The 57,671-nt window shown below is 43.3% G+C and carries 45 protein-coding genes and 2 pseudogenes (2 of these 47 running past the window's edge); 32 read left to right on the top strand and 15 right to left on the bottom strand.

Annotation, left to right across the window (positions count from 1 at the left end):
• From D8790_RS06380 to D8790_RS06325, 11 genes are all read left to right on the top strand, one after another.
• Window positions 1-1,056, top strand: the 3' portion of a protein-coding gene (locus tag D8790_RS06380; protein ID WP_260470275.1) for a DUF3114 domain-containing protein. It extends 27 nt beyond the left edge of the window; the window shows 1,056 of its 1,083 coding nt (coding positions 28-1,083); its start codon lies off the left edge, out of view; it ends in the stop codon at window positions 1,054-1,056.
• A gap of 15 nt (window positions 1,057-1,071) precedes the next feature.
• Window positions 1,072-1,899: a Cof-type HAD-IIB family hydrolase gene (locus tag D8790_RS06375; protein WP_125387997.1), complete on the top strand. Its 828-nt coding sequence runs from the start codon at window positions 1,072-1,074 to the stop codon at window positions 1,897-1,899.
• Window positions 1,900-2,532 carry an SGNH/GDSL hydrolase family protein gene (locus tag D8790_RS06370; protein ID WP_125387996.1) on the top strand — a complete coding sequence of 211 codons (633 nt, stop codon included), beginning with the start codon at window positions 1,900-1,902 and terminating at the stop codon, window positions 2,530-2,532. It begins immediately after the preceding gene.
• A 148-nt stretch (window positions 2,533-2,680) separates the two neighbouring features.
• Window positions 2,681-3,076, top strand: coding sequence for a CopY/TcrY family copper transport repressor (locus tag D8790_RS06365; RefSeq protein WP_045498041.1), 396 nt, complete (start codon window positions 2,681-2,683; stop codon window positions 3,074-3,076).
• A gap of 18 nt (window positions 3,077-3,094) precedes the next feature.
• Window positions 3,095-3,466 (top strand): cupredoxin domain-containing protein, encoded by a 372-nt coding sequence (locus D8790_RS06360; protein ID WP_045498039.1) that lies wholly within the window; start codon window positions 3,095-3,097, stop codon window positions 3,464-3,466.
• 10 nt (window positions 3,467-3,476) lie between these two features.
• A complete protein-coding gene (locus D8790_RS06355) occupies window positions 3,477-5,699 on the top strand; it encodes a heavy metal translocating P-type ATPase (RefSeq protein ID WP_125387995.1) in 2,223 nt (740 codons plus the stop codon).
• A 349-nt stretch (window positions 5,700-6,048) separates the two neighbouring features.
• The gene (gene spxB, locus D8790_RS06350) at window positions 6,049-7,824 is read left to right on the top strand and encodes a pyruvate oxidase (RefSeq protein WP_048688661.1); all 1,776 of its coding nucleotides are present in this window, start codon (window positions 6,049-6,051) and stop codon (window positions 7,822-7,824) included.
• A gap of 220 nt (window positions 7,825-8,044) precedes the next feature.
• On the top strand, window positions 8,045-8,305 hold the full coding sequence (locus tag D8790_RS06345) for a SemiSWEET family transporter (protein WP_001291473.1): 261 nt from the start codon (window positions 8,045-8,047) through the stop codon (window positions 8,303-8,305).
• Window positions 8,306-8,532: 227 nt separating this feature from the next.
• Window positions 8,533-9,972, top strand: coding sequence for a 6-phospho-beta-glucosidase (locus D8790_RS06340; protein WP_125387994.1), 1,440 nt, complete (start codon window positions 8,533-8,535; stop codon window positions 9,970-9,972).
• A 264-nt stretch (window positions 9,973-10,236) separates the two neighbouring features.
• A complete protein-coding gene (locus D8790_RS06330; RefSeq protein ID WP_125387993.1) occupies window positions 10,237-10,917 on the top strand; it encodes a response regulator transcription factor in 681 nt (226 codons plus the stop codon).
• A 2-nt stretch (window positions 10,918-10,919) separates the two neighbouring features.
• Window positions 10,920-11,795, top strand: a complete 876-nt coding sequence (locus D8790_RS06325) for a sensor histidine kinase (RefSeq protein ID WP_125387992.1) — start codon at window positions 10,920-10,922, stop codon at window positions 11,793-11,795.
• 41 nt (window positions 11,796-11,836) lie between these two features.
• Here D8790_RS06325 and D8790_RS06320 read toward each other — a convergent pair whose 3' ends face one another.
• From D8790_RS06320 to pabB, 3 genes are all read right to left on the bottom strand, one after another.
• Window positions 11,837-12,601 (bottom strand): ABC-2 transporter permease family protein, encoded by a 765-nt coding sequence (locus tag D8790_RS06320; protein ID WP_125387991.1) that lies wholly within the window; start codon window positions 12,599-12,601, stop codon window positions 11,837-11,839.
• The gene (locus D8790_RS06315) at window positions 12,598-13,527 is read right to left on the bottom strand and encodes an ATP-binding cassette domain-containing protein (RefSeq protein WP_125387990.1); all 930 of its coding nucleotides are present in this window, start codon (window positions 13,525-13,527) and stop codon (window positions 12,598-12,600) included. Before D8790_RS06315 ends, D8790_RS06320 begins: the two co-directional genes overlap by 4 nt.
• A 333-nt stretch (window positions 13,528-13,860) precedes the next feature.
• Window positions 13,861-15,582 (bottom strand): aminodeoxychorismate synthase component I, encoded by a 1,722-nt coding sequence (gene pabB, locus D8790_RS06305; RefSeq protein WP_125387989.1) that lies wholly within the window; start codon window positions 15,580-15,582, stop codon window positions 13,861-13,863.
• Between the two features lie 131 nt (window positions 15,583-15,713).
• On the opposite strand from pabB, the gene D8790_RS06300 reads away from it, so the two are divergent.
• The 14 genes and pseudogenes from D8790_RS06300 to D8790_RS06235 all read left to right on the top strand — a co-directional run bounded on the left by D8790_RS06300 (window position 15,714) and on the right by D8790_RS06235 (window position 37,059).
• Window positions 15,714-16,085 (top strand): insulin activator factor, encoded by a 372-nt coding sequence (locus D8790_RS06300; protein ID WP_185761919.1) that lies wholly within the window; start codon window positions 15,714-15,716, stop codon window positions 16,083-16,085.
• Window positions 16,086-16,172: 87 nt separating this feature from the next.
• The gene (locus D8790_RS06295; RefSeq protein ID WP_125387987.1) at window positions 16,173-17,267 is read left to right on the top strand and encodes an AI-2E family transporter; all 1,095 of its coding nucleotides are present in this window, start codon (window positions 16,173-16,175) and stop codon (window positions 17,265-17,267) included.
• Between the two features lie 486 nt (window positions 17,268-17,753).
• On the top strand, window positions 17,754-20,747 hold the full coding sequence (locus D8790_RS06290; protein WP_029705128.1) for a type I restriction endonuclease subunit R: 2,994 nt from the start codon (window positions 17,754-17,756) through the stop codon (window positions 20,745-20,747).
• 34 nt (window positions 20,748-20,781) lie between these two features.
• Window positions 20,782-21,846: an SIR2 family protein gene (locus D8790_RS06285; RefSeq protein WP_125387986.1), complete on the top strand. Its 1,065-nt coding sequence runs from the start codon at window positions 20,782-20,784 to the stop codon at window positions 21,844-21,846.
• Window positions 21,843-23,690, top strand: coding sequence for an ATP-binding protein (locus D8790_RS06280; RefSeq protein ID WP_000784066.1), 1,848 nt, complete (start codon window positions 21,843-21,845; stop codon window positions 23,688-23,690). Before D8790_RS06285 ends, D8790_RS06280 begins: the two co-directional genes overlap by 4 nt.
• A 3-nt stretch (window positions 23,691-23,693) precedes the next feature.
• Window positions 23,694-24,404, top strand: a complete 711-nt coding sequence (locus D8790_RS06275) for a hypothetical protein (protein ID WP_050562293.1) — start codon at window positions 23,694-23,696, stop codon at window positions 24,402-24,404.
• A 474-nt stretch (window positions 24,405-24,878) separates the two neighbouring features.
• Window positions 24,879-25,916 carry a hypothetical protein gene (locus D8790_RS06270; protein ID WP_000524474.1) on the top strand — a complete coding sequence of 346 codons (1,038 nt, stop codon included), beginning with the start codon at window positions 24,879-24,881 and terminating at the stop codon, window positions 25,914-25,916.
• Window positions 25,909-27,060: a restriction endonuclease subunit S gene (locus tag D8790_RS06265; protein WP_000042199.1), complete on the top strand. Its 1,152-nt coding sequence runs from the start codon at window positions 25,909-25,911 to the stop codon at window positions 27,058-27,060. Before D8790_RS06270 ends, D8790_RS06265 begins: the two co-directional genes overlap by 8 nt.
• A gap of 53 nt (window positions 27,061-27,113) precedes the next feature.
• A complete protein-coding gene (locus D8790_RS06260; RefSeq protein WP_125387985.1) occupies window positions 27,114-28,715 on the top strand; it encodes a type I restriction-modification system subunit M in 1,602 nt (533 codons plus the stop codon).
• A gap of 139 nt (window positions 28,716-28,854) precedes the next feature.
• A pseudogene (locus D8790_RS06255) lies at window positions 28,855-29,183 on the top strand (addiction module toxin RelE).
• Window positions 29,176-30,261 (top strand): HigA family addiction module antitoxin, encoded by a 1,086-nt coding sequence (locus D8790_RS06250; RefSeq protein WP_125387984.1) that lies wholly within the window; start codon window positions 29,176-29,178, stop codon window positions 30,259-30,261. Before D8790_RS06255 ends, D8790_RS06250 begins: the two are co-directional and overlap by 8 nt.
• A gap of 368 nt (window positions 30,262-30,629) precedes the next feature.
• On the top strand, window positions 30,630-32,882 hold the full coding sequence (metE, locus tag D8790_RS06245) for a 5-methyltetrahydropteroyltriglutamate--homocysteine S-methyltransferase (protein ID WP_125387983.1): 2,253 nt from the start codon (window positions 30,630-30,632) through the stop codon (window positions 32,880-32,882).
• A 103-nt stretch (window positions 32,883-32,985) separates the two neighbouring features.
• Entirely contained in the window at window positions 32,986-33,864 is an 879-nt protein-coding gene (gene metF, locus D8790_RS06240) for a methylenetetrahydrofolate reductase [NAD(P)H] (RefSeq protein ID WP_125387982.1), read from the top strand.
• Between the two features lie 165 nt (window positions 33,865-34,029).
• Window positions 34,030-37,059, top strand: a complete 3,030-nt coding sequence (locus D8790_RS06235; protein ID WP_125387981.1) for an ATP-binding protein — start codon at window positions 34,030-34,032, stop codon at window positions 37,057-37,059.
• 78 nt (window positions 37,060-37,137) lie between these two features.
• On the opposite strand, the gene hutG is transcribed toward D8790_RS06235, so the two are convergent.
• From hutG to hutU, 8 genes are all read right to left on the bottom strand, one after another.
• Window positions 37,138-38,127 carry a formimidoylglutamase gene (hutG, locus tag D8790_RS06230; protein WP_125387980.1) on the bottom strand — a complete coding sequence of 330 codons (990 nt, stop codon included), beginning with the start codon at window positions 38,125-38,127 and terminating at the stop codon, window positions 37,138-37,140.
• 141 nt (window positions 38,128-38,268) lie between these two features.
• Complete coding sequence (hutH, locus tag D8790_RS06225; RefSeq protein WP_185761917.1) at window positions 38,269-39,810, bottom strand: histidine ammonia-lyase; 1,542 nt, start codon at window positions 39,808-39,810, stop codon at window positions 38,269-38,271.
• Between the two features lie 5 nt (window positions 39,811-39,815).
• Entirely contained in the window at window positions 39,816-41,168 is a 1,353-nt protein-coding gene (locus tag D8790_RS06220) for an APC family permease (protein WP_125387978.1), read from the bottom strand.
• A 75-nt stretch (window positions 41,169-41,243) separates the two neighbouring features.
• Complete coding sequence (locus D8790_RS06215; protein WP_125387977.1) at window positions 41,244-41,843, bottom strand: HutD/Ves family protein; 600 nt, start codon at window positions 41,841-41,843, stop codon at window positions 41,244-41,246.
• A 12-nt stretch (window positions 41,844-41,855) separates the two neighbouring features.
• Window positions 41,856-43,529 carry a formate--tetrahydrofolate ligase gene (locus tag D8790_RS06210; RefSeq protein WP_125387976.1) on the bottom strand — a complete coding sequence of 558 codons (1,674 nt, stop codon included), beginning with the start codon at window positions 43,527-43,529 and terminating at the stop codon, window positions 41,856-41,858.
• A 66-nt stretch (window positions 43,530-43,595) separates the two neighbouring features.
• The gene (locus tag D8790_RS06205) at window positions 43,596-44,222 is read right to left on the bottom strand and encodes a cyclodeaminase/cyclohydrolase family protein (RefSeq protein WP_002926667.1); all 627 of its coding nucleotides are present in this window, start codon (window positions 44,220-44,222) and stop codon (window positions 43,596-43,598) included.
• 14 nt (window positions 44,223-44,236) lie between these two features.
• Complete coding sequence (gene ftcD / locus D8790_RS06200) at window positions 44,237-45,136, bottom strand: glutamate formimidoyltransferase (RefSeq protein ID WP_125387975.1); 900 nt, start codon at window positions 45,134-45,136, stop codon at window positions 44,237-44,239.
• Window positions 45,137-45,250: 114 nt separating this feature from the next.
• Window positions 45,251-47,281 carry a urocanate hydratase gene (gene hutU / locus D8790_RS06195; RefSeq protein WP_125387974.1) on the bottom strand — a complete coding sequence of 677 codons (2,031 nt, stop codon included), beginning with the start codon at window positions 47,279-47,281 and terminating at the stop codon, window positions 45,251-45,253.
• Window positions 47,282-47,477: 196 nt separating this feature from the next.
• Here hutU and hutI point away from each other — a divergent pair, with 196 nt between their 5' ends.
• Window positions 47,478-48,743 carry an imidazolonepropionase gene (gene hutI / locus D8790_RS06190; RefSeq protein WP_125387973.1) on the top strand — a complete coding sequence of 422 codons (1,266 nt, stop codon included), beginning with the start codon at window positions 47,478-47,480 and terminating at the stop codon, window positions 48,741-48,743.
• A gap of 137 nt (window positions 48,744-48,880) precedes the next feature.
• On the opposite strand, the gene D8790_RS06185 is transcribed toward hutI, so the two are convergent.
• From D8790_RS06185 to sstT, 4 genes and pseudogenes are all read right to left on the bottom strand, one after another.
• Window positions 48,881-49,303, bottom strand: coding sequence for a hypothetical protein (locus tag D8790_RS06185; protein WP_185761923.1), 423 nt, complete (start codon window positions 49,301-49,303; stop codon window positions 48,881-48,883).
• Window positions 49,284-50,192, bottom strand: coding sequence for a phosphodiester glycosidase family protein (locus D8790_RS06180; RefSeq protein WP_125387971.1), 909 nt, complete (start codon window positions 50,190-50,192; stop codon window positions 49,284-49,286). Before D8790_RS06180 ends, D8790_RS06185 begins: the two co-directional genes overlap by 20 nt.
• Entirely contained in the window at window positions 50,189-51,238 is a 1,050-nt protein-coding gene (locus tag D8790_RS06175) for a bifunctional glycosyltransferase family 2/GtrA family protein (protein WP_125387970.1), read from the bottom strand. Before D8790_RS06175 ends, D8790_RS06180 begins: the two co-directional genes overlap by 4 nt.
• 324 nt (window positions 51,239-51,562) lie before the next feature.
• Window positions 51,563-52,782 (bottom strand): annotated as a pseudogene (gene sstT / locus D8790_RS06165) (serine/threonine transporter SstT).
• A 163-nt stretch (window positions 52,783-52,945) separates the two neighbouring features.
• Here sstT and D8790_RS06160 point away from each other — a divergent pair.
• From D8790_RS06160 to grpE, 6 genes are all read left to right on the top strand, one after another.
• On the top strand, window positions 52,946-53,818 hold the full coding sequence (locus tag D8790_RS06160) for a mechanosensitive ion channel family protein (protein ID WP_045497948.1): 873 nt from the start codon (window positions 52,946-52,948) through the stop codon (window positions 53,816-53,818).
• Window positions 53,819-54,146: 328 nt separating this feature from the next.
• Entirely contained in the window at window positions 54,147-55,046 is a 900-nt protein-coding gene (locus tag D8790_RS06150; RefSeq protein WP_125387969.1) for a helix-turn-helix transcriptional regulator, read from the top strand.
• 61 nt (window positions 55,047-55,107) lie between these two features.
• Window positions 55,108-55,722 carry a GyrI-like domain-containing protein gene (locus D8790_RS06145; RefSeq protein ID WP_045497942.1) on the top strand — a complete coding sequence of 205 codons (615 nt, stop codon included), beginning with the start codon at window positions 55,108-55,110 and terminating at the stop codon, window positions 55,720-55,722.
• 12 nt (window positions 55,723-55,734) lie between these two features.
• Complete coding sequence (locus tag D8790_RS06140) at window positions 55,735-56,286, top strand: ClbS/DfsB family four-helix bundle protein (RefSeq protein WP_045497940.1); 552 nt, start codon at window positions 55,735-55,737, stop codon at window positions 56,284-56,286.
• 193 nt (window positions 56,287-56,479) lie between these two features.
• Window positions 56,480-57,514 (top strand): heat-inducible transcriptional repressor HrcA, encoded by a 1,035-nt coding sequence (gene hrcA, locus D8790_RS06135; RefSeq protein WP_125379979.1) that lies wholly within the window; start codon window positions 56,480-56,482, stop codon window positions 57,512-57,514.
• Window positions 57,515-57,552: 38 nt separating this feature from the next.
• Window positions 57,553-57,671: the 5' portion of a nucleotide exchange factor GrpE gene (grpE, locus tag D8790_RS06130; RefSeq protein WP_125387968.1), read on the top strand. 448 nt of this gene lie beyond the right edge of the window; 119 of the gene's 567 nt are visible here — the first part of the coding sequence; the start codon lies at window positions 57,553-57,555; its stop codon lies beyond the right edge, outside the window.

The raw sequence follows: 57,671 nt of genomic DNA, 5'->3' as shown, positions 1-57,671 counted from the left end.
TACTGCCTAGAATTACAAGCGCTCGGCTGGTCCCAAGCTGCTCTTGATAAAGTTTTTCTAGCAGAAATGGCGTCATTGCCACATGAATCAGCTCGCCAAGGTCTTTTTGAGGAAGCTTTCATATTTGGCAGTCCCCTCTTTCAGAAGATATGGTCTTTTGAATGCCGAGTCGCTCAGCCTCATCAAGCTGAGAAATTGTTAGAGCTAGCTATGTTCTATATGGACATGCCTGACGAATTGAGCGGGGAAGCAGCAGAAATCACCCACTTGCTCTCACGTATACATCCGGACTTATCGCCGCACGCTCCCCTTTGGCGCCAGTTTTCTCAAACGATTCGGCAGGTTTTTTCTCCAGCAGATTTTATTGCAGACAGTGGCAATCAAAGGTTAAAAGGTCAGTTGCACCAGTTTCGCTACGTCATTTCCAGTCAGCAGGCCCAGTGGGTCAGACAGCATTTTCGCAAGCCGGGGATGACAGATGGCCAGGCTCTCCTAGCCTATTTTCAGGCGCATCCTGACCTAGACTGCCAGCTCTGGGAATCTTCGCGGCTGCACAATAAAGCCTTTGTTAATAAGGGCAAGGTGACCTACCCAGACCAGCAGCCCTATCAGGCCAATATCAAGATTCTCCATCGTTTCCATACCGAGTTTATTCTGGATAGGGAAGGGCGATTTCTTAATCTTTTGGATCCAGAAAGTAGCAGTCAAAATGGACTAGTCAATGGAGCTAGTTTTAATTATGGGAAGAAACCTTCGCTGTTCAATCATAGTTCTCATTATTACTACGATGTCAAAAGTCCAGCCCAGTGGGATCCCCGGTTTCGTAGGCTGGTGATTCGAAATGACGGGCAAGCCTTCAAAGCCCCTCAAAATAATCGAGGCTCGGCTGGTTACCATACGGCTAGAAGTTGCTATGCGATTGAGGGGAAAAGCGCTAAAAGTCAAGTAGATGCCCAAGTAAAATATTTTGAAAAATCATTAGTCAAAAAGTTAAAAGGGCAAGCTTATCTCAAATATTTATGGAATAAAGTGAAAAATAAGTATCTGAGATTATAGAAATGAGGTAGGAAGATGCCAATTAAAATGATCGCTACGGATATGGACGGTACCCTTTTGGATCCGCGAGGAGAGTTGGATTTACCACGCCTGACAGCAGTTCTAGACCAGCTGGAAGAGCGGAACATCAAGTTTGTCATTGCGACGGGCAATGAAATCCAACGAATGCGCTTATTGTTGGGCGATTTGACAGAGCGTATGACCCTGATCGTCGCCAACGGCGCTAGAATCTTTGAAAAGAATGAAATGTTGCTGGGCACTTTCTGGCAACCTGATTTGATTGCGGACACGCTGGCTTATTTTCAGGGACAAGAACGAGAGGTGCATCTGGTGGTTACTTCCACTAAAGGTGGCTTTGTTCAGGACGGCACTGATTTTCCGATGATTAGCAAGATTATGACAGAAGAAATGGCGGTTCATTTCTACAAACGAATGAATTTCGTGCCCAATTTGCAAGATCATCCGTTTGAAGAAGTGTTGAAGATGAGCGTTATGGTAGATGAAGCGCAAGCAGCAGAGATTACGCGGCAGATTAATACAGCATTTGCTGGAAGATTGAGTGCTGTGACCAGTGGCTATGGTGCGATTGACATTATCCAAGAAGGTCTTCACAAGGCTTGGGGACTTCGTCAGCTCATGGATCGGTGGCAAATCAAAAGCAAGGAAATCATGGCTTTTGGCGACAGTGAAAACGACTTGGAAATGCTGGAACTAGCGGATTTCTCCTATGCTATGGAAAATGGGGATGAGAAGATTAAGCGCATTGCCAGTCGCTTGGCACCAGCCAATTCAGAGGCCGGTGTTTTGCAGGTGATTGAGCAATACTTAGAAAAAGGAGTCTAAATGGCAGTTCAATTATTAGAACAGTGGCTTTTAAATGAGCAGGCAAAGATCCAGAAAAATTATCGGGATCTAAATCAGCTTGCGGTAAAAGAGCCAGCGATTATTTTTATCGGGGATTCGATTGTGGAATATTTCCCGCTGCATGAGCTATTGCAAAGCCCTAAAACCTTGGTCAATCGTGGCATTCGTGGCTACAAGACTGATTTGCTTTTAGAAAACTTGGATGCCCATCTCTTTGGGCAGGCTCTGGACAAGGTCTTTCTCCTGATTGGAACCAACGACATTGGTAAGGAGATGCCTCAGACTGAAACGCTGGCCAATCTGGAAGCGGTTATTCAGGAAATTTCCCGCGACTATCCTCTGGCTCAGATCCAGTTGCTGTCCGTCCTGCCTGTGAATGAGCAGGAGCAGTACAAAGGGACAGTTTATATCCGAACGAACAAGAAAATCCAAGCCCTTAATCGTGCCTACCAAGAATTGGCCCAAGCCTACTACCAGGTCAGCTATGTCGATGTGTATTCGTCTTTATTGGATGAAGTGGGGCAGTTAGCAGAAGCCTATACGACAGATGGCCTCCATCTAAGTGTGGCCGGGTATCGCATCCTAGCCCAAGCTCTGCAGGAAACGTTATAGAGATAAAAATAGGGAGTGAAAAAAGCCCAACCAGACAAATCTTCAAAGGAAGATTTGTTTTTTTTAAAACTTTTGGTTGACAAATGTAAATCTTAGGAGTAGAATAACATCATAAGGTTTACAAATGTAGATTTAGAAAGGAGAGGTCATGCAAATTTCCAATGCGGAATGGCGCATCATGAAGATTATCTGGATGGAAGGCAAGCAGACCAGCACGGATTTGATCGCAGTCTTGTCCGAGCGCTTTGACTGGTCGAAGTCGACGATCAAGACTCTCTTGACCCGCTTGGTGGAGAAAGGATGTTTGACTAGAGAAAAATCAGGCAAAGCCTTTGTTTACTCGGCTTTGTTGAAGCAGGACCAGAGTTTAGACTTGGTCGTTGAGGATGTGAAAGACAAGGTTTGCTCCAAAAGGATTGTCCAGGTGCTTGAAAACTTGATTCAGGCGAGTGACTTTACGCTTGCAGATCTTAATCAGCTGCAGCAGGTCCTGGAAGAAAAGAAAGCAGAGGCTGTCGAAACAGTCCCTTGCAATTGTATGTAATAGAAAGAAGGAAATTCCATGTTTGGATTGTTGATTAGTATTGTTTGTTTACTTGTGGTTGCTTTTATTGCTTGGTGGTTCTTTGCAGAGCATGAAAAGGTAAGCGGCCACGCTCGTCAGAAATCAGGTTATCAAGAAATTGAAGTCGAAGTCATGGGGGGCTATTCGCCTGAAACCATTGTCCTGAAAAAGAATGTTCCAGCCCGGATCATCTTTCATCGCAAGGATCCATCTTCATGTCTGGCTCAAGTGATCTTTCCAGATTTTGGCGTTCATGAAGATTTGCCTTTAGGTGAAAAACATGTCATTGAAATTACGCCAGAAAAAGCGGGCGAATATGGGTATTCATGTGGAATGAACATGATGCATGGTCACATGATTGTGGAATAAAGGAGTAGGTATGGTAGAAAAACAAAAAGCAGTTGTGGAAAACGGAGTGCAAAAGATCCGTATTACAGCAGAAAAAGGCTATAGTCCAAAGGAATTTCAACTTCAAAAAGGGATCCCTGCTGAAATCACCTTCCATCGGGTCAATCCTTCCGGCTGTTACAAGGAAATTCTGTTTGAAGATCAGGGGATTTTAGAGCCTTTGGAAGTCGGTGTGGATAAGGTGATATCCTTTACCCCGACAGAAACAGGGGACTTCGAGTTTTCATGTGGAATGAAGATGCAAAAGGGTTCTTACACGGTTGTGGAAAAACGCCGTCGTGTCTTAAGTTTACTGGGTCGCTTTTGGATTACTAGTATCTTTACTCTTCCCTTATTGATCTTGATGATCGGGATGATGGCAGGATTTGTATCCCATCCAGTCAGTCGCTGGGGGACTTTTCTAGCGACAACGCCGATCATGTTGGTAGCAGGAGTTCCTTTTATCAAGAGTGCCTGGGCCTCATTTAAGAAGCACCATTCCAATATGGATACCTTGGTAGCTCTTGGAACCCTGGTAGCCTATGTCTATAGTGTATTTGCCCTTTTTACTGGTCAGCCAGTATACTTTGAGGCTGCGGGTTTTATCATCTTCTTTATCCTCTTAGGGCAAATCTTTGAAGAACGGATGCGTAACAATGCCTCCGAGGCTGTGGAAAAGTTGTTGGATTTGCAGGCAAAAACGGCTCAAGTTCTCCGTGATGGGAACTATGTCGAGGTGGCGGCAGAAGATATCCAAATTGATGACTTGATTCGGGTCCGTCCTGGGGAAAAGATCGCGGTTGATGGGACGATTGTAGAAGGAAGTACGACCATTGATGAGTCGATGGTGACAGGTGAAAGCTTGCCTGTGGAAAAATCAGTTGGTGATGCAGTTATCGGCTCCACTATCAACAGCAATGGGACCATTCTCTTTAAGGCTGAAAAAGTCGGTAGTGAGACCCTCTTATCTCAAATTGTGGACTTTGTCAAAATGGCCCAATCCAGTCGTGCTCCTATTCAAGATTTGACGGATAAGATTTCAGGTATCTTTGTTCCAGTGGTGACGATTTTGGCCATTGCGACTTTCTGGGTTTGGTCCGTGCTTCTGGGCGCGTCGCTTCAAGAGGCCATGCTCTATGCAGTCTCTGTCCTCATTATTGCCTGTCCTTGTGCCCTTGGTTTAGCAACCCCAACAGCCCTGATGGTCGGAACCGGCCGTAGTGCCAAGATGGGGGTTCTGATTAAAAATGGAACAGTTCTTCAAGAAGTGCAAAAGATTCAAACCGTTGTGTTTGATAAGACAGGGACTATTACCATTGGCCAACCACTTGTAACCGATGTTGTAGGAGATGAAGCGCGTGTCTTGACACTGGCTGCTAGTCTTGAAACTTTTTCAGAACATCCACTAGCCCAAGCGGTGTTATCCCAAGCAGAAGAAAAAGGTTTGGTGTTATCCCCTGTGGAAAACTTCCAAGCGATTGAAGGAAAAGGGGTCCAAGGTCAGATCGACCAGCAGTTGGTGACCTTGGGAAATGGCAAACTTCATGACGGGACAGCGATGGATCCGGAGCTTGAAAAACGGATGGTAGAGTTGCAAGAGCAGGCCAAAACAGTGATCAGTTTGTCTGTGGATGGGCAAGTGATTGGCTTGATTGCCATTCAAGATGCTCCGAAGACCAGCTCAAAAGAAGCGATCAAAAAGCTCAAAGAACGGGGCTTGAAAACGGTCATGTTAACGGGGGATAATGAACGGGTGGCCCAAGCTATTGCTAAGCAAGTGGGAATTGACACCGTCATTGCTGATGTCCTTCCTCAAGAAAAAGCTAGTGCCATCCAAAAACTGCAAGAAGCTAGCAAGGTCGCCTTTGTTGGAGATGGGATCAATGATGCTCCAGCTCTCTCGATCGCGGATGTGGGGATCGCTATGGGATCTGGAACGGATATTGCGATTGAGTCCGGTGGCATCGTGCTCACGCAAAATGATTTACTTGGCGTTGTGCGCGCCTTTGACATGAGCCAAAAGACCTTCCGCAGGATCTTACTCAATCTCTTCTGGGCCTCTATCTACAATATCCTTGGGATTCCAATTGCTGCTGGAGTCTTTGTAGGACTGGGATTGACCCTCAATCCAGAACTAGCAGGTCTTGCTATGGCCCTTAGTTCTTTGTCTGTTTTGACTAGCTCGCTGCTTCTCAATGTTGAGAAAATTGATTAAATGAAATAAAAAGTGATACAGAATTTTGTATCGCTTTTTGTTTAATTTCCTACAGCTACAAGTCTTAGAGGTGCATGCAAATTATAATAAAATATCCTATTCTACTATAGTTTGTGAAATTTTCTCAAAAAGAGCATCTGTTATGTAATAGGGATTGAGTATCTCTGAGCAGATTCTTATACATGTGAATCTCTTTGTGATAAATTAATACTGTAATCGTTTTGTAAATCGTTTTCATGAGAAATGTCAGAAAAAACTCATTTTCAAAACGAAACCTGATCGCAAAGATGGAGTAGAAGCGCTATGCTACATTTTTAAAGGATCAATATAGATTTAAAGGAGAGTTAGAATGACTCAAGGGAAAATTACTGCATCTGCAGCAATGCTCAACGTATTGAAGACATGGGGCGTAGATACTATCTACGGTATCCCATCAGGAACACTCAGCTCACTCATGGATGCTTTGGCTGAAGACAAAGATATCCGCTTCTTGCAAGTTCGCCACGAAGAAACAGGTGCTCTTGCTGCGGTGATGCAAGCTAAATTCGGCGGCTCAATCGGGGTTGCAGTTGGTTCAGGTGGTCCAGGTGCGACTCACTTGATTAACGGTGTTTACGATGCAGCTATGGACAACACTCCATTCCTTGCTATCCTTGGATCACGTCCAGTTAACGAACTCAACATGGATGCTTTCCAAGAATTGAACCAAAACCCAATGTACAACGGTATCGCTGTTTACAACAAACGTGTAGCTTACGCTGAGCAATTGCCAAAAGTAATCGACGAAGCTTGCCGTGCTGCAGTTTCTAAAAAAGGTCCAGCTGTTGTTGAAATCCCAGTAAACTTTGGTTTCCAAGAAATCGACGAAAATTCATACTATGGTTCAGGTTCTTACGAGCGTTCATTTATCGCTCCTGCTTTGAACGAAGTTGAAATCGACAAAGCGGTTGAAATCTTGAACAATGCGGAACGCCCTGTGATCTACGCTGGTTACGGTGGTGTCAAAGCTGGTGAAGTGATTACAGAATTGTCACGTAAAATCAAAGCACCAATCATCACAACTGGTAAAAACTTTGAAGCTTTCGAATGGAACTACGAAGGGTTGACAGGTTCTGCTTACCGTGTTGGTTGGAAACCAGCCAACGAAGTGGTCTTTGAAGCAGACACAGTTCTTTTCCTTGGTTCAAACTTCCCGTTTGCTGAAGTTTACGAAGCATTCAAAAACACTGAAAAATTCATCCAAGTGGATATCGACCCTTACAAACTTGGTAAACGTCATGCCCTAGACGCTTCAATCCTTGGTGATGCAGGTCAAGCAGCGAAAGCAATCCTTGACAAAGTGAATCCAGTTGAATCTACTCCATGGTGGCGTGCAAACGTTAAGAATAACCAAAACTGGCGTGATTACATGAACAAACTCGAAGGTAAAACTGAGGGTGAATTGCAATTGTATCAAGTTTACAATGCAATCAACAAACATGCTGATCAAGACGCTATCTATTCAATCGACGTAGGTGACACTACTCAAACATCTACTCGTCACCTTCACATGACACCTAAGAACATGTGGCGTACATCTCCACTCTTTGCGACAATGGGTATTGCCCTTCCTGGTGGTATCGCTGCTAAGAAAGACAATCCAGATCGCCAAGTATGGAACATCATGGGTGACGGTGCATTCAACATGTGCTACCCAGACGTTATCACAAACGTTCAATACGACCTTCCAGTTATCAACGTTGTCTTCTCAAATGGTAAATATGCCTTCATCAAGGACAAATACGAGGACACAAACAAACACTTGTTTGGTTGTGACTTCCCTAATGCTGACTATGCGAAAATCGCTGAAGCTCAAGGAGCTATTGGATTTACAGTTGACCGTATCGAAGACATCGACGCAGTCGTTGCAGAAGCTGTTAAATTGAACAAAGAAGGTAAAACTGTTGTTATCGATGCTCACATCACTCCACATCGTCCACTTCCAGTAGAAGTACTTGAGTTGGATCCAAAACAACACTCAGAAGAAGCTATTAAAGCCTTCAAAGAAAAATACGAAGCTGAAGAGCTTGTACCATTCCGCCTCTTCTTGGAAGAAGAAGGGTTGCAATCACGCGCTATTAAATAATTCCTCTCGTCGAAAATCAAATTTGAAGTTTGTAGATTTCATTCTATGGTTTTCTAAGAGCTGAACTTGAAAAGATCGGAGCAATCCGGTCTTTTTCTTTGTCCTCTTACTTATCACAAGATTGTGATAGTTTACATCTTCATAACAAAGGGATAAAAGGGCTTGATTGTCTTGGACTATCGTTATAAAATATAACCGAAAAATGAAATAGGTATTAAAAATGTCTGAAAAACAAATGAAAATTTTAGGATGGGTTGCAACCTTTATGTCCGTAATGATGTATGTGTCCTATTTTCCACAAATCATGAACAACCTAGCGGGACAAAAAGGGAATTTTATCCAACCGCTCGTCGCAGCAATTAACTGTAGCCTATGGGTCTACTATGGCTTGTTCAAAAAAGAAAGAGATATTCCGCTTGCAGCAGCAAATGCACCTGGTATCGTTTTTGGCCTAGTGACGGCCATCACGGCTTTGATTTAAGAGGAATAATAGAAGACTGGTTTTCGGTCTTCTTTTTTGTTTCAGGAGAGGCTAATTGCCTTTTTCTTAGAAGACGATCTCTTTAAAAAACCGAACCCTGAAAGTTTGTCTGATTAAATAAAATAGTATAATAGTATCAGCATTTCGCAGTTTTTTATAAGAAAAGGTTTACAAAATGAGCTATAATATGAGTAAATAAACCAGCAAATAAGAAAGCGAGTAGAGATATGACTGAAAAACTGACTTTTCCGGATGGTTTCTTGTGGGGCGGAGCGACGGCTGCCAACCAGTGTGAAGGTGCTTATGATGCGGATGGTCGTGGGCTGGCTAATGTAGATGTGGTGCCGATTGGTGAGGACCGTCTGGCCATCATCACGGGTAAGAAAAAGATGTTTGACTTTGAGGAAGGCTATTTCTACCCAGCCAAGGAAGCCATTGACATGTACCATCGCTTTAAGGAGGACATTGCCCTCTTTGGCGAGATGGGCTTTAAGACCTATCGTCTGTCCATTGCTTGGAGCCGGATTTTCCCTAAGGGGGATGAGCTGGAGCCCAATGAAGCTGGCCTGAAATTTTACGAAGAGCTCTTTAAGGAATGCCACAAGTACGGTATTGAGCCTCTGGTGACCATTACTCACTTTGACTGCCCTATGCACTTGATTGAGCAATATGGTGGGTGGCGGAGCCGTAAGATGCTGGAATTTTACGAGCGTCTCTGCCGCACTCTCTTTACCCGCTACAAGGGCTTGGTCAAGTACTGGCTGACCTTCAATGAAATTAACATGATCCTCCATGCACCATTTATGGGGGCGGGGCTCTGCTTTGAAGAAGGTGAAAATGAAGAACAGGTCAAGTACCAAGCAGCCCATCATGAGCTGGTCGCGTCAGCCATTGCCACCAAGCTGGCTCATGAGATTGATCCGGAAAATAAGGTCGGCTGTATGCTGGCGGCGGGTCAAAATTATCCTAACACCTGCCATCCACGCGATGTATGGGCTGGTATGGAGGAAGACAGGAAAAACTATTTCTTCATCGACGTGCAGGCGCGTGGCGAATATCCCAACTATGCCAAGAAAGCTTGGGAGCGCGAGGGTATCACTGTCGAAATGACAGAAGAAGACCTGCAGCTGCTCAAGGAGCATACGGTGGACTTCATTTCCTTCTCTTACTACTCTAGCAGGGTAGCTTCGGGCGACCCTAAGGTCAATGAGCTGACCGAGGGCAATATCTTTGCTTCTCTCAAGAACCCTTATTTGGAAGCTTCTGAGTGGGGCTGGCAGATCGATCCACTGGGCTTGCGCATTACTCTTAATACCATCTGGGATCGCTATCAAAAGCCTATGTTTATCGTGGAAAACGGTCTGGGTGCAGTGGATACTCCAGATGAAAATGGCTATGTGGCTGATGATTATCGGATTGACTATCTGGCGGCCCATGTCAAGGCCATGCGGGAAGCCATCAATGAAGATGGGGTAGTTCTGTGGGGCTACACGACCTGGGGCTGTATCGACCTGGTATCAGCCGGCACTGGTGAGATGAAGAAGCGCTATGGCTTTATCTACGTGGACCGGGACAATGAAGGTAGGGGAACACTCAAGCGCTCCAAGAAGAAATCCTTTGACTGGTACAAGGAAGTCATCGCGACTAACGGAGCGTCCGTGAAATAACATCAAGGAGGCTGGGACAAAAGTCCTAGCCTCTCAATTGTCTTTGGATTGTCGAGCAAGACGCAGTGGTTGAGTGGGCTCTATTACGCTAATTTCATCAGCTTTTACAGCCCTACTCAACTGTGCGGAGGTGGGACGACGAAATCGAATTCTAACGAATTACCGATTTCTGTCCCACTCTCTTTCTTTTGTATCGTTTATATTTGATTGACTTGCTGGCTCATCCTTGCTACACTAGTTTTATCAAGCTATTGGAGAATGAGAATGGCCAATCTTTTACTAATTGAAGACAACAATGATATTCATGAGATTTTGAAAAATCTCTTTACGCAGGAGCATGTCGTGTTTTCAGCTTATTCTGGGACCGAGGGACTGCGGATTTTTTCGGAAGAAGAGATTCATCTAGTCCTGCTGGATATTATGCTGCCGGGAAAAAATGGCGATGAGGTGCTGAGGGAAATTCGCAAGACCAGTCAGGTGCCGGTAGTCATGCTGACCGCTCTAGACGAAAAGAGTCTCGTGAGCCAGTATCTGCTGGACGGGGCCAATGACTACATTGTCAAGCCTTTTAATCTAGACGAAGTGGCGGCGCGTGTCACTGTCCAACTACGAGGTAGTCAGCAGCCCCAGTCTAAACCTGCTGGGGAGACCTCAATCAAAAACATCCGCCTCCTGCCAGATACCTTTGAAATTTCTTCTGGTGACCAGTCCATGCGGCTAGGGAAAAAGGAATTTCAGATTTTCCAGACCTTGCTGGCTCATCCTAAAAAGATTTTTACCAAGGAGGAGCTGTATGAGTCGGTCTGGGAGGAGACCTATCTGCCAGGCGATAATACGCTCAATGCCCATCTCAGCAATCTTCGTAAGAAATTAGCCCAGCTGGATAGTTCGACAGACTATATCGAGACCATTTGGGGTCTGGGTGTGCGGCTCAAGGAGGATTAGCTATGTGGTTGATTTTAGCCTTTGTGCTCATACTCTTCTTGTCAATCATGCTGGTTCGCTATCATCTGACGATTCGTAGTCTGACCAGCCAGATCCGTAACAAACGTCGTACAGGAAGTCAGGTTCGGCTGACTTTGAGAGATCAATCTCCTAGCCTAGTGGCTCTGATTGACGAGGTGGAGCAGCTTTTTCAGGAAATTGATAAGATGTCCTTTGTGACCCAGCAGGAAAAGAAAACCTTGGATATGGCCATCAGCAATATTGCCCACGATATCCGAACACCACTGACCATTGCTAGTGGCTATACGCAACAGCTACTCAAAGATGCTGATAAGGAGCAGATGGACCAGCAACTGCAAAAGATTGCGGATAATCTAAGTATGGTATCCAGACGCTTAGAGGCTCTGATGGAATACCGTCGCTTGATGGAAGGAGCCATTCGACCGAAGTTGCAGCGGGTAGACCTATCCCAGCTGGTCACCCAGCAACTCTTTGCCTACTATGATGCCTTTCAGCGAGCAGGGATTGATTTAGATGTGGATTTGTCTGAAAACCTGCTTCTGGAAACAGACAGTGATATCTTTGATCGAATCGTCCAGAACATGCTCAGCAATGTCCTCAAACATGGTCGAGAAGCGGCCAGCATCAGTCTGAAAAAAGAAGACCAAAAGGTTATTTTTCAGGTCAAAAATAAGGTTCAGAAGCCCATTTTACATCTGGATAAACTGACCAATCGCTTCTATTCTGAAAATCTTTCCAGTAGTGAGGAGTCGTCTGGGCTGGGCCTTTATATCACCCAGCAGCTGGTCGAAATCTTGGGTGGTGATTTGACCATTCAAGCAGAGGACGATTGGTTTGAATTGATTGTGGCCTTATAAAAAAGAATCAGCTAGTCAGAAGATTAGCTGATTCTTTGGTTTTAGAGATCTTTTTTCTTAAAAATGAGGAGGCTGTTGCCTAGGAAGAAGACTGCTATGCCAATTGCTACTAAACTAGCTTGTAAAACAACAGCAGGATCCGTAGCCATCTCTATTCCAAATCGTAAGGTTAAATAGCGGTACAACTCTATATGGGGATAGAGTAAGACTGGAAAGGCAAGCAGGGCGCTTCCGATAAAATAGGTAACAAAGACCGCAGCAATAGAATGGTTGAGATAGAGAACGAAAGACACGATGCCAATCCAAGCGATGGTTATAATGAGTTGGACGAGAATGGTTAGCAAAAATTGGCCAAAGAAACCTGTCGGAGCTGTTCCGATTCCGTTGATAGAGCTAGCGATGATGAAGGATAGCCCTAGCAAGACGATGAATTGGAAGATGGCGACAACAAAGGAGACCAAAGTTTTAGATAGGAAGAACTCCGTCCGTGAAATACCGTGAGCGAGGCTGTTTTTATAAAGCTTGCGGGACAAGTCCACACCTAATAAGAGGCAGACGACAATGAGAGTGAAAAATATAATACTGTCAGAATTTCCAGAGAAATGGGCAAGAGCATTGATACCTGTCATTTTTACTGGTACTTGCTGAGTGATGTTTTGTCCATCCGTTGAGATGGATGTTCCAAATCTGCTGGTAACCTTATAGAGGACGCCGATCAGGATATTGGCTAGTAAAACGAACTCAGTAATCCAAAAGCCCTTGGAGTGGAAGAGACGGTAAAAGTCAGCGCGAATTGTTTGAATCATGATAGACCTCCCTGGTTTTGATCAACTAAATCTGTAAAGAAATTTTCGAGATTTTGTCGTGCATAGTAGATTTCTTGAATGACTAAGTTAGCTGTGACCAACTCTTTTACTATATTGTTGATGTTATGTGAGTGAGTAAAGACATGGATCTCATTGAGAGCGTTGACCACCTTGATGCGGTAGCCTAATTGATCTTGGAGCAGCTGGCTGGCTTCCTCCAAATGGTCCGTTTTCAAGACGATATAATCTTCGCTTTGCTCTTCAAATTCAGCCTTGGAAATTTCCTTGATCATATGACCTTGGTCGATGATGCCAAAGCGCGTGGCAACTAGATAAAGCTCAGATAGGATATGACTGGAAATAACAAAGGTCATGCCCAGCTCTTCATTGAGCTTTTGGACAAGCTGGCGAAATTCCTTGATGCCGACAGGATCTAGTCCGTTGATAGGCTCATCTAAAATCATCAGATCTGGCTTGGATAGGAGGGCGATAGCGATGCCTAAACGTTGCTTCATGCCGAGGGAGAAGTCACGAAATTTCTTCTTGCCAGTGTCCGTCAGGTCTACATAGTTGAGCGTTTCTTGGATGGCCTTATCGGCATTAGGAATCTGGAGCAGTTTGCAGTAGTAGCTGAGATTTTCGTAGGCGGTCAAGTGGTTGTGGGCAACGGGTGTTTCAATGACCGAGCCGACCCGCTTGAGGGCTTGTGTCCATTCGGCCTGATTGCTGGAACCAAAGAGAGACACGGTTCCGTTGTTGGCATGCATCAGCTGGGTCATGATTTTGATCAGAGTGGTTTTACCGGCCCCGTTTTTACCGATGAGACCGTAGATATCTCCTTTTTTGATGGTCAGATTGACATCGCTCAGAGCTTGCTGCTGGCCGAACTTTTTGCTGACCCCTTGTAAAACTAAAATATTTTCCATGGTTTTACTTCTCCTTTTTGATTTATTCTTGGAAATCCTTTCCTCACTACCTAGTATATCGGACACTTATTAAGTATTCATCAAGCATTTCTAAAATATTTCTAAAATCTTGAAATAGCAGGCATACTTCTTGTCTCAGCAGACTGGAACCCATAGAAAAGAGAGTGGGACAGAAATCGGTAATTGGTTAGAATTTGATTTCGTCGTCCCACCTCCGCACAGTTGAGTAGGGCTGTAAAAGCTGATGAAATCAGCCTAGTAGAGCCCACTCAACCACTGCGTCTTGCTCGACAATCCAAAGACAATTGAGAGGCTAGGACTTTTGTCCCAGCCTCAATCATCTATTTCTAATTCATAAAGGCCTCGTAGCGCGTTGCAGGCGTAGATTTTTTCTGCTGATTTTAAGTCGTCTAGGCTGAGAATTTTTTCTGTGACCTGACCTGTTGCCAAGAGATGCTGGCGGTAGATACCGTTTAAGAGACCTAGCTCGACTGGTGGCGTGTAGAGGTGACCATCCAGCTGGAGAACTAGGTTACCGATGGAGCTTTCCAGTAGCTGGCCTTGGGCATTGTAGTAAATCTGCTCCTGCTGGCCTAGGCTTAGGTGTGGCCGATAGCTGGTTTTAAAGTAGGTGAAAGGCTGCTGCAAGTTGGCATTTTGTGGGACGAGAATGGCCCTGCAGAAAGCTTCTGGGAGTGCTTGCAGCTTTTCTAGCTGGCAGGTCACATTTCCAGATTTGGCGATGGAAATCCGCAGGCGGTAGTCCGTACTTGGATCCAGTTCTGCTAAGGTTTGGTTCAACTCTACCTTCAGTTTTTCCTCATCAAATGGATAAGCAAAGTAACGGACAGATTCTCGTAGACGCTTCAGATGTTGGTCTTGGAAGGTCAGGCTGCCTTGCTCAACCTTCCCTGTCGTAACTAGGTCAAACTGCGGATTTTTCCGATAAAGAACAGCCGATTTTTGCTGGGTTTCGATGTACTCGGATTCCCATGTGCTATCCCAAGTGATGCCACCGCCGACACCGTAAATCGCCTTGCCAGCTTCTAGCTGAATGGTGCGAATGGCCACATTGAAAATCCGTCTCTGGTCTGGCAAACAGATACCAACTGTACCGCAGTAGACACCGCGGGCGGCTTTTTCTGTTGCCTTGATGATAGCCATGGTCGAAATCTTTGGAGCACCAGTGATAGAGCCGCATGGAAAGAGGGCATCAAAAATTTCTCCTAGACCAATCTCGGGCTGCAGTTGGCTTTTGATGGTGGAGGTCATTTGCCAGACAGTGGAATACTGCTCGACCTGACACAGCTGCTCGACTCGCTCGCTGCCAATCTCTGAAATGCGGTTCATGTCGTTGCGTAGCAGATCAACGATCATCATATTTTCCGCTCGATTTTTAGGATCCTGACGGAGCCAGTCCGCCTGCTCCAAGTCCGCAGCGACTGTCAGACCGCGATTGGTAGTCCCTTTCATCGGCCGTGTTGTCAGCTCACCTCGGTGCTCCTCGAAAAAGAGCTCAGGACTGATGGACAAGACTGCCTGATGATCGTGCTCTACGTAGGCATTGTAGGCGGCGTTTTGCTCGACGACCAGACGGTTGTAAATAGCCCAGCTGTCCTGTGGATTAAGCTCTGCGCCTAGCTGCACCGTGTAGTTGACCTGATAAGTATCGCCTTGACGGATATGATGGTGAATGGTTCCGATGGCCTTTTCATACTCTTGCTCTGTTGTCAGGCTCTGCCATTGCGCCGGCATTTCTACCTCGTCATAAGCCAATGGGAAAGGGGCTTCATCAGCTCTATCATGAATGGTAAAGTAAATCAGGTACTCGCCCAGCAGAGGGGCTTTATGGACCTGGAGTTTTTCCTCAAAAGCAGGAGCGGCTTCGTAGCTGACATAGCCGACTGCATAAAATCCCTTTTTCTGCCAGTCCTCAACTTCTTGCAGAATCGCTCTGACTTCAGCCAACTCGCGCGTTTTGAGCTCTTTGATGGGCTGGCTGAAAATCAAGCGCCGACCCAGTTCTTTAAAATCAATAACTGTTTTCTTGTGCATGAGTTTATTGTATCATAAGATAATTTGAATGAAAACGGATTTATCGGATGAGACACTCATTCTTTTGTAATAGTTGACAGATTAGAGAGTGGCTCGGTATACTATTTTAAAAAAGAAAGAGTGAGATGCTTATGAAATCAAACAAATTGCTGTGGATAAATGGAATTGTTGGCATTTTAGGAGGCCTTCAGATCATTTACGCTTCTTTAAATAGATGGCACTGGGAAATTATTTATTCGGTTCCCAAACTAGTTGAAAACGCTGGCTGGGGCGATATGGTTGTATTGACCAGCTGGCTGCTTTTGGGACTTTCTATAGTTGGAATGTATCATTATAGCAACGACCCAAGAGTCAATAAGACGAGTCATGAGCTTCTATTCTGCGGATCCGTCATGGGCTTTATCTCTTTTCTATTTACTTTCTCAGGCCTTCTGTCTATCATCTCAGGAATTCTATATCTTCTAGATTTGTCAAAATTTAAGAGCGACGAAAAAGTTGATTGACAAGTGTGGCAGCTGACTTTCTCCTGCTCGAAAGACCTTGAAAATTATGATAAAATAAGGAAATGACAAAACTGTAAAGGAAGTCTTATGAAAAAAATCAATGAATCCTATAAACTCATCGTCTTTGCGGCGCTTGCTCTGGCTCTGGTTCTCTATATCGGAAACATTTGGTCGGGCCTGCAAAGCCTGACGTCGGTATTTTCACCCATTATACTGGGCGGAGTATTGGCCTTTATCTTTAATGTACCGATGAAAAAGCTGGAAGACCTCTTGGACAAATGCCGAGTCCCTCAGAAGTTGCAGCGCGCTTTGGCCTTGGTTTTGGAGGTGCTGATTTTAGCTCTCATCATGACGGGTATTGTCTCTATCGTCGTGCCGACTCTGACTACAGCGGTTAATCAGCTGAGCGCAACAATCGGCAAGGTAGCGCCTCAGTTAGCCAAGTGGCTGCAGCAGTCTGGCTTGCTTTCCTCTAGCCAGCTGAAAGATTTGACCAAGCAACTGCAAAACAGTGGTATTGTCAACAGAGCTATCTCCCTGTTGGGCAGTCTGACAGGCAATATCTCTGCTATTTTTGGTAATTTCTTCTCTGTCATTATGTCCATCTTTCTCATGTTTGCCTTCTTGAGCAGCAAGGAGCATTTGCAGACGATCACTAGTCGTCTCTTACAGGTTCTGCTTCCTGAGAAGGCGGTGAAACGCCTATCCTATGTCGGTTCTGTTATTGTTGAGACCTATGATAAGTTTCTGATGGGGCAGATGATAGAGGCCGTTATTGTTGGGATTTTAGTCTTTATCGCCTACTCTCTGACAGGTCTGCCTTATGCTGCCTTGACAGGAGTTCTGGCTGGCGTGCTCTCTTTCATTCCCTACATCGGTCCTTTCTCAGCTTGTGCTCTGGGAGCTATCTTTATCTTCACCGACAGCCCTTGGAAAGCTCTTCTCTCTATTGCAGTCTTTCAGGGAGTGCAGCTGATTGAGGGCAATATCATCTATCCGCGTGTGGTCGGCCAGTCCGTTGGTCTCCCAACTCTCTTTACCCTTGCTGCAGCCCTGATTGGGGGTAACCTCTTTGGCTTGGTCGGCATGATCTTCTTTACTCCTATCTTTGCAGTTATCTACCGCTTGGTCAGAGAGTTTGTTGTGGAGAAGGAGGAGGCTGAAGGGGACACAAGTAGGTGAAAAAATGAAGTTTATCGGCTTCATTTTGATGGCTGCTCTGTCCTTGCCTTATACTAGCTACTTTTTAACAAGCTCCTCAAAGGAAGTGTCATATAAACCGTTTGTTCTAAAGTTCATCAACTATTAAATGATTGTGAGCGAAAAGAAATTATCTTTGACAATGTTTCTGCAGTTTGCTTTTCTTTATCTGGAGACATCTATTTAGGTATATTTAAAAAGTTTATAATGCCCCCCAAAAAGTCCCCCAAAAATCTAACTTTTGGGGGCTTTTTTAATGAATTTAACTATGAGGATAAAGACTAAATCTATAACTTCAGAAAACAAGAAAATAGTTACAAGCAAGTTTCAAATAATATGGGGCAATTATTATAAATTTAGATACTTGATTAAGTTGAATAATCGTTTTGGATCAGAAAGTGTTGTGAGTGGGGAAATAAATGGTAAACATGTTATAATAAGGGCAGTAGAACATCGTTAAAGGAGAGAATGATGCAAGTAAAACCAGAACTGGAGATAGAAAAACAACTGATCAACCAACTGGTAACTGGGGAAAGCCAATGGACTTATAGAGAAGACCTCAAAACAGAAGAACAACTATGGGACAATTTCTTTGAGAAACTGGCTCAAAACAATGTTGCTCTACTAGCAGACCATCCATTGACAGAGCAGGAAAAACGTCAGATTCAGAACCAACTGAACTTTGTCAGCTACTATGATGCTGCTAAGTGGTTGGTAGGTGAAAATGGCATTGCTAAAGTCGAAGTTCAAAGAGAAGATGCTAGCTTAGGCACCATCCGTTTGTCAGTCATCTGGAGAGACAATATCGCAGCTGGTAAGTCTAGCTATGAAGTTGTTAACCAAGTTGAGAGAGACAAGGCGAATCCTCTGGACCAAGACCGTAGACTGGATGTTACTCTTCTCATCAATGGCTTGCCCATGATTCAAATCGAGCTCAAGAGTTCCCAAGCTGCGTTTATCGATGCCTTTCACCAGATAAAAAAATATGATCGTGAAGGTAAATTCCGTGGCATCTACTCTAGCTTGCAGATGTTTGTTGTGACCAACAAGGTAGATACTCGCTATATCGCTGCAGCTCGTGAAAATAAACTCAACAAACAATTTCTAACCAAGTGGGTGGATAAGGACAATCATCCTGTGACAAACTTGACCAGTTTTGCCCATGAAGTCCTTTCTATCCCTCGTGCTCACCAGATGGTCATGCAGTATTCTGTCCTTGATGATAGCAAGAAATCTCTTATCCTCTTGCGTCCCTACCAGATCCATGCTATCGAAGCGGTGCAGGAAGCTTCGCGCCGTCAGGATTCTGGCTACGTTTGGCATACAACTGGTTCAGGAAAGACCCTGACTTCCTATAAGGTGGCGAGGAATCTCCTTCAAATTCCATCAATCCAAAAGACGATTTTTGTCGTTGACCGCAGGGACTTGGACCAACAAACCACTTCATCTTTCCTCTCCTATGCGACCAATGATGTCATTGATATTGACGAGACGGACAATACCCATGATTTGGTCAAGCGATTAGGAAGTAATGATAAGCGTGTCGTAGTGACCACCATCCAGAAAATCACTACTATGATGCGCAAGTTTGACCAAGGTCTTTACCAAAAAGATGCGGATAAAATCAAAGGACTCCGAGTGGCCTTTGTCGTGGATGAATGCCACCGTGCTGTTACGCCACAAACACAAAAGGACATTAAGACTTTTTTCCAACAGTCGCTCTGGTATGGATTTACAGGAACGCCTATCTTTAAGGAAAATAAACGCCAGCAGGTCGGTGACCTTGCCCAAATCACCCAGCAACAGTATGGAGATCGTCTCCATGAATATACGGTCAAGGAAGCCATCCATGACGGAGCTGTCCTAGGCTTTAAGGTAGACTATCGCAATACCCTCATCACGGATAAATCTGAAAATGACGTACCAGATACTGTCTACGAGGATGAGGAGCACATGCTAGAAGTCTTGGATGCCATTATCAATAAATCGCGCCAACAGCTAGGCTTCCAAAAAGGAGTGGGCAATACCTACAATGCCATCCTGACGGTCAAGTCCATCCCTCAAGCCCAAGCCTACTATGACCTTCTCAAAAGAGTCAAGGCTGGTCAGACACGAGTCAAGGTATCTGAGAGAGTCAAGATGGTCCTTCCGGATTTTCCAAAGGCGACCATCACTTACTCTGTCACTGAAAATGAAGAAGAGTCAAGAGCCAACCAAGACCACATGAAGCAGGTCCTAGAGGACTATAACCAAGAGTTTGATACCCACTTTACCATGGCGGATCTTCGTGGTTTTAATACAGATGTCAATAACCGTCTAGCTAGGAAACAGGATAAGTATCTCTATCGCAATGAACAGTTGGACTTGGTTATCGTGGTCAATCGTCTCCTAACTGGATTTGATGCTCCTTGTCTATCGACTCTCTTTATCGATCGTAAACCAATGCAACCGCAGGATTTAATTCAGGCCTTTAGTCGTACCAACCGTATCTTTGACTCCAGTAAGACCTATGGTCATATCATCACCTTCCAAAAGCCTTTAGACTTTAAGGAAGCAGTCGATAATGCCCTTAAACTCTACTCAAATGGTGGAGAAAATGAGGTCCTAGCTCCGAGCTGGGAAGAGGAAAAGAGAAACTTTTTGCGGAGTTGCAGTGATTTCCAAAATCTCATCACCGATGATCCTGAGGAAGGCCTTCAAATCGAGCAAATCTCTACACCTGAGTTGAGAAAGCTCGCCAAGGCCTATCAAGTCTTTGATAAATATCTAGCCTCTATCCGAGTGTATAAAGAGTATGATGAGGAAGAAATCTATGCCCAGACAGGACTAAGCGCAGAAGAATTGGAAAACTATCTAGGCTTTTATCAAAATATCCTTGCAGAATTAAAAAGTCGAAGAGATGATGGTGATGAGGATGGGGAACCCCTTGATATTCACTATGAACTAGAGTCTATCCAAGTGGATGAGATTAACTACGCCTATATCCTGACCTTGATCCAAAGCCTGATTGAGCAAGAGCAAAGCCAGGAAAAGAGTCTCAGTGCACAGGACAGAGAAGCAGTGGATACCTATATCCAAAGTCTGGAGAAGACCAATCCAAATCTCGCGCAAATCATCTCAGAGCTTTGGCAAGAAGTACAGGCAAATCCTGAACGCTACAGAGGTCAATCTATCGCCAATATTCTTGACCAGATGATTGAAGCAGTCATCCAGCAACATATCCAAGACTTTAGTAAGACTTGGTATGTGGGTGAAGACGAACTCCGCTACTATGTCAATCACTACCGCAAGGGAGCTAAAAAACAACTAGGAGAAAGTCAACTGACTAAGAGTCAGCGCTACAAGGACTATAAAGTTGAGGTGACAGATGCCCTCAATCCACTCCTCTATAAAAAACAAATCAAAGAAGCCTATACCCAACTCATCGAAGAAGTGATTGAGCCGTTGAGGGTTGGGAGATAGAGGAAAGTATTTTATTCTTATTCGAGGAACAAATATGGTTGAAAAATTTGATATAAAACAGTTGCGTTATTTTGCAATGACTAAGAGGCTTAATTTTCTAATTGGATCAGGGACTTCAGTTCCAGCCATACCTTTAATGTCTTTTTTCAAAAGTAAAGATAATTCAGATGAGGAAGCTAATAATTTACTATCTGATAAAGTTAAAGCAGTTTCAATGAAAGTTCTTGAAGATATTAGTAATGCTAATGATGAAGAAAATAATAAAGCAGCTTCAATGAAAGTTCTTGAAGATACTAGCAACGCCAATGATGAAGATAATATTAAAGCAGTTTTAAAAAGATATTCTGAATTTATTAAAGTTGTACTTCAACTTCTTTACCATGCAAATTCTAGACAAGTGACAAAAAATATCAATATTTTTACTACTAACTACGATCTCTTTATTGAGAAGTCACTGGATGAATTGATGAAATATGAATCATTTGTTTTTAATGATGGAAGTAATGGATATTTTAATAGAATTTTAGATAGTGCTAACTATAATAAGTCTGTTGCATATAGGGGATTAAATGATAATTACCTTAATGAACTTCCTACATTATCTTTGATTAAACCACATGGTTCGATGAACTGGGAAAGAGGGCAAGAGGACAATATTTTAATAAGGCAAAGTGTAGTTGAAAATCCTGTAGTAGTTAAACCAACGGGCTTAGAGGGTCAAGAAACGTTTCTAAACAATCATTTTCATGACATGCTAAGAGTATTTCAACTTGAGTTAGATAAACCACAATCTATTCTTATTGTTATTGGATTCTCATTTCAAGATAAACATATTGCTAAAATGTTGAACAGATCTTTGAAAAATCCTGAATTAAATGTCTTTATATTTTGTTATTCTGAATCTGATAAACAAAAAATATTAACAAATTTGGGCCTCAGTGATTGTCCAAGAAATTTGAATGTCATTGCACCTAATGAATTAGAGGAAAAGTATAAATCAAAGCAAAAAAGTGACGATGGAAGTGAATGGTTTAGTTTCGATATTAGCAATCTAACTGAGTTGCTTAGAGATGTATCTTTTGAGGAGCAGTTAGAATGAAAATGAGTATCAAAAAATTAGGTGTAATAGTAGGTGTTGATGGGGATATTTCTCAAGTTGGAATGTATCATTTATCTAATGATGCAGAGTACCTATGGCATGGTGACGTGTTACAAGGAGCAAAAATTGGAGCATATCTAACAATTTTACAGAACAATGTAAAAATTATCGCTTCTGTTGTTACTGAAAAAGTTGCTGATCAAAAAAATACAATTAGAAGCACAGAATTTGATAATCGTTTTTCAAAGAATTCTATAAATCGAATCGTTCATTTAAAAACTAAAGGTGTTATTGAAAACGGTGAATTCCAAGTAACAAGTCAATATGTACCTATGATTGGAAATGAAGTATGTATTACTTCAAAAAAAGACTTAGAATTAATATATGGGATTAATAAGTCTGAGCCAACTATTTCCATTGGACAGTCAATCTTAGAAGGTCAAGTTGTTCCTTTATCGATTAATAAAATATTTGCTTCTCATATTGGTGTGTTTGGGAATACTGGTAGTGGTAAGTCAAATACTTTGCATAAGTTATTCTTAGAACTCTTTCGGTCAGAATATCGAGAAAATATTTTAAAGTATTCAAAATTTTATATTATTGATTTTAATGGTGAATATACGAAAGATGATAGTTTTGGTGTGGCCGGTACCCATAAAAAAGTATTTAATGTTAAAACTAGGAGTAAAACATCAAAGAAAATCCCTATTACTGAGAAATATCTTTTTGATCCAGATATCCTTTCAATTTTATTTGGCGCTTCTTCAGCAACTCAAGTTCCATTTCTTAGGAAAGCAATGAAAGAGTGGAATGAAAAAGAACATACTGGAGAAGTTATTGCGAAATTTGTGGTTGGAACGTTGAAAAAAATTCTTACAACGGGAGATGCAGCATTATCTGATTCAAGGGATAATTGGATCAAAGTAGCAAAATCATACATAGCAAAAGAAAACTGGGGAATATTTATTCAAGTTTCCTCGTTAACTTATTATGCAACAACAAAAGCTTATTACACTCAGGGAGAAGAACATATTTATTTAAATGATAAGTCTGATTTAACTGAACAGATAGAAAAAAAGTTACAGATAGATGAAATTAGACAAGAACTTGCAGAAAGTTTTGATTCTTTGGACTTGATAGATAAATTAAAGTTCTTTTTAGATTTTCAGAAAGTTCACTATAGTACTTGGAAATCAACTAATATTGAGCATATTAATCCTTTATTTCATAGGATTGATACAGCTCTGAATAGCTTGAAGAAAGTTGTTGAGGTTAAAGAGAGTATTGAGGGAGATTTTTCTAGTCTAAATATTATTAATCTTGTACATGCTAATCAGGAAATCACTAGATTAATTCCTATGCTTATCTCTAAGATGATATATGATCAACAGAAAACGAAAATAGCTGGAAAAGATGTCACCTGTACTAGTCATTTGATTATTGATGAAGCACATAATATTTTAAATGCTCAGAATCATTCAGTAGGAGATACTTGGCAGGACTATAGATTAAATATTTTTGAGGAAATCATTAAGGAAGGACGAAAATTTGGTTTCTACTTAACTTTATCTAGTCAACGACCGGCCGATATTTCACCGACTATTCTTTCACAAGTTCATAATTATTTCATCCATAGATTGGTTAATGATAATGATTTACGAATGTTGCTGAATACTATGCCTACGCTGGACAAAACTTCCTTTAATAAAATTCCTAGTTTAGGTAAAGGAGAGGTTATAATTACTGGTAATGCTATTCAAGTTCCAGTATTTGTGAAAGTAGATAAAGAAGAAATCATTAGACCGAATAGTGATGATGTTATTTTGACTGAATTGTGGAGTTGAACTATGAGAAAAGAAGAAATATTTAGATTACTAGGAGTATCAGATGAAACTGAATTGGAAAGCTTATTGGATTATAAATCAGTTGAATATGCCGATGTAATTACTGAAGAAAATTATTTTATAATTAATCGTGAAACATCTAAGTATGGAATTCCATCGATTGAACGTAGCGGATTTGATATTAAAAAACATAAGTTACTTGAATTATCAATGGATTTAAATAAGCAACCATATATTTGTGAAGCATATCTAACTGGGGAAAGTTTGGATACTTTGGGAAGCAAGAAGAGAAAGAAATTAAAGGATCCAGTCAATTGGGAATGTGTTGCTTCAGATATATTTGCAAAAAAATATTTTCATAGAGGACATATTATTGGTCATTCATTAGCTAATGAACTTGTTAGAAATATTTATAATAAAAATAAGAAAATTTTGTTTGTTCAAACAGCATGGAGTAATATAAACCTTCAACGTCTCAATTATTATAGTCAGTCTTATTTTGAGAATATGCTTGAAGAAATAATAAAAAATGGAAAAAATATTTTGTATAAATCAAAATTAATTTATAAAACAAAAATTGATAAAATACCTATAGGTATTCAAATTCAAGCTATCTCTATTGATGAAGAACTGTCCATTAATGTTTTTATTCCAAATGTTTCTCCAGGAATATCAATTGATTATACAGAAGGTAAGATAACGAGGTTAGAATGATAATACAAGCAGATTTTCCAAGTATTATTTTTTCAAGATTCAATGAAGATTCGTCATGGAAATCAAAAAAATTTAAAGAATTATTAGACCCAACGGAGAGAATTAGACGAGATCCATTTGGTAGTGCTTTAAAAAAGAATATTTTGTTCAAGTGGCGAGTAAGTTGTTTATGAAGAGTAAAGTGGGACTTACTGCCTCTTTATGCGTTTATGCGCTACTGCGGAAGACTATCTTGAAAAGAAATAGTGACTCAACTACTCAATGACCTCAATAGCATTCGAGATAGCAAGTACCGTCTCATTTCTAGTAAGCAAGAAAGAAAAAGGTCAAACCAGAAGAATCAGCCCAGTATAAGGATATGGACAAACCCCTTAGAAAGGAATTGCTAAGGGGATTTTTGCTGGTTTCGTGGTATAATTTTAGTATGTAGAATTATTCTTAAAAAAAATAGAGTTTTAATTTAGAGAGGTTGAAATGGGTTTATCTAATATTGAAATAAAAAAGGAGTTATCTAGGCGGTTCCAAGAAGCTAGAAAGAAGTCTAGACCTCAGACATGTTTACTATGCAAGAAGCCACTTACTAAACTTTGCAACTCACATTCAGTTCCTCAATTTGTCTTAAAACATTTGGCTGAGAATGGAAAAATTATGCAGTCAAGTTCACTAATGTCTTTTGAAGATATAGATTTATTTGAAATTGAAAAAGGAGTGAACAATTCTGGAATCTTTAAATTTATATGTCATTCTTGTGATAATGAATTCTTTAATGACTATGAATCTGAAGAAGCATTGTTAGGGGAAATTTCAGATAAAATGTTAGCTGAAATTGCTCTGAAAAATGGATTGATGAATGTTTCAAAGCGAAGCCAAGAAGTAAAATTATATAGTTCTCTTCCAGAAAGAATAATTGGTATTGACGATATGATAGATTTGTATAGTTTAGATTTAAGAGATTTTCTTCAAGAAGTGGAAGTTCATAAGCGAGAAATTTTAAATAATACAAAAGGTGCATATCAAATCGTGTTTAAAGAGATTCTCCCATTTGTGGTTCCTATTGCTACACAAGTAGCTATTACACTACAAGATGATATGTATGGGTATCCCGTAAATGATGTTTTTAATCCTGATCCAAAAGTCAGTATGCAAGATCTGCATCTGGTCATTTTCCCTTTTAAAAAATCATCTCTTGTTTTAGCTTTTTATCATAAAAAAGACAAAAATTATAGAACTCTAAGACATCAGTTTAATAGCGAAAATTCTAAAAAAACCAAAGAATTTTTAAATTATCTTGTATTTGCCTACACAGAAAATTTTTTTATTTCAAAAACAATTTATGAAAAAATTCAAAATAATAAAAAACTAATCCAGCTAAGTCGTGAATTGTATCAGAAACCTAATCTTGGAAATTTAAGTATGTATGATTTTTTTAATTTGAAATATGAACCGGTAAAGCCAGACGAAATTCCCAATTTCTTAACAAAAGACTGGGCACTAGGAGAAAATAATGAGTAAAAACAGTATTCCCAAAATTAGGTTTAACAATTTTAAAGCTTTTTGGGTAGAAAAAAAAATTGCAGATATAGTCAAAATATCTGCTGGTGGTGATGTAGATAAAGAAAGATTGAAGCAAAGTGGAAAATATCCTGTTATTGCAAATGCTTTGACAAACAAAGGAATCGTTGGCTTTTATGACGATTATAAAGTGAAAGCTCCTGCAGTGACTGTTACAGGTCGTGGGGATGTTGGATATGCTGTAGCAAGACATGAAAATTTTACACCAGTTGTTAGACTTCTAACTCTTCAATCAGATAGTATTGATATGGACTATCTTGAAAATCAGATTAATTCTATGAAAATTTTAAATGAGTCTACGGGTGTTCCTCAATTGACAGCTCCTCAACTTGGGAACTATAAAGTGTATCGTCCTGAAATTGACGAACAATCCGCCATAGGTTCTCTTTTCCGCACCCTCGACGACCTTCTAGCGAGTTACAAGGACAATCTCACCAACTACCAATCTCTCAAGGCAACCATGCTCTCCAAGATGTTTCCCAAAGCTGGGCAGACTATTCCTGAGATTCGTTTAGATGGATTTGAAAGAAAATGGGAGAAAAAAAAGTTAATAGACTTAGTATCGCCAGTGTCCAGAAAAGTAAAAAAACCCTCCGATCCTTACTATAGGTTATCGATTCGCTCACATGCTAAAGGTACCTTTAAACAATTTGTTGATGATCCTAAGAAAATTGCAATGGATAATTTATTCGAAGTTAAAGAGAATGATTTGGTTGTAAATATTACATTTGCTTGGGAACATGCGATTGCTGTAGCTAGTAAAGAAGATGATGGTTTATTGGTTTCTCATAGGTTTCCGACATTTGTAATTGATAAATCTGATAAGAATTTCATTAATATTTATATTAAGAGAGAAGAGTTTAGACAAAAGTTGGATTTGCTATCACCGGGTGGAGCAGGACGAAACAGAGTTTTAAATGTAAAAGATTTTATTAAGATTCAAATGATAGTTCCAGAATTGGAAGAACAACAAGCCATCGGCTCCTATTTCTCAAACCTAGATAACCTCATCAACTCTTGCCAAGAAAAAATCACTCAGCTAGAAACTTTGAAAAAGAAACTCTTGCAGGATATGTTTATCTAGATGATTAGTGATAACTTTTAACAATTATATTTAAAAACTTAGAAAGAAACATTATGGAAACAACACAAACTTCCCAGTCGCTCTATCAAGCCCTGTGGAACTCAGCGGATGTTCTCCGCTCTAAGATGGATGCTAATGACTATAAGTCCTATCTTTTGGGTATGGTCTTTTATAAGTATCTGTCAGACAAGATGCTCTTTTTCGTGGCGGAGACTATGGAAGAGGGGAGTGAGAACCTAGAGGCTGCCCTTGTGGTCTATCGCAACTACTATGAGGATGCGGACACCCACGAGGATCTTCTTGCAGTTATGAAGGACGAACTCAACTATAGTATCAAGCCTGACTTGACCTTTACGGCTCTTGTAGCACGTGTCAATGAGGGGACTTTCCAGCTGGAAGATTTGGCTCAGGGTTTTCGAGATATTGAGCAGAGTGACGAACTCTATGAAAATCTCTTTGAAGATATCGACCTCTACTCTAAAAAGCTAGGGGCAACTCCGCAAAAGCAAAACCAAACGGTGGCGGCGGTCATGAAAGAGTTGGCAGTGCTGGATGTGGCTGGTCATGCAGGCGATATGCTGGGGGATGCTTATGAGTATCTGATCGGTCAGTTTGCGACTGACTCGGGTAAGAAGGCTGGAGAGTTCTATACGCCGCAGCCTGTTGCCAAACTCATGACTCAGATTGCCTTTTTGGGTCGTGAGGACCAGCAAGGCTTTACCATCTATGATGCGACCATGGGATCTGGCTCTCTCTTGCTCAATGCCAAGAAATACTCTCATAAACCGCAGACAGTGGTCTACTTCGGTCAGGAGCTCAATACCTCGACCTATAACCTAGCTCGGATGAACATGATTCTACACGGTGTTCCAGTTGAGAATCAATTTCTACACAATGCCGATACACTGGATGAAGACTGGCCGACTCAAGAGCCGACCAACTTTGACGGTGTTCTCATGAACCCGCCGTATTCTGCTAAGTGGTCAGCAAGCTCTGGCTTTATGGCGGACCCTCGTTTCTCTCCTTTTGGGAAACTGGCGCCCCAGTCCAAGGCTGACTTTGCCTTTCTCTTGCATGGGTATTACCACCTCAAGCAGGATAATGGGGTTATGGCTATCGTCCTTCCTCACGGTGTTCTTTTCCGTGGAAATGCGGAGGGCACCATTCGTAAGGCCTTGCTAGAAGAAGGGGCCATTGATACGGTTATCGGTCTACCTGCCAATATCTTCTTTAATACCAGCATTCCGACCACGGTTATCATTCTCAAAAAGAATCGTACCAATCGTGATGTCTACTTTATCGATGCTTCTAAGGAGTTTGATAAAGGGAAAAACCAGAATATCATGACGGATGTTCATATCGAGAAGATTCTGGAAGCCTACAAGTCTCGTGAGGAGATTGATAAGTTTGCCCACCTAGCAAGCTATGAAGATATCGTCGAAAATGACTATAACCTCAATATCCCTCGCTATGTAGATACCTTTGAGGAAGAAGAAGTAGAGCCACTGACAGATATCGTCAGCAAGATTAACGAGACAAATAAAGCTATCGAAAGTCAAACAGCTTCTTTACTTGACATGCTGAACCAACTCCAAGGAACCACACCAGAAGCCGATGCAGAACTCAAAAAGTTTTTGCAAGAGTTTAAAGGGTGATGGGAAAGTAGTTAGATACGTCAACCCGACTTAAAATCCCAGCCAAATTAACTTTTGGCTGGTTTTTATTGTCTAAAGATGCTATAATTAAATTACCAAAAAGGTAATTTAATTTAACAGAAAGTGACTTAGGAAGCTTATCTATACAAACAAAACTGTTAAAAAGCAGTGCACAGAGCTGAGGCAGGCGAAAAAGGATTTTTCGGATAAGGTTGCGGTAAAGTTGCATCAGTTGATCAACTTTTTGGAAGCAGCGGATTCTTTGTCTAGTGTGACCGCTTTTCCTAAATATCACTTTCACCAACTCAATGGAAAGAGACAAGGGCAGTTTGCTTTGGATATAGATGGTCGAAGGAGTTCCTATCGGTTGATTGTAGAATTTCGTGATGAGGATCTAGAAAAGGTATTTCCTAGTCCCGTTGAAATCGAAATCCTAAAATAGAGGAGGTCAGCAATCACTATGAGTAATAAAATTGTTGAATACAAAGACCTGATTGCTTTTCATCCAGGTCAGTATGTTGAAGAGTTGATTGAAGATTATAATGTGACGCAGAAAGAATTTGCGGAGCGTTTGGGAGTTTCGGCAAAGACTGTCAGCAAGCTTGTCAATGCTGAGGAGTCTATTAGTAAGGATACGGCTCATAAGTTAGCCAAGCTAAGCGGAGTTTCCATGCAAACCTGGCTTAATCTTCAGAATGCTTACGATGTAAAAGTTGCAGAGATTGTAGAACAAAGAGATCTTGAAGAAGGTAGCGAGAAAGAAATCTGTGAGATGATTGATTTCAAGTATTTTAAGGAAGAAGGTTACGTTCCATACAAACGCTATACTTTGAAAGAAAAGATTGTCGAGCTTCGCAAGATTTTAGGTGTGGCGAATTTAAAAAACCTCACGACTTTCAACCATCTAGTTAGCTACCGTAATACACGTGAGTTTACGCCTAAAAGTATAGTCAACTCCAATATCATGCTAGAGTTGGCATCTAAAAAGGCGCGTGATAAAACGACAATTAAACTCAATCGCAGAAAGCTAGAGAGAAGCCTGCCGGCGATGAGAAAGTTGACAAGACAAGATCCAGAAGTTTTTCCTCAACGCTTGTCTGACATCTTGCTAGACTGTGGTGTTGTTCTAGTCGGTCTACCTGCTTTGGCAAATGCTAATCTGAATGGTGCTACAAAAAAATTCAGCAATGGTAGTGCCTTGCTATTATTGACAGACCGAAACAAGGCATCCGATATTTTCTGGTTCTCACTTTTCCATGAGATTGGGCACATTTTACAGAACGATTTTTCATCTGAAGACGGAAACAGTGACTCATACCGACGTTCTGAGGAAGAGGCAGACCAGTTTGCAAAAGATCTTTTGATAAACCCTGAAGACTATCAAACTTTTGTAGAAAAAGGAAACTTTGATAAGTCGGATATCATACGCTTTGCTGAGGAAGTCGATATTCATCCTAGCGTTGTTTTAGGCAGATTACAAAATGAGGGCATTCTCGGTTTTGACCGTTTCCGAGAACTAAAAGAAAATTATTACATTGTATCCTAAGTATCAGGAAATTTTTAGAAGATGAAAAGATGCTTAAAGTTTAGTATAGTTAGCAGTGGACCCCAATTGATTCGCTCATTTTATCAAAACATGATAATAGAAATCAAAATTTAGATAACCTATAGTCTTTTCTAATAACAAGTCATAGTTGTTTATAAGAATTAGCGATAGCCTGTTTTAATCTATAAACTAGTATGTAACTTAAAAACAAGCAAAAAAAGGGATTTGAGACACGTGTCTCAAATCTTTTTCTTTTGTCTATAATGGTGGTATAGTTTTAAACTATATCAAACTCTGGGAAATTCCAATTATACAGAGGGCGGATTTTCTGTTAAGATAGTTTCAACAACAATTTTTGGAGGACGTTTATGTCAACGACTATCATTGGTTTCCCTCGTTTGGGTGAATTCCGCGAATTAAAATTTACAACTGAAAAATATTTTAGAAATGAAATCTCAGCAGACGAACTCTTGGCAGCAGCGAAAGACTTGCGTGCGAAGCACTGGAATATTGTCAAAGAAAAAGGCATCACTGAAATCCCATCAAATGACTTTTCTCACTATGATAACTTCCTAGATGCGGCTTTCCTTTTCAACGTGGTTCCTGCTTCTGTTCAAAACTTGGACTTGACTGACCTTGAGCGCTACTTTGCCTTGGCGCGTGGTTACCAAGGGGAAAAAGGGGACGTGCGTGCCCTTCCAATGAAGAAATGGTTCAACACCAACTACCACTACATCGTTCCTAAATTTGAAAAAGACACTCAAGTAAAATTGGCTGGTCACAAGATTTTCGATGAATTCCAAGAAGCCAAAGAACTTGGGTTGAATACTCGTCCTGTCCTTGTGGGTCCATTCACCTTCCTTCAATTGTCAGACTTTGAAGAAGGCGTGAAGGCAGAAGACTTCGTAGACAGCTTTGTGGCTGCTTATCAAGAAGTTTTTGCAAAATTGGCTGAACTTGGTGCAACTCGTATCCAACTGGATGAAGCGGCTCTTGTCAAAGACTTGACAGCTGAAGAAAAAGCTCTCTTCTTGAATCTCTACAACAAACTCTTGGCTGACAAAAAAGGTCTTGAAGTTTTGCTTCAAACTTATTTTGGTGACGTTCGAGACGTTTATACTGACCTTGTGAACTTGCCAGTAGATGCGATCGGTTTGGACTTTGTAGAAGGTAAGAAAACTCTTGACCTCGTTAAAGGTGGTTTCCCAGCTGACAAGACTCTTTATGCAGGTATTGTCAATGGTAAGAATATCTGGCGTAATAACTACGAAAAGAGCTTGGCTATTCTTGAGCAAATCCCAGCTGAAAATATCGTTTTGACAAGCTCATGCTCACTTCTTCATGTGCCATTTACAACAGCTAACGAAGAATTTGAACCAGCAATCTTGAACCACTTTGCCTTTGCAGTTGAAAAATTGGAAGAACTTCGTGACTTGGATGCCATCCGTAACGGTCAAGGTGCAGAAGCACTTGCAGCAAATAAAGAACTCTTTGCGACTGAACGTGTTGGTGAAAATGCGGAACTTCGTGCGCGCATCGCTGGATTGACAGACGCAGACTACACTCGTTTGCCAGCCTTTGCAGAACGTGAAGCCATCCAAGAAGATGCCTTCAAACTTCCAGCTCTTCCAACAACAACGATTGGTTCATTCCCTCAAACAAAAGAAGTTCGTGCCAAACGTTTGGCTTACCGCAAGGGTGAATTGTCACAAGAAGAATACGATGCCTTCCTTGCTGAAACCATCGACGAATGGATCAAATGGCAAGAAGAAGTTGGATTTGACGTGCTGGTACACGGTGAATTCGAGCGTAACGACATGGTTGAGTACTTCGGTCAAAACTTGTCAGGTTACCTCTTCTCTAAGAATGGTTGGGTACAATCATACGGTATGCGTGGGGTGAAACCACCAATCATCTGGGGCGATGTCACTCGTCTTAACCCAATCACTGTGAAATGGTCTAGCTATGCGCAAAGCCGTACAGACAAACCTGTCAAAGGTATGTTGACTGGACCTGTTACAATCTTGAACTGGTCATTCCCACGTGAAGACATTTCTATCAAGGATTCTACTCTTCAAATCGCTCTTGCGATCAAGGATGAAGTTCTTGACCTTGAAGCTGCTGGCGTGAAGATCATCCAAATCGACGAGGCCGCTCTCCGTGAGAAATTGCCACTTCGTCGTAGCGACTGGTATGAAGACTACCTTGACTGGGCAATTCCTGCCTTCCGCTTGGTACACTCAACAGTAGCGCCAGACACTCAAATCCACACTCACATGTGTTACTCAGAATTTACCGATATCATCCCAGCTATCGACAACATGGACGCGGACGTTATTTCCTTTGAAGCAAGCCGTTCAAATCTTGAAATCTTGGACGAACTCAAAGCGAAAAACTTCCAAACAGAAGTGGGACCTGGGGTTTACGATATCCACTCTCCTCGTGTGCCAAATGAAGGTGAAATCGACCACACAATCGAAGCCATCCTTGCTAAAGTTCCAAGCAAGAAAGTTTGGATCAACCCTGACTGTGGTTTGAAAACACGTGGTATTCCAGAAACAAAAGAAAGCTTGATCCGCCTTGTAGAAGCGGCCAAAGCAGCTAGACAAAAACTGAATTAATATTATTTCTACATTTAAACTCAGCTCTGATAAACCTGCAACAAAGCTGTTTGCAGGTTTATTATAGGCTGATAGTTAGTAGATTGAAAGGAATTTTATCTCTATGGTGAATCGCCAAACTCCTAGTCTCTCATTTGAAGTATTTCCTCCTAATCCGGCAGTAGGCAATGATAAGATTTTTCAGGCGTTGAGGGAGATGCAAGATCTGGCTCCCCACTTTATCAGTGTGACTGCCAGCAATAATAAGTTTGATATTGAGGAGACAACGGTTCGTTTGGCTGAGTTCATCTCCAATGACCTTGAGATTCCGACGATTGCCCATTTGCCAGCTGTTTATCTAACCAAGGAAATGGTATCCAATATCTTGCAGGCTTTGGATCGTGTTGGGGTCAATCAGATTTTGGCTTTGCGGGGCGATATTTTTCCAGATGTGGCTCCCAAGGATGATTTTAGATATGCGACTGACTTGATTGAGTATATCAAGACAGAGGCACCACATTTTGACATCATCGGTGCTTGCTATCCAGAAGGTCACCCAGACTCACCAAACCAGATATCAGATATTCAGAATCTAAAGAAAAAGGTTGATGCAGGCTGCTCTAGTCTTGTCACTCAGCTCTTCTTTGACAATGAACGTTTCTATGATTTCCAAGACAAATGTACCTTGGCTGGGATTGATGTTCCGATTCATGCAGGTATCATGCCTATTCTTAACCGAAACCAAGCGCTTCGCCTTTTGAAAACGTGTGAGAATATTCATCTTCCACGCAAATTCAAGGCTATTCTGGATAAGTATGAACATGATCCAGAATCCCTGCGGACAGCTGGTTTAGCCTATGCGGTGGATCAAATTGTTGATTTGGTGACCCATGATGTAGCAGGGATCCATCTCTATACGATGAATAACGCGGCTACAGCTTACCATATCTATAAGGCGACCCATGCGCTCTTTAACCATACCCCATCCATTCAATCTTTTTAAGATGAATGAAGAAACCACTAATCAGATTTATTTGCTGTTTAGTGGTTTTTGTTTATAGGTTTTGATCATTTAGAAGCTGATAAATGATAGAGTCGTTTTTTCTTGCTTGCTAAAATGTCTTATTTTGTTTATATTAGTTTTATAAGCTTTCTTGGAGGCGTTTACATGACCGAAGATCGTTTGAAGTTGAAATTGCTGGGAAGTCCGAGTGTCTTTCTCAATCAAGAGGAAGTCTTTTTTCCTTTTGCCAAAATCAATGCTCTGCTCTATTATCTCCATATCAATGGGACAGTCAATCGGGAGGAGATTGCAGGAATCCTCTGGGAAAACAAGGATAATCAGACTGCCAAAAAGAATCTGCGCAACACAATTTATCAAGCCAATAAGCTACTAGGTGGAGAATGGATTGTTGCTCCCAACCGGACTGTGCTGTCGCTTAATCCCGAGTGTGCGATTGAAAGTGATGTAGAAATTTTTACGGACCATCCAGCGGAGCATCTGTCGCGCTATCAGGGTGATTTTCTGCAGGGCTTCTATCTTAAGGACAGTGAAGCCTTTGACTATTGGATGTCCAAGATGCGGACGCGATATGAGCAACTCTATATTCAGGCTTGCTACCAAAAGTTGGAAAAAGATCCGTCGAATTTGGAAGAATCAGAGCGCAATCTGCGCCGTATGATCAGTATTGATGAGTTTGATGAAAAGAATTATCATCTGCTGATGAAGCTCTATCAGGAGAATGATCGACCTGGTAAGGTAATTGAGACTTATTATAAATTGGTCAATCTCTTGGACAAGGAATTGGGCATTAGTCCGAATGAAGCAATCCAACAGCTGTACCATGAAGTGATGGCTAAGGATCGCAGTGAGCGTAAAATCAAACAATTTTTACGTAATACAGACCACTTTTTTGGCCGAGTGGATGAAATCAAGCGTTTGGAATCTTATTTTTCTAAGATTATAGAGAGGCAAGAACCTCGTGCGCTGCTCTTAGTCGGTGGTACTGGCATCGGTAAACGGACAGTGACCCGACAAGTACTGGCTAATCAGACCAAGTATTTCCAGATTGTTATGGCAGAGTGCTTCAAGGAAGAAATGACGGTTGGATTGCAGCCTTGGCGCAGTCTGCTAGATGGATTGGGAGACTTAGTCATTCAGCATCAGATTCTTTCGACTAGCCAGTGGCAGGTTATTTTGGATAGTTATTTTCCGATGATGTCAGGTGAAGCTTCGGATCTTGAGCTGAATACGGATCATCTGGCTCGGTTTGTACTGGATATTTTGCAAAAGATTTCTAAGAAAAAGGCTTTGGTGATCTTGGTTGAGGACTGTCACTGGATGGATGAGGCTAGTGTGGCTGTTTTAGAGCAGGTTATGAACCATTTGAGGGATTATCCAGTAGCCTTTGTGTTGACCAAGCATCTGAGTACGCCACCTTATCTTGGACGTTTTTTCAATCACTTATTGCTTCGTAGTCAGCTAGACTGCATTGAACTGCAGCCGCTGGATTTTAAGTCTAGTGTGGCGTATTTGCAGGCCCAGACGGGACAGTTAGTCATATCTGAAGAACGGCTTGAGGCTATTTATCGGGTCAGTCAGGGCATTCCTTTCTTTCTATCGGAGTATGCGGAACAGCTTCTGCGAGGTGAGAAATTCCAGCCATTGACCTCAGCTATTAAAGCAAAACTATCTCTGAAATTAGGCTATTTGAGCAGCCAGGAGGAGGAATTGGTTGACTATCTGGCTTGCTTTAGTTCCCCTGCTTCGGTAGCGCTATTAGCTCAGTTGCTAGGCCTATCTGTGGAAGAAGTGGTCGAAATTGCGGAAGGTTTTGGGCAAAAACAGCTTTCAATAGAAGAGGAGCAGGAGGAATTGGTTTTACGATTCAGCCAGGAGCTTTTGCGGATTTATGCTTATGAGCGCTTACCACTTGCCAAGAAGCGAATGCTACATCACCAGATTGCCCAAGGCATGGAAGACCAGCTGGGAGCCTCTCTTTATCATGCCCAGCTGCTCAATGACATTGCCTATCATTATAAGATGTCTAAACAACCGATTAAGTCTTTGGAGTATGAGTTGCATTATCTCGAGGCCACCTTGCAGTTTCATCATGAGCTCTTTCCGATTTATTCGCGGGAGTTTGGCTTTATCGAAAAGACGGATGATACTGATCAATCAGCGGTTTTAGACCAGTTTGACCGTATCCGTCGGGAAATAGAAGGATTAGAGAGAAAACACCAGAATCACAAAGATTTTCAGTTATTAGTTCTCCGCTTTCTCTATCTAGAAGGGCGCTATGCTATTCGAACGGGGAATTACCAGCAGGGAATGGACAATATCCAGCAGGTGATTGCTTCTGCCAAGGAACTGCAGCAGATGGATTTTCTCCTAGAAGGCTATCGGCAGATGATTTACTATTGCATCCAGACGGAGAATATTCCTGAGATGCGCTACTATACGGAGTTGGCTCTGGATGCTTCAGTCCAGGCTAATAATCATGAAGCTATTGCAATGAATCTTCGACTTAAGGGACTGTATCATCTCATGATTGGAGATGAGGAGCAGTCGCTCCGTCATCTCTACCAGTCTATCGATTGCTTTAGTTTGACGGCTTCGTTGCGCTCAAAGTATTCGATTCAGATTGCGGCGGCTCTAGATTATCTGGCAGAGATTGAGCAAATTCGTGGGAATTTCACGACAGCGCTGGCTCATCAGAAAGAGGCGATTGAACTGACGGAAAATAAAACAGCAGAGCCTTCGATTTTTGCTTTCTATATAGGCTTGGGGCTGACTTACTATCAGCTAAAAGATTACGAACAGGCGGAGCGAATCTTGCTGAAAGCGAAAGCAGCCCTGAAGTCGCTCAGCTTTCCTTGGAAGGAGACCCAGCTGGAAGTTTATTTGGCTTTGATTGGCTGCGAGAAGGGGGATTACCAGCCGGTGCTTGATCTGCTGCGGAAAAAGGATAGTCTCATTAGTCGCTATGGCAATCCGCGGGACAAGGGCTTGATCTACTATCTGATGGCTGTGATCAAGTATCGCCAGCTAACTGGTAGCTTGCAGGAAGCTGGTTTTGAAAATTTACTAGCTCAGGACTTTGAAACCTACTATGAAACAGCCAAAAGCCAGCTCAATCCTTACCGGGATCGTCATCAACTAAAGGAATTAGAAAACTTACGTCGGACCTTGTCTTAAGAATTGAACACAAATAAAAGAGGATGAAATCTATGTTCATCCTCTTTTGATGTTTGTAATGAAGTTTTTAAATGCCCATCAGTCATGTACTTGTGCCCAGACTTGAGTCAGGTAAAAGACAAAACTGGCCGCTAGGTTGGCCGTGTGGTTATCTATATCGTGAGGGGGAGAGACTTCGACGATGTCAAAGCCAATTAGCTTGCCTGACGCGGCGATGTGCTGGAAGACCAGCACAGCCAGATTGGGATCCACACCGAGCGACTGGATGGCACTGACACCAGGAGCAGCGCCAGCTGCAAAGCAGTCAATATCAATGGTTAAATAGACCTGCTCTTTATCGGCTAGAAAAGCATCAACTACCTTGCAGACTTCCTTGTAACCCATTTGGTAAATGTCCATTCCAGTCAGGAACTGGATAGCCTTAGATTTGGCTACAAAGTCAAAGAGAAAGAGATTGTTATTATGCTCCTGAATCCCTAGGATGAGATAGTTAAAGATCTGTTTCTGAGCTAAGGTGTCATCAAACATTTGACGAAAACCGGTACCGGAGTTGGGACCCGTCTGATCGTAGGGGCGTAGGTCAAAATGGGCATCCATATTGATCACAGCTAAGTTTTGGTCAGGATTTAGTGACGACTTGAGACCTAGATAGTTGCCGTAGGCTGTTTCGTGACCGCCGCCTAGAACGATGGGTCGGAGATTAAGCTCTCGCAGGCGTTTGACTGCTCGCGCCAAGCTTTGCTGCAGTTGTTCCAGAGAGCGGTTAGGACCGTCGATATCGCCAACGTCAAAGACGCGAACGTTTCTACCTAGATGCCAAGGAAGCTTGGCCAGCTGAGTTCGAATGGCTTGAGGACCTTCAACTGCTCCCACTCGGCCGTTATTGATATAGACACCCTTGTCGCTCTTGAAGCCAATCAAGGCAAAGTTTACCCCTTCAAAAGGGGTTAGGCTAGGATCATTTAAGTCCAGAAACTCAATGACCATACCCCATTTGGCAGTATATAGATTGTCCTCTGGACCTCGCTGATAGTAACGGTTGTCTAGCTGATAGTAATCTTCTAACATGATTTTGTCCTTTTCCATAACGATACTTGCGACTTTATTATAAGAGTTTCCGTCGAGCCTGTCAATGGCTTTTGACGGGAAAAGAAGCCCAGCTGCACGAGAGCGGGCTTCTTAGGTTAACTTTTTATAGAGTCATCAGAATTAGAACTGAATGCTCAAGTCCACAGCCTTTTCAACGGCTGCTAGGAATTCATCGCTCTCAATCAGCTCAGAAGCCTTGTTGAGCTCTTCGTAGATTTCGATATCCTTATCAAACTCAATAAAGCGGACATGCTGACGGAAGAGGTCGTAGGCTGGCTTAGTTCCTTTGCCCAGTTCATGGTTTTCTGGTTTCAGATCCAGAGCTTGGCAGGCTGCCATGATTTCTGTTGCCACGATGCGGCGAGAATTCTTGAGAATTTCAGCTGCCTTGCGTGCTGCAGTAGTTCCCATGCTGACAAAGTCTTCTTGGTTTTCACAAGATGGGATAGAGTCTACGCTGGCCGGATGAGCTAGGACTTTATTTTCAGAAGCAAGCGAAGCACAAGCATACTGAGTAATCATAAAGCCAGAGTTGAGTCCTGGATGTTTGACCAAGAAGGACGGAAGCTTACTCAGTTGACTGTTGACCAGACGTTCTACACGACGCTCGGATACATTTCCGATTTCAGAAATAGCGATGCCTAGGAAGTCGAATGGCTGAGCCATTGGTTCTCCGTGGAAGTTACCGCCTGAGATGACATGGCCTTCCTTGGTGATGATAGGGTTGTCTGTAACGGAGTTTATCTCAATCTCAACCTTGGTCTTAACATAAGCGATAGAGTCCTTGCTGGCACCATGAATCTGCGGAATACAACGCAGGGTATAAGGGTCTTGGACCCGTTGTTGAGTAGCTACGGTTGTGTTGCCACTGCCTTCCAGAAGGTTGCGGATATTGCGTGCTGTAGCTAGCTGACCACTCTGAGGTCGAATGGTATGTAGGTCTTCTTCAAATGGACTGGTAATACCATTGTGGACCTCCATGGAAAGGGCGCCAGCGACATCTGACAATTTAAGCAACTGGATGGCATCGTAGGTAGCCAGAGATCCGATACCTGTCAGGACAGTCGTTCCGTTAATCAGCGCCAGCCCTTCCTTGGCTGCTAGAGCAATTTTCTCGATACCAGCCTTGTCCAAAGCTTCTTGTCCAGAGAGCAATTCACCCTGATAATAAGCGCGGCCTAGTCCTAACATAGGCAGAACCATGTGAGCCAACGGTGCTAAGTCACCAGAGGCACCCAAAGAGCCTTTTTCTGGAATAAATGGCACGACGCCTTTATTGAGCAATTCCAGAAGTTTTTCGACAGTAGAGAGACGGATACCAGAATAGCCCTTGACCAGAGAATTAATCCGAATTAACATGATAGCACGAACTGCATCTTCGGGAAGAGGATCGCCAAATCCTGAAGCATGGGTGCGAATCAAGTTTTCCTGCAGTTGAGTCGTATCTTCTGGCGAGATGCTGACATTGCAGAGGGAGCCAAATCCAGTCGTAACACCGTAGACTACCCGCTTTTCGCGGACGATGTCATCTACGATTTTACGGGAAGCTTCTACAGCTTTCTTAGATTCTTGGTTGATTTCGCAGATAGCTCCATGACGAGCTACTGCAATGACATCTTCTAAAGTAAGGTGTTCGCCATCCAAATTGATTACATGTGTCATAAGATTCATTCTCCTTTTTGTTCAAGAACTTTATTTTTACAAATCAGTACTATGTAGATATAGTAGACTGCGCTGGCGACAAGGACACCGATGAGACCATAGACATAGTTCATTGGGTTTTCACCCCAAATCATGACAAGGCTGATTAGGACCGCTAAAATTGGGATGACAGGACCAAATGGAACGCGGAAGACCACCTTCTTATCTGGATATTTCTTTCTCAATACCAATACGGCTAGAGCAGTTGGGATGTATTGGAAGAAGCGGAAGACTACGCTGAGAGCCGCTAATACTTCAAATGTTCCTGTAAAGAGTAGGGCGATGGACAAAAGTCCAGAGATAATAATGGCAATTACAGGGGCGTTTTTAGCATTAGTTTCAGCGATTTTTTTAGGTAACAAGCCTTCATCTGCAATGGCTGCACCATAACGTGGAACCATGATAGATTCCCCGATGTTAAGTCCAGCAATAGAGATCAGCGCTCCAATAGAAACAATCCATGCTCCAGCAGGGCCAATCATTTCGACAAAGGCGTCTTGTACAGAGGCATCTGTTTGCAGGATTCGGCTGCCTAACATGGCGATAGTTCCAGCGATAATCAGCATATAGAGAACAGAGACAATACTGATAGAGCCCAAAATAGCTCGAGGCACATTCTTTTCTGGGTTGCGCATTTCACCAGCAACGATAGACATGGTTTCAAATCCGATGAAACCGTAGAAGATATAGATTGCTGTACTAGAGATGGCTTTCATGATATCTACGCCAGGTTCTAGCTGAAGAAACGGAGTGAAGTTTCCTTTGTCAATTCCTCCTTTGATGAAGAAAATTGCACATAGACTGAAAGCGACAATTGGGATGAGCTTGGCTACAGTTGCGGTCAAGGTGAACATTTTGGAAGTCTTAAGACCTGAGATATTCATCAGACTGAGTAGGATAATCAGGCTCACACTGAGCAGAAGTTCATAAGGGGCAAAGGATTTAAAAGTAATGACAAAAAGTCTCGCAAATCCTGCTGCCATTGCTGACCAAGCGATGATGGTAACCGCCCAGCCTAGGAAGCCAACATTAAATCCGACAAAGTCCCCAAAGGCTGCTTTGGAATATTGGAAGGCTCCGCCATTTTTATTAAAATAACCAGCAGTTTCTGCCAAGCAGACGGCTAAGAGAATAACGAGGAGGGCAGTTCCCAGCATGACAGCTAGAGAAGCAGGACCCAGTCCTTTATAAATCTTTTGAGGCAGGAGGAAAATTCCTGAACCGATAACAGCATTGATACCATAGAGAGTAGCGCCAGAAAAGCTGAATTTCGCATTTTCTCGCTCTTGTTCTTGTGCAGTGAGTTTAGTCGCATTCATAATAATGTTTCTCCTTTAGAGATGTGGGATCCTTTCCAAGTAAAGATAGAACGATGATAGGACATCCTTGTATCTTTACTTAGTAGGGATATGGGTCAAACCAGTCCATATAGCAAGGGGCGTTCCCTGTGGCTGGTCACTCGAAAACATTATTTGTAGCTCAGTTTCCTGAGTCTCTTTTTCCACTATCAGAAGTTGCCCTGTCTCTAGATTAAGCGATGGCAGGCCTGTTCCTGTCACCATCAGATCACTCAAGGCATAGATAAATTGAATTGCTTCATCTTGACTAAGCTCTTCTCTATCTGAGATGGCAAGCATCTGTCCCTGATAATGGTCGCTGTAGATTAAGTTAAAGTCGGTACAAGTCCCACGACTTGTGATAGAATCACTCCCTTCGAAAAAATAGGGGGTAAAGGGAGCTAGAACCGTTTCCTCCTGCCGACTGGCATTGTGGAGATGAAGTGTGTGGTCCAGGCTCATGAGAATGCGGTGAAAGCCGCTGAGGTCAGAAAACTGACTTTCAGCCAACTCCACAGTCGCTGTTGAGAGCCGATAGTCAAAGTCACGCTTGCTATAGTGGCCAGTTGGCGGGGAAAGATAAAGTTGCTTCGTCTTTCCCCCTGACCAATCGGAAACTTGAAAATCGTTTGATTTTAGAAGGGTTACATTTGTCATTTTTGGTATTTATTAGAACAAACCGCTGATATTGCCGTCTTTGTCAACATCAATCTTTTCGCTGGCTGGCACCTTAGGCAGTCCTGGCATGGTCATGATCGCACCAGTCAGAGCAACGATAAAGCCTGCACCAGCAGAAACTTTGAGCTGGCTGATCGTCACGACAAAGTCTTTAGGAGCGCCCAGTTTCTTAGCATCGTCTGAGAAAGAATACTGCGTCTTAGCCATACAGATAGGATAGTTGGAGAAGCCCAGCTCTTCCAGTTGTTTGAGCTCGCGTTTAGCAGCAGGAGTCAGGCGAACCCCCTTGCCTCCGTATACCTTAGTAACAATTTTGTTCAGCTTGGTCTCAATGGAGTCCTCTTCATTATATACAAATTGGAAGTGATTGTCTCCTTCGGCCAGTTCCACGACTTTTTCAGCCAACTCTTTACCACCGGCTCCGCCATTTGCCCAGACGTCAGAAATAACGACGTCAACTCCGCGTTTTTGGCAGGCGTCATAAACTGCTTGCAATTCTGCTTCGGTATCCAGCGGGAATTTATTGATGGCAACGACTGCAGGTAGGCCATAAACATCCTGAATGTTTTCCAGATGTTTTTCCAAGTTTGGCAGACCATCTACAACGGCTTGGACATTTTCTTCAGCCAAATCACTCTTAGCTACATCGCCGTGCATCTTGAGAGCGCGGATGGTAGCAACTAGAACGACAGCTGCTGGACGAAGTCCAGATGTACGACACTTGATATCAATGAATTTTTCAGCACCTAGGTCAGCACCGAAACCAGCTTCTGTGACTGCATAGTCGGCATATTTGAGAGCCAGCTTGGTAGCTAGGACACTGTTACAGCCGTGTGCAATGTTGGCAAAAGGTCCACCGTGAATCAGGGCTGGCGTGTGTTCCAGAGTTTGAACCAAGTTTGGATGGATAGCGTCTTTAAGCACAGCCGCCATAGCGCCACCAGCTTTCAAGTCCTTGGCAGTTACTGGCTTACCTTCAAAGCTGTAGCCAATGATGATTTTTTCCAAACGGTTCTTGAGGTCAGTGATATTTTCTGACAGACAGAGAATAGCCATAACCTCAGAAGCAACTGTAATGTCAAAACCATCTTCACGCGGAACACCGTTAACCTTGCCCTGCAAGCCATCTACAATGTGGCGCAGTTGCCGGTCATTCATATCCACTGCCCGCTTCCAAGTGATGCGGCGAGAGTCGATACCTAAGGCATTGCCATGGTGAATGTGGTTATCAATGAGGGCCGCTAGTAGGTTGTTGGCAACACCGATGGCATGAAAGTCACCAGTGAAGTGGAGGTTGATATCCTCCATGGGTACAACCTGAGCGTGACCACCGCCAGCAGCTCCGCCCTTGATACCAAAGACAGGTCCGAGTGAAGGCTCCCGCAGAGCGATAACGGCTTTTTTACCGATAGCAGATAGAGCATCGACCAATCCGACAGAAGTCGTGGTCTTGCCTTCTCCGGCTGGTGTCGGAGAAATAGCTGTCACGAGAATCAGTTTGCCGTCTGGCTTGTCTTTTAAGGCTTCCAGTTGGCCGGCACTGATTTTTGCCTTGTAATTTCCATAAAGAGACAGGGCATCTTCAGCAATTCCTAGCTTTTCTGCCACCTCTTTGATGGGCTTCATTTGAACCGAATTGGCAATTTCAATATCTGATAAAACCATATTGTTACCTCTTGAGAAGAGGAAGTCCATTCACAGGAAAGAGTGAACTTCTCTTCCGTTTATCTATTAGACAACTTTCAAAATTTCTTGATAAATTTCATCTGCTAGGGCGCAGCCTTTTTGTAGGAGCTCTTCACCCTTGCTGCGGTAGTCTGCGACGAATGCTTCATCCTTGACACCTGAGAGGTTGATGAGGACATTGAGCCAAGCACCTTGCAGCCCAGCCTTAAGATTGAGAGCTGCGACTCCCAGGTCGCTGGCAGCGTTGGTATTGGACTTGCCGACAGCCTTTTGGGTTGTTTGCAGGGCAGCCAAGATGTCTTCCATCATGCCATAAGGTGACTTGGTCGCTTCCTTGAGGGCTTGTTGCATAGCTTCCCGACGGGCAGCCTTGTCTTCCTCTGTTTCCTTAGGCATATCAAAGACGGCGGAGACTAGATTGAAGGCTTCAGTGTCCTTGTCAATAGCTGCGAGTAAACTTTCTTGCAGGCGGGCGCTTTCTGCGTGCACTTGAGCAATTTCTGCTTCAAATTCTGCGTATTTTTTCTTGCCAAGGGTTAATTCACAGACCATCTTAGTCAGGGAAATACCGTTGGCTGCGGAAAGAGCAGCGGCAGAGCCACCTCCTGGTGCAGGAGCATCTGAGCCTAGGACTTGGGCAAATTCTGTCAAACTTAAATCTACTAATTTCATAGGTTTCTGTCCTCCTAGCCTAGCAAATGGTTTTCCAGAACTTGCTTGCCGTAGTCAAAGTCTTCGATTTGCAGATAGTATTCTGCTGCATCAATCAAAGCCTTGGCTGGAGCCAAACCGATGACTTCTGAGCCGAGGATTCTAACTCCGTAGCGCTTAGCTTCAAAGCGAACAGTTTCAAAGACGCGATAGAGTGGGAATTTTTCTAGATTGACCATGTTAATAGAAACCTGAGCAATGTTGCGGTCTTCCAGCATAACGCCGATCGCTTTACAGTACTTGTAGCCACCGCTTGATCCACGGATGATTTTGGCAATATTGTTGGCAATTTCTAGATTGTCTGTATCCAAGTTGATGTTGTAGGCAATGAGCGGCATTCTCGCTCCGACAGCAGTAACACCAGCGGTTGGGTGAATCTTTCTTTCACCGTAGTCAGGCGCCCAGTCAGCTTCCAAGAGTTTTTCAGGCATGCCTTCAAACTGTCCTTTACGAACCTTAGCCAAGTTCTTACGCTCTGGACGAGTCGCTGCATCTTCATAGAGGAAGATAGGAATACCGAGCTCGCGGTTGATGCGCTCAGACACTGTTTTAGCAATTTCTACGCATTCCTCACTTGTGATGTCCTTGATCGGTACAAAAGGCAGGACATCAGTTGCGCCCATACGAGGGTGTTCCCCCTGGTGCTTGGTCAAGTCAATATTTTCAGAAGCGTATTTGACCAAACGAAAGGCAACTTCCTGAATATTTTGATCATCACCGACCAAGGTAAAGACGCTGCGGTTGTGGCTGGCATCAGAAGAGTGGTCCAAAAGTGTTACGCCTGGCACGCTCTTAGCTACTTCCACTAGACCGTCAATGACCGCTTGGTTGCGGCCTTCAGAAAAGTTAGGAATACATTCAACAATTTTTGCCATAAGATATTACCTCGTGATATATGTTATTAAAGTTACAAAGTGAATAAAGTGGAACTTCCAGCTGAGCTAGATGTGAGATCTAGCTCAGTTCAGAAGTCGGGGGACAAGTTTTTCCTATTCGAACAATTTCTTAACAGATTCTTTGACCAGATCTTCGTCAGTTAAGTATGGAATAGTGATGTGATCTGTTCCTTGGTGGAGACGGTTGTACTCGATAGCTGTCTCAATAGCATGCTCATTGCGAGCCCAGTTACGACGTGCAACTCCGCCGATTGTATCCCAAGCGATAGCAGATTTGATGATTTCATCGATGCGTTCGCTACCGTCCAGTACCAAGCCAAAGCCACCGTTGATTGCTTTACCGATACCAGTTCCGCCACCGTTGTGGAGAGCTACCAGACTCATACCACGAGCGGCATTACCAGCGTAACATTGCACAGCCATGTCGCAGGTAACATTAGAACCATCCTTAATATTGGAAGTTTCACGGAATGGAGAGTCAGTACCAGATACGTCGTGGTGGTCACGGCCGATCATGACAGGACCAATCTTGCCTTCGCGTACTAATTCATTGAACTTGAGGGCGATATTGACACGACCCATACAGTCTTGGTAGAGAATCCGAGCCTGAGTTCCAACAACCAACTGGTTCTTTTCTGCATCGCGGATCCAATTGTAGTTGTCACGGTCTTGGTAGCGGCGGTTAGGGTCGATTACTTCCATAGCAGCGTGGTCAGTAGCGACTAGGTCTTCGTGCTTACCGCTCAGACATACCCAACGGAAAGGACCATAACCATAGTCAAAGAGCATTGGACCCATGATATCTTCTACATAAGATGGCCAGATGAAGCCGTCTTTGTCGTCAAAGCCGTTCTTAGAAATTTCCTTGATACCAGAGTCATAGACCGCCTTCATAAAGGCATTACCATAGTCAAAGAAGTAGGTACCATTGCTAGTCAGGGTCTTGATTGCCTTGAAGTGACGTTCCAAGGTTTGGTCAACCAACTTAGCAAAGGTTTCCTTGTCTTCAGCCAGGAGGCGAGTCCGCTCTTCAAAGCTGATACCAGCTGGACAGTAGCCGCCGTCATAGACATTGTGGCAAGAAGTTTGGTCAGACAGAAGATCTACATGGATATTGTTCTCGTTGACGTATTCCAAGAGGTCTACGATGTTACCATGATAGGCAATAGAAGTTGATTCGCCAGCTTCCAGAGCTTTTTGAGCCAAGTCGATAGCTTCTTTCGGACTTTCAGCCAATTGGCTAATCCAGCCTTGGGAGTGGCGAGTTTCAATCCGAGATTGGTCTACTTCAGCTACGATTGCTACTGCTTTAGCAATTTCAGCTGCTTTCCCTTGAGCTCCACTCATGCCACCCAGACCAGAAGAAATGAAGAGTTTACCAGTCAGGTCGCCGTCATCAGCTACACCTAGTTTCAAGCGCCCAGCATTGAGGAGGGTGTTGAAAGTACCATGGACGATACCTTGAGGGCCGATATACATCCAGCCGCCGGCTGTCATTTGACCGTAGTTGGTCACGCCCATTTCTTCCGCAATTTCCCAGTCCTTCATGTTGTCGTACTCACCGACCAAGAGGCCATTGGTGATGATAACGCGAGGTGCTTCTGGTTTAGATTTGAAAAGTCCAAGTGGATGGCCAGATTCCACGACCAAGGTTTGATGGTCTGTCATGACTTCCAAGTATTTCTTGATCAGGTTGTACTGCATCCAGTTGGCACAGACAGATCCAGTTTCTCCGTAAGTAACCAATTCATAAGGATAAAGGGCGATTTCAAAGCTCAGGTTATTGTCAATCATAACCTGCATAGCTTTGGCCGCAGTACAGTTCCCTTTATACTCGTCAATTGGTTTGCCGTAGATGCGTTCTTTTGGACGCCAGCGGTAGCCATAAATCCGTCCGCGAGTTTTCAGTTCTTCCAAGAATTCTGGAATCACTTCCTCATGAAATCTCTTTGGAATATAACGAAGGGCATTTTTAAGAGCAATTTCGGTTTGAGCTTGAGTCAAACGGAAGCCCCGGTCGGGTGCTCGACGGATGCCTTCTTGGAAAACCGTTTTTTCAGGTAATACATCGTCTAATTTGACGGTCATTGCTGCTGCAATATCTTGTTCGCTGTAGAATGACATGTTTATTTCCTCCTTGTAAAATAACTTAAGATTTGACCTTATTTTATAACAGCGCCGTCAGTACAAAGTCAAGAAAATATTTCTAAAGATAAAAAATATCAATATATACAATATATAATGGTTTTTGACTATAATTTGACGATAGTGTATTATGATGAAAAGTAAATAAGTTGGAAAATGAAATGGAGGAACAAGCATGACTGCTGATTTACTATTAACTCACTTTAATCAAGTCTTCTGTCCCAAGGACCTCGGGCATCCCCTTTTTGGCGAGGAGATGAAGGAAGCTCAGGTTTTGGAAGACGGATACATTGCAGTCAAAGACGGTAAAATCCTAGCAGTTGGCAGCGGAGAGCCGGATGCCAGTATGGTTGGACCAGATACTAAGATACAGTCTTATGAAGGCAAGATTGCCACCCCTGGCTTGATCGACTGTCACACTCACTTGGTCTACGGCGGCAGCCGGGAGCATGAATTTGCTAAGAAATTAGCCGGTGTCCCTTATCTGGAAATTCTTGCCCAAGGCGGCGGTATTCTCAGTACAGTTCGGGCGACACGAGAAGCTTCTTTTGATACTCTCTACGATAAGTCCAAGAGGCTGCTGGACTATATGCTCCTGCATGGGGTGACGACTGTTGAGGCTAAGAGTGGCTATGGTCTGGACTGGGAAACAGAGAAGCGCCAGCTAGATGTCGTTGGGGCTCTGGACCGTGACCATGATATTGATTTAGTTTCGACCTTCATGGCTGCCCACGCTGTTCCACCAGAATACAAGGGACGTTCTCAGGAATATCTGGAGCTTATCGTCGAGGAAATGTTGCCTCGGGTAAAAGCAGAAAATCTAGCTGAATTCTGTGATATTTTCTGTGAAAAAGGCGTCTTTACAGCTGACGAGTCACGCTACTTACTTTCTAAGGCTAAGGAAATGGGCTTCAAGCTTCGTATCCATGCTGATGAGATCGAGTCTATCGGCGGAGTAGATGTAGCAGCTGAGCTAGGAGCAACGAGTGCAGAGCACTTGATGGTAGCGACCGATGAGGGCATTCGCAAGATGGCAGAAGCCAAGGTTATCGGCAATCTCCTACCAGCAACTACCTTCAGTCTGATGGAAGATACCTATGCACCAGCCCGCAAGATGTTAGAAGCTGGTATGGCCATTACCCTGACTACTGACAGCAATCCTGGCTCTTGTCCGACAGCTAACCTGCAGTTCGTCATGCAGCTGGGCTGCTTTATGATGCGCCTGACGCCAGTGGAAGTTCTCAATGCTGTAACTATCAATGCGGCCTACTCAGTTAACCGCCAAGATAGGATTGGCAGCTTTGATACTGGCAAGCAGGCTGACATTACCATCCTAGACGCTAAGAATATCGACTATCCACTTTATTTCTTTGCGACCAACCTGACCCATCAGGTTTATAAGGCAGGCAAGTTGGTTGTTGATCAGGGTAGAATCGTCTAATCTTACAAGCTGATCCCATTTCCACTTGATGGCAAAGATTTTCTTAGAAGTTCTATCGTTGATTATAAAAAAAGCAAATTTGTGTTCAAGAAAAGGTCGTGGCTTAAACACCACGACCTTTCTGTTTTTTTATGAGATTAGGATATTGAGCTGGTCTCTTTATTATCTACCCACACACTGCGCGTAAAGACCATGGAGAATAGAGCCAGAGACGCAAAGATTGCTCCTACGTACCAGTAGGGCATATCCAGTGTCGTGGAGCGGCCAGAGAGATTGACGATGCCGCGAAAGAGCATGCCGGCTGTTATGATGGCTATAGCTGAGTTCCAGAGGTTGAGGCTGAGCCGAGAGAGATTGGGAATGATCTTCATAAAGAGCAGGAGGAGGCTGCCCCCCACTAGAGGAAGGGCAAAGAGATAGTGCATATGGACAGATGTTTCCCCGAAGCTGAAGGATTCATAGATTCTGCTGAATGCAAAGAAGAAAATCGTTAGCAGGATGTAGGAAACAGCCGTTTTTTTGAAACGTTTTTTACTGGGATTAGTAACCGATGTAGACAATGTCACTCACCGCCCTTTCTGAAATATTTCCGTTGGTGGTAGGTTTGTTGATGACCTGACCGCTGAAGTACATAGTGGATGAGCCACCGCCATCAAGGTTGTAGGCAGTCTTGACGCCATAAGATTTCATGATTTCTGCCATTTCATAGAGGGAAAGCCCCTGACTTTCTGAAGTGCGTCCGTCTGAAACGATGATGATATAGTGGTTTTCGTCAATGATACCGATAGCTGTCCGCGGATTGGAAGCCATGGACTGGCCAACTTCGGACTTGGTATTCACGACAATTTCGCCATTTTCTATGAGGGCTGGTCCGAAGGCTAGGAGATTGACCACACCGTCTTTGACCAGCTGGTCGGCAGAGATTTCATTTTCATAAATGATTTTAAAGGAGCCGTCTTTGTAAATGGCCAAGTCCCCATTGCTGGCGTCCTCTCGGACGGTATCACGGTAGACGACACCGTTGCGGATGACATAGCCAGTTGTGTTGGCCCCGTAGTAATCACCATTAACCGCTAGGATGGCCTTGTTATTAGCTGCCGTTTCTGAAGTTCTGGCTGTGATGTTGGTTCCGTAGGTGTTGTTGGCGAGAGCTGTTTTCAAGTATTCAGCGGAGCTGATGGTCACATCGGCAACGTAGACTTGGGTATTGTTGACGGTCTTTTCAGTCAGCGTAACCGAGATGTTGCCGTCTGAATAGCTAGTATCTGTCACTGTGGCTGTTTTGGCAGCCTTGCTGGCAGCCTCGGCATTGGATGATGAAGCGGTGCTTGAGACTGTGGAAATAGTCTCAGCAATGACAAAGGTTTTCAGCATGGAGTAGCTAAAAGAAGCTGTCAGAAGGAGGCCAAAAATCGAGGCGTAGGCATAGCCTTTCTTTAAAAATTTCATGATGCAGTGTGTGTCCTTTCCTTAAAAATAAATCTCTTTTGTACCATCCAAGAGACGGTGAAAAGCAGCAGTCCGACGATGACCTTGACAATCAGAAGATTGAGCCCGAAGACAGCGTAGAAGAGGCGAATCAGCAGTGTATCTAGGATAAAGAGCACCAGAGCTAGGCTGAAATAGCCAGTTCCTGTCTTGAGAATGCTGTCGTCGTTCTTAAAGACCAGTTTTTTATTGGTCGAGTAGTTGAAGACCGAGCTTGTCACGCGGGCAATCCCGTTAGCTAAAAGAATTCTCAGGCTGGTCGGCACAGCAGCTAAAAACAAGAGAGCCAGTGCATAGACCATGTAGTCCACGATGAAACTGCTGAGAGAGGTCAGAGCAAATTTAAAGATATTTTTATAAATCATGAGTCCGTCTCTAACAGGCCGGAAGTGCGAACCTTGATTGTCATTGATATAGACCGTCTCAATGGGCACTTCCAAAATGGGATATTCCTTGCTGGCTTCTAAGAGCATGTTCATTTCATACTCATAGCGCTGGCCTTCTACCTTCAGCATAAAGAGGATCATATTAGTCGTAAAGGCCCGCAAACCGGTCTGAGTATCGGAGACACCCACCCCAGTCTGGAGCTTGAAGAGTGCCCGAGTCAGACTGTTGCCGAAGCGGCTACGCAGGGGTACCTTGCCAGTAAAGGCGCGTGCTCCCAGAATCAGCTGATTGGGATGTTCAGCAGCTTTGGTTGCCACTCGGAAAATATCCCAAACCTTGTGCTGGCCATCCGCATCTGCTGTTACCACCGTTCCATATTGACCCAGAGACTGGATGTAGGCGAAGGCAGTTTTCAGCGCCTGCCCTTTGCCTTGATTGTTTTCGTGATGGAGGACAGTCGCATATTGTTCAGCCTTTTCAAAGACTGTCTGGCGCTTGGCTGAGCTACCGTCATCGATGACAATGATATGAAAATCACTCTTGCTCTGAATTTTTTGAATCAGTTTAATCAAATTATAATCGGGCTCGTAAGCCGGAATTACTAGATAGTCCATATCCATACCTCTTTCTTAGATGATTTGTAGAAAGTATACAGATTGCGGCTTAAAGCTAGCTGATATCAGTTATCTTTAAGAAAAAGTTAAATCTTCTTTAAGGAAAGAGTGAGGAAAGTATCTCGTAGGACAAAATAAAAAAACTGAGAGTGGGACAGAAATCGGTAATTCGTTAGAATTCGATTTCGTCGTCCCACCTCCGCACAGTTGAGTAGGGCTGTAAAAGCTGATGAAATCAGCGTAGTAGAGCCCACTCAACCACTGCGTCTTGCTCGACAATCCAAAGACAATTGAGAGGCTAGGACTTTTGTCCCAGCCTCAGCGCTTTGTTTAATAACGTTTTTCTTTGGGCCAGGTGCTCATTTCAGCAACAGCTGTAAAAAGCACGTCTGTGGCTGAGTTGAGGGCGGTTTCGCAAGAGTCTTGGATGACACCGATGACAAAACCAACGCTGACGACTTGCATAGCCAGATCGTTTGGGATACCAAAGAGGCTACAAGCCACAGGGATCAAGAGAAGCGAGCCTCCAGCCACTCCAGAAGCCCCGCAGGCGGAAATGGCCGCAACGATGCTAAGCACCAGTGCTGTTCCAAAGTCCACCTGAATGCCCAGTGTATTGGCTGCTGCGAGGGTCAGCGTGTTGATTGTCACTGCTGCTCCTGCCATGTTGATAGTGGAACCGAGTGGGATAGAGACCGAGTAGGTTTCAGGATTGAGACCCAAATCTCGACACAGTTTCATATTAACAGGGATATTGGCAGCCGAACTACGAGTGAAAAAGGCAGTGACTCCGCTGACTTTTAAGCAGCGCCAAACCAGTGGATAAGGATTTTTCCGAAGCATAATGAAGACAATCAAGGGGTTAACGACCAGCGCAACAAGGGCCATGGAACCCAGTAATAGGAGAAGGAGCATGCCGTAGCTTTTGAGTGCTTCAAATCCTTTGCCAGAAATGGTCGTGTACACCAGCCCTAAAATACCAAAGGGAGCCAGATTGATAATCCATTCGACAATCTTCGAAGTAATATCTGCCAGTGTTTTCAAAAGTTCTTTACTTTGCTGACTTGCTTCTCGCATGGCCACTCCAAAGACAACTGCCCAAGACAGAATGCCGATATAATTGGCCTTGGTCAAAGCGTTGATCGGATTATCGACAAGGTTGAGGAGGAGATTGCTCAGAACTTGGCCGATGACTTCTGGGGGACTAACTTCCGAGCTAGCTGCGGTCAGCTCGATGGTCACAGGGAAAATATAATTGGCAAGGACAGCGACAAGGGCAGCCGCAAAAGTCCCGATTAGATAGAGGATAATGACGGTTTTTATATTGCTCTTCTGCCCCCTTTTTGGTGCTGAGAGAGGGCATTGGCAACGAGAGTGAAAACGAGCAGCGGTGCGATAGCTTTTAGGCCACCGACAAAGATTTGGCCGAGGAGGCTAATGGCGCTGGCTTGTGGGAAAATAAGAGCCAGCAGGGCGCCTGTGACAATCCCAATAGAAATCCGTTTGATAAGATTGGCGCGATTCCAAGCAGAAAGAATTCGATGAAACATAGGAGCTCCCTTTCTAAAATAAACTGCTTTCCATTATACGCTAGAGGTCGTATAAAATCAATGTTTTTTAGTATTCGCTATGCAGAATAAGGCTGCTTTGATGCCTATCTGTCGCCCTTTGTGGTATAATGAATAAGATTTTTGTATCTCATGGGAGGAAAGAATGACAGCTAATGGGAATGTTTTCACGCGCTATTTCCAGCAATTCAACTGGTCAGCTATTTTGGATGACGTGTTTTCAAAATTCGTCTCCTTGGTCTTTTTGTGTGTACTATTTTGGGTGGCTAAGAAAATTCTCCATCTTTTTGTGACTAGACTGATTGCGCCGTCTTTGAAATTATCTCGGCAGGATGTCGCTCGGCAAAAGACCATTATGCGCTTAATTGAGAATTTACTCAATTATGTACTTTATTTTCTCTTGTTCTATTGGGTTTTATCCATTTTGGGCTTGCCGGTCTCAAGTCTTTTAGCTGGGGCAGGGATTGCTGGTGTGGCAATTGGGATGGGAGCGCAGGGCTTTCTGTCCGACCTAGTCAATGGTTTCTTTATTCTCTTAGAGCGTCAATTGGATGTAGGGGACAATGTTCGCTTGACCAATGGTGCTATCAATATCGCAGGAACGGTTGTCAGTGTTGGGATTCGGACTACGCAGGTACGCGATGCGGACGGAACTCTTCACTTTGTGCCCAATCGAAATATCACCGTTGTCAGCAATCTTTCTCGTGGCGATATGCGAGTTCTGATTGATATTCCTATCTATGCTGAGACGGATTTGGATGAGATTTATCGGATTATTGCTGCTGTCAATCAGGAAGCTGTGCCTGAACATCCAGAAGTTTTGAAGGAACCTGATATTTTGGGACCGCAAATGACTGCGAGCGGGCAGTTTTACTTTCGGATTAGTTTAATCGTTGCAAGCGGTATGCAGGCGAGCCTGTACCATATTTTCTACAAGCTCTACCATGAAGCCTTGCTAAAAGAGGGGGTGGCTTTGCCAACATTTGCTCCTGTCGCAGGAAATAATGGTAAAGCTTAGTAGTAGTCGGGGAAACAAAGGCAAATAACATCTATCGGAAATAAGGTTTTTAATCACTAAAAGAGGCTGGGACAAAAGTCCTAGCCTTTCAATTGTCTTTGGAATGTCGAGCAAGACGCAGTGGTTGAGTGGGCTCTACTACGCTGATTTCATCAGCTTTTACAGCCCTACTCAACTGTGCGGAGGTGGGACGACGAAATCGAATTCTAACGAATTACCGATTTCTGTCCCACTCTCTTTTTCATTACAGCTTATCCGAGGTTTAACCCGCTTAAATATGACATGCTGTGGCAAGTATTGTATAATAGGAAGAGGAGAAGGAGCAAGCATGCAGAATAATCGACTATTTCGGATATTGTACTACATTTTGGAGAGAGGGAAAGTGACTGCAACGGAGCTAGCAGAGAAATTTGAAGTTTCGGTTCGGACTATTTATCGAGACGTGGACTCTCTTAGCAGCGCTGGGATTCCGATTTATACCATGCAAGGAAAAGGTGGCGGCATAGAAATCGCAGAGGATTTTGTCTTGCGGAAGTCCCTGCTGACAGCGGAGGAGAAAGAGCAGATCATGGCGGCCCTGCAAGGTCTGGGCAGCACCAGTCAGCTTTACCAAAGTGACCTACTTACAAAGCTTTCAGCGCTTTTTCAAATTAAAAATCCCAACTGGATCGAAATCGATTTTAATCACTGGCAAAACGATAAAGCATATGAAGCTACCTTTCATCAACTAAAAACTGCAATTCTAGGCAAGCACCTTGTTTCTTTTTCTTACTTTGCTAGTGATGAGCGGGAGACAAGCCGTCGTGTCAAGCCTGTACGCTTGTTGTTTAAAAATCAGAGTTGGTACCTCTATGCTTTCTGCCTCTTGCGACAGGAATTCAGGTATTTTAAACTATCTAGGATGAAAAATCTGGAGCGGCTGGATGAAAAGTTTGAGGACAGCTTTGAAGATGTCGTCTTGGAAAAGGAACTGACCTATGAAAATACCATTAAGTTGACAGTCAAGTTTGATCGCAAAGTGGCCTTCAGGGTTTATGATGAACTAAGCGGAGACATTCGGACAGATGCGGAAGGAAATTTATATACAGAAATCGAGATTCCCAACGATCACCGTTTGTTCAGTTACATCCTGTCCTTTGGAGACTCTGTGGAGGTCTTAGATCCGCCCGAAATCCGAGTGAAAATGAAAGAAATACTTTCTAGGTTGATAGAAAAATATAAAACTTGACATAGGGTGTCAGGTATCTTCTTGTATACTAATAGATAAGAAGAGAGAAGGGGGGAGCAAGATGAAATATGAATGGAGAAAAAGCGAGAAAGGCCTTTATGGAGCCAAGAAAAAGCCAGAGCTGGTAGAGGTGCCAAGTCAACAGTTCATTGTGATCGAAGGAGCGGGCGATCCCAATGAAGCGGATTTCTCCGAGCGGGTATCTGCCCTTTATTCGCTGGCCTATTCCGTAAAAATGCTCTTTAAATCCGTGATGAAAAACGAGGCGGAGGACAAGGTGACTGATTTCACGGTTTATCCTTTGGAAGGAATCTGGGAAAAAGCTGCTGGGGAAGGCTTCGATAAAAGTCAACTTCGCTATCAGCTCATGATTCAGCAGCCCAATGTCATCGATCAGGATATATTTGCGGCAGCGCTTGAGAATGTCCGCAAGAAAAAGCCTAATCCCCTCTATGACGACATTTGTTTGCAGAGCTTGCCAGAGGAGCGGGCCATTCAGGTCTTACACATAGGAAGTTATGACAGTGAGCCGGCCTCTTTTGAGAAAATGGCTGAGCTGGCAAACAGCTTGGGACTGGAGAGATGCGACCACGTTCACAGAGAGATTTACTTGAGCAACAAAAATAGGACACCAGAAGAAAAGTTTAAAACCATCTTAAGGTATTCCGTCAGATAGGAGGAATTTGTCATGCCAAGACCTACAACAAAAAAAGATTTGCTGGCTGCAGCTACAGAAAATTTTGAAAAACTCAATCTGCTCATTTCGAACATGACAGCAGAAGAGTTGGCGAGGCCCTTTGATTTTTCAAAGGATGAGAAAAAGAAAGAAGCTCACTGGAAGCGCGATCGGAATCTGAGGGATGTCTTAATCCATCTTTATGAATGGCACCAGCTGCTACTCGACTGGGTGCAGGCCAATCAAAGGGGAGAAGAGAAGTCCTTCCTGCCTGCTCCCTACAATTGGAGAACTTATGGTGAGATGAATGTCGCATTTTGGGAAAAGCACCAGCAGACCTCTCTTGAGGAGGCAAGTTCTTTGCTGGCTAGTTCGCATAGAGATGTCCTGGACCTAGCCGCAACCTTGACCAATGAAGAATTGTTTTCCAAGGGAGTTTATAAATGGACAGGCGGAACGACCTTGGGTTCTTATTTTGTCAGCTCTACATCCAGCCACTATGATTGGGCTATGAAAAAGCTTAAAGCTCATCAAAAGAATTGTAAAGTGAATCCTGTCCAATAAAGTTTTCTAGGACTTGAGACTGATTTTTAGCACTCTTGTAAAAAGAGTGCTAATTTTTTGGTTTTTTGTCTTGACATTCATTTTTAAGAGTGTATAATAGAATCATAACTTAGCACTCGATGTGTTAGAGTGCTAAATATAAAAAATAAAATCTCGCCAGTGGCTGGAAATTTTCTAAAGAGAGGTGAGGTCCTTGGTAACAGAACGCCAAAATGAGATTTTAAATCTAATTATTGATATCTTTACCAAGACGCATGAGCCTGTCGGTTCTAAAGCCTTGCAAGAGACTATCCAGTCTTCGAGTGCCACCATTCGAAATGATATGGCAGCCTTGGAAAAGGAAGGGCTGCTAGAAAAGGCTCATACATCGAGTGGGCGCAAGCCAAGTGTCGCTGGTTTCCAGTATTTTGTCCGCCATTCCTTGACCTTTGATCAGCTGGCGGAAAATGAGCTCTATGAGGTCGTCAAAGCTTTTGACCAAGAGTTCTTCAAGCTGGAGGATATCCTGCAGCGGGCAGCGGACGTTTTGGCAGAGTTGAGTGCTTGCACGGTTGTAGCTCTTGACGTCGAACCTAGTCGGCAACGGCTGACGGCTTTTGATATCGTTGTTATTAGCCAGCATGCAGCCTTAGCTGTCTTTACTCTAGATGAGTCCAATACCCTGACCAGTCAGTTCATGATTCCTAGGAATTTTCTCCAGGATGACCTACTGCGCTTGAGGGATATGATTCAGGAGCGCTTTTTGGGACAGACGGTCTTAGATATCCACTACAAGATTCGGACGGAGATTCCGCAGATTATCCAGCGTTACTTTACGACGACGGACAATGTTCTCGATCTCTTTGAGCATATTTTTGCTCAGATGTTTTCGGAGAAAGTAGCTGTAGCTGGCAAAGTCCAGTTGCTACGTTTTGCGGATCTTGAGGCTTATCAGTTCTTTGATGATCGTCAGAAGGTGGCTTTTGAGATCCGTGATAGTCTAGCTGAGGATCAGATGCAAAATGTCCGTGTCGCAGCTAGTCAAGAGGACTGTCTGGCCAATCTAACCTTGATTTCCAGCAAGTTTTTAATTCCCTATCGAGGCTTTGGTATGCTGGCAGTGGTCGGTCCAGTCAATCTGGATTACCAAAAGGTGGTCAGCCAACTTAATGTTGTCAATCGAGTCTTGACGATGAAACTCACAGATTTCTACCGCTATTTGAGTAGCAATCATTATGAGGTGAGTTGAACATGAAATTACATAAATTCCTAAAAAGGAGGCGAAAAATGTCTGAGGAAATAAAAAACGAAGAAGTAAAAGAAGAGGAAGTGGTAGAAGCTACTGAAGAAGCTGTAGAGACTGCAGAAGAAAAGGTAGAAACCGCTAAAGAAGCGGATGAAACTAC

Source organism: Streptococcus cristatus (assembly GCF_003943535.1).
Lineage (GTDB): Bacteria > Bacillota > Bacilli > Lactobacillales > Streptococcaceae > Streptococcus > Streptococcus cristatus_L.
The sequence above is the reverse complement of the archived record's forward strand: the minus strand, read 5'-3'. Positions and strand labels throughout refer to the sequence as shown.

Excerpts from the sequence above, each read along its gene's own strand:
- D8790_RS06355 (WP_125387995.1), top strand. The coding sequence starts at position 3,477 with ATGGTAGAAAAACAAAAAGCAGTTGTGGAAAACGGAGTGCAAAAGATC.
- hutI (WP_125387973.1), top strand. The coding sequence starts at position 47,478 with ATGACTGCTGATTTACTATTAACTCACTTTAATCAAGTCTTCTGTCCC.
- D8790_RS06330 (WP_125387993.1), top strand. The coding sequence starts at position 10,237 with ATGGCCAATCTTTTACTAATTGAAGACAACAATGATATTCATGAGATT.
- hutU (WP_125387974.1), bottom strand. The coding sequence starts at position 47,281 with ATGTCATTCTACAGCGAACAAGATATTGCAGCAGCAATGACCGTCAAA.
- D8790_RS06360 (WP_045498039.1), top strand. The coding sequence starts at position 3,095 with ATGTTTGGATTGTTGATTAGTATTGTTTGTTTACTTGTGGTTGCTTTT.
- D8790_RS06290 (WP_029705128.1), top strand. The coding sequence starts at position 17,754 with ATGATGCAAGTAAAACCAGAACTGGAGATAGAAAAACAACTGATCAAC.
- D8790_RS06150 (WP_125387969.1), top strand. The coding sequence starts at position 54,147 with ATGCAGAATAATCGACTATTTCGGATATTGTACTACATTTTGGAGAGA.
- hutH (WP_185761917.1), bottom strand. The coding sequence starts at position 39,810 with ATGACACATGTAATCAATTTGGATGGCGAACACCTTACTTTAGAAGAT.
- D8790_RS06295 (WP_125387987.1), top strand. The coding sequence starts at position 16,173 with ATGAAAAAAATCAATGAATCCTATAAACTCATCGTCTTTGCGGCGCTT.
- metF (WP_125387982.1), top strand. The coding sequence starts at position 32,986 with ATGGTGAATCGCCAAACTCCTAGTCTCTCATTTGAAGTATTTCCTCCT.
- D8790_RS06215 (WP_125387977.1), bottom strand. The coding sequence starts at position 41,843 with ATGACAAATGTAACCCTTCTAAAATCAAACGATTTTCAAGTTTCCGAT.
- D8790_RS06325 (WP_125387992.1), top strand. The coding sequence starts at position 10,920 with ATGTGGTTGATTTTAGCCTTTGTGCTCATACTCTTCTTGTCAATCATG.
- D8790_RS06340 (WP_125387994.1), top strand. The coding sequence starts at position 8,533 with ATGACTGAAAAACTGACTTTTCCGGATGGTTTCTTGTGGGGCGGAGCG.
- D8790_RS06320 (WP_125387991.1), bottom strand. The coding sequence starts at position 12,601 with ATGATTCAAACAATTCGCGCTGACTTTTACCGTCTCTTCCACTCCAAG.
- pabB (WP_125387989.1), bottom strand. The coding sequence starts at position 15,582 with ATGCACAAGAAAACAGTTATTGATTTTAAAGAACTGGGTCGGCGCTTG.
- D8790_RS06270 (WP_000524474.1), top strand. The coding sequence starts at position 24,879 with ATGGGTTTATCTAATATTGAAATAAAAAAGGAGTTATCTAGGCGGTTC.
- D8790_RS06300 (WP_185761919.1), top strand. The coding sequence starts at position 15,714 with ATGAAATCAAACAAATTGCTGTGGATAAATGGAATTGTTGGCATTTTA.
- D8790_RS06280 (WP_000784066.1), top strand. The coding sequence starts at position 21,843 with ATGAAAATGAGTATCAAAAAATTAGGTGTAATAGTAGGTGTTGATGGG.
- metE (WP_125387983.1), top strand. The coding sequence starts at position 30,630 with ATGTCAACGACTATCATTGGTTTCCCTCGTTTGGGTGAATTCCGCGAA.
- D8790_RS06375 (WP_125387997.1), top strand. The coding sequence starts at position 1,072 with ATGCCAATTAAAATGATCGCTACGGATATGGACGGTACCCTTTTGGAT.
- D8790_RS06370 (WP_125387996.1), top strand. The coding sequence starts at position 1,900 with ATGGCAGTTCAATTATTAGAACAGTGGCTTTTAAATGAGCAGGCAAAG.
- D8790_RS06260 (WP_125387985.1), top strand. The coding sequence starts at position 27,114 with ATGGAAACAACACAAACTTCCCAGTCGCTCTATCAAGCCCTGTGGAAC.
- D8790_RS06220 (WP_125387978.1), bottom strand. The coding sequence starts at position 41,168 with ATGAATGCGACTAAACTCACTGCACAAGAACAAGAGCGAGAAAATGCG.
- D8790_RS06345 (WP_001291473.1), top strand. The coding sequence starts at position 8,045 with ATGTCTGAAAAACAAATGAAAATTTTAGGATGGGTTGCAACCTTTATG.
- D8790_RS06315 (WP_125387990.1), bottom strand. The coding sequence starts at position 13,527 with ATGGAAAATATTTTAGTTTTACAAGGGGTCAGCAAAAAGTTCGGCCAG.
- ftcD (WP_125387975.1), bottom strand. The coding sequence starts at position 45,136 with ATGGCAAAAATTGTTGAATGTATTCCTAACTTTTCTGAAGGCCGCAAC.
- D8790_RS06175 (WP_125387970.1), bottom strand. The coding sequence starts at position 51,238 with ATGGATATGGACTATCTAGTAATTCCGGCTTACGAGCCCGATTATAAT.
- D8790_RS06235 (WP_125387981.1), top strand. The coding sequence starts at position 34,030 with ATGACCGAAGATCGTTTGAAGTTGAAATTGCTGGGAAGTCCGAGTGTC.
- D8790_RS06265 (WP_000042199.1), top strand. The coding sequence starts at position 25,909 with ATGAGTAAAAACAGTATTCCCAAAATTAGGTTTAACAATTTTAAAGCT.
- D8790_RS06180 (WP_125387971.1), bottom strand. The coding sequence starts at position 50,192 with ATGAAATTTTTAAAGAAAGGCTATGCCTACGCCTCGATTTTTGGCCTC.
- D8790_RS06365 (WP_045498041.1), top strand. The coding sequence starts at position 2,681 with ATGCAAATTTCCAATGCGGAATGGCGCATCATGAAGATTATCTGGATG.
- D8790_RS06285 (WP_125387986.1), top strand. The coding sequence starts at position 20,782 with ATGGTTGAAAAATTTGATATAAAACAGTTGCGTTATTTTGCAATGACT.
- D8790_RS06275 (WP_050562293.1), top strand. The coding sequence starts at position 23,694 with ATGAGAAAAGAAGAAATATTTAGATTACTAGGAGTATCAGATGAAACT.
- D8790_RS06250 (WP_125387984.1), top strand. The coding sequence starts at position 29,176 with ATGAGTAATAAAATTGTTGAATACAAAGACCTGATTGCTTTTCATCCA.
- D8790_RS06145 (WP_045497942.1), top strand. The coding sequence starts at position 55,108 with ATGAAATATGAATGGAGAAAAAGCGAGAAAGGCCTTTATGGAGCCAAG.
- D8790_RS06160 (WP_045497948.1), top strand. The coding sequence starts at position 52,946 with ATGACAGCTAATGGGAATGTTTTCACGCGCTATTTCCAGCAATTCAAC.
- hutG (WP_125387980.1), bottom strand. The coding sequence starts at position 38,127 with ATGTTAGAAGATTACTATCAGCTAGACAACCGTTACTATCAGCGAGGT.
- D8790_RS06210 (WP_125387976.1), bottom strand. The coding sequence starts at position 43,529 with ATGGTTTTATCAGATATTGAAATTGCCAATTCGGTTCAAATGAAGCCC.
- spxB (WP_048688661.1), top strand. The coding sequence starts at position 6,049 with ATGACTCAAGGGAAAATTACTGCATCTGCAGCAATGCTCAACGTATTG.
- D8790_RS06140 (WP_045497940.1), top strand. The coding sequence starts at position 55,735 with ATGCCAAGACCTACAACAAAAAAAGATTTGCTGGCTGCAGCTACAGAA.
- D8790_RS06205 (WP_002926667.1), bottom strand. The coding sequence starts at position 44,222 with ATGAAATTAGTAGATTTAAGTTTGACAGAATTTGCCCAAGTCCTAGGC.